Origin of the sequence: Phreatobacter sp. AB_2022a (assembly GCF_026847585.1) — a bacterium.
GTDB lineage: Bacteria > Pseudomonadota > Alphaproteobacteria > Rhizobiales > Phreatobacteraceae > Phreatobacter.
Genome location: NZ_JAPSET010000008.1, coordinates 107,649 through 157,634, shown reverse-complemented (window position 1 = coordinate 157,634; position 49,986 = coordinate 107,649). Strand labels below are relative to the sequence as shown.

General features: G+C 68.6%; 44 protein-coding genes and 2 pseudogenes (1 of these 46 cut by a window edge). 19 read left to right on the top strand and 27 right to left on the bottom strand.

Annotated features, from left to right (window positions below; all coding sequences use genetic code 11):
• The 4 genes and pseudogenes from OZ671_RS08525 to OZ671_RS08510 all read right to left on the bottom strand — a co-directional run.
• Positions 1-381, bottom strand: a pseudogene (locus OZ671_RS08525) (hypothetical protein); the annotation flags it as partial.
• Positions 378-833 (bottom strand): ExbD/TolR family protein, encoded by a 456-nt coding sequence (locus OZ671_RS08520; RefSeq protein ID WP_268860347.1) that lies wholly within the window; start codon positions 831-833, stop codon positions 378-380. The gene OZ671_RS08520 and the pseudogene OZ671_RS08525, both read right to left, overlap by 4 nt.
• The gene (locus OZ671_RS08515; RefSeq protein ID WP_268860346.1) at positions 833-1,474 is read right to left on the bottom strand and encodes a MotA/TolQ/ExbB proton channel family protein; all 642 of its coding nucleotides are present in this window, start codon (positions 1,472-1,474) and stop codon (positions 833-835) included. The genes OZ671_RS08520 and OZ671_RS08515 overlap by 1 nt, the downstream gene beginning before the upstream one ends.
• Before the next feature lie 20 nt (positions 1,475-1,494).
• The gene (locus tag OZ671_RS08510) at positions 1,495-3,582 is read right to left on the bottom strand and encodes a TonB-dependent receptor (protein ID WP_268860345.1); all 2,088 of its coding nucleotides are present in this window, start codon (positions 3,580-3,582) and stop codon (positions 1,495-1,497) included.
• 310 nt (positions 3,583-3,892) lie between these two features.
• On the opposite strand from OZ671_RS08510, the pseudogene OZ671_RS08505 reads away from it, so the two are divergent.
• The 3 genes and pseudogenes from OZ671_RS08505 (at position 3,893) to OZ671_RS08495 (ending at position 5,914) form a co-directional block, all read left to right on the top strand.
• A pseudogene (locus tag OZ671_RS08505) lies at positions 3,893-4,889 on the top strand (DUF808 domain-containing protein).
• An 85-nt stretch (positions 4,890-4,974) separates the two neighbouring features.
• Positions 4,975-5,409: a VOC family protein gene (locus OZ671_RS08500; protein WP_268860344.1), complete on the top strand. Its 435-nt coding sequence runs from the start codon at positions 4,975-4,977 to the stop codon at positions 5,407-5,409.
• 28 nt (positions 5,410-5,437) lie between these two features.
• The gene (locus tag OZ671_RS08495; protein WP_268860343.1) at positions 5,438-5,914 is read left to right on the top strand and encodes a VOC family protein; all 477 of its coding nucleotides are present in this window, start codon (positions 5,438-5,440) and stop codon (positions 5,912-5,914) included.
• Between the two features lie 27 nt (positions 5,915-5,941).
• Here the strand turns inward: OZ671_RS08495 and OZ671_RS08490 are convergent, their stop codons facing one another.
• Both OZ671_RS08490 and OZ671_RS08485 read right to left on the bottom strand, forming a co-directional pair.
• A complete protein-coding gene (locus tag OZ671_RS08490) occupies positions 5,942-7,450 on the bottom strand; it encodes a carboxypeptidase M32 (RefSeq protein ID WP_268860342.1) in 1,509 nt (502 codons plus the stop codon).
• A gap of 83 nt (positions 7,451-7,533) precedes the next feature.
• Positions 7,534-8,508, bottom strand: a complete 975-nt coding sequence (locus OZ671_RS08485) for a quinone oxidoreductase family protein (RefSeq protein ID WP_268860341.1) — start codon at positions 8,506-8,508, stop codon at positions 7,534-7,536.
• A 111-nt stretch (positions 8,509-8,619) separates the two neighbouring features.
• On the opposite strand from OZ671_RS08485, the gene OZ671_RS08480 reads away from it, so the two are divergent.
• A complete protein-coding gene (locus OZ671_RS08480) occupies positions 8,620-9,105 on the top strand; it encodes an Lrp/AsnC family transcriptional regulator (RefSeq protein WP_268860340.1) in 486 nt (161 codons plus the stop codon).
• A gap of 34 nt (positions 9,106-9,139) precedes the next feature.
• Here OZ671_RS08480 and OZ671_RS08475 read toward each other — a convergent pair whose 3' ends face one another.
• The 4 genes from OZ671_RS08475 to OZ671_RS08460 are packed head-to-tail and all read right to left on the bottom strand — an operon-like array spanning position 9,140 to position 15,715.
• The gene (locus OZ671_RS08475) at positions 9,140-10,534 is read right to left on the bottom strand and encodes a M20/M25/M40 family metallo-hydrolase (protein ID WP_268860339.1); all 1,395 of its coding nucleotides are present in this window, start codon (positions 10,532-10,534) and stop codon (positions 9,140-9,142) included.
• Between the two features lie 4 nt (positions 10,535-10,538).
• Positions 10,539-12,596: a hydantoinase/oxoprolinase family protein gene (locus tag OZ671_RS08470; RefSeq protein WP_268860338.1), complete on the bottom strand. Its 2,058-nt coding sequence runs from the start codon at positions 12,594-12,596 to the stop codon at positions 10,539-10,541.
• Positions 12,583-14,412 carry a hydantoinase B/oxoprolinase family protein gene (locus OZ671_RS08465; protein ID WP_268860337.1) on the bottom strand — a complete coding sequence of 610 codons (1,830 nt, stop codon included), beginning with the start codon at positions 14,410-14,412 and terminating at the stop codon, positions 12,583-12,585. The genes OZ671_RS08470 and OZ671_RS08465 overlap by 14 nt, the downstream gene beginning before the upstream one ends.
• On the bottom strand, positions 14,396-15,715 hold the full coding sequence (locus OZ671_RS08460; protein ID WP_038310864.1) for an MFS transporter: 1,320 nt from the start codon (positions 15,713-15,715) through the stop codon (positions 14,396-14,398). Before OZ671_RS08460 ends, OZ671_RS08465 begins: the two co-directional genes overlap by 17 nt.
• Positions 15,716-16,093: 378 nt before the next feature.
• On the opposite strand from OZ671_RS08460, the gene OZ671_RS08455 reads away from it, so the two are divergent.
• Positions 16,094-16,813: a GntR family transcriptional regulator gene (locus OZ671_RS08455; protein WP_268860336.1), complete on the top strand. Its 720-nt coding sequence runs from the start codon at positions 16,094-16,096 to the stop codon at positions 16,811-16,813.
• Between the two features lie 93 nt (positions 16,814-16,906).
• Here OZ671_RS08455 and OZ671_RS08450 read toward each other — a convergent pair whose 3' ends face one another.
• From OZ671_RS08450 to OZ671_RS08435, 4 genes are all read right to left on the bottom strand, one after another.
• The gene (locus OZ671_RS08450) at positions 16,907-18,022 is read right to left on the bottom strand and encodes a TRAP transporter substrate-binding protein (RefSeq protein WP_268860335.1); all 1,116 of its coding nucleotides are present in this window, start codon (positions 18,020-18,022) and stop codon (positions 16,907-16,909) included.
• Between the two features lie 144 nt (positions 18,023-18,166).
• Positions 18,167-18,628 (bottom strand): MaoC family dehydratase, encoded by a 462-nt coding sequence (locus OZ671_RS08445; RefSeq protein WP_268860334.1) that lies wholly within the window; start codon positions 18,626-18,628, stop codon positions 18,167-18,169.
• A gap of 10 nt (positions 18,629-18,638) precedes the next feature.
• The gene (locus tag OZ671_RS08440) at positions 18,639-20,630 is read right to left on the bottom strand and encodes an ATP-binding protein (RefSeq protein WP_268860333.1); all 1,992 of its coding nucleotides are present in this window, start codon (positions 20,628-20,630) and stop codon (positions 18,639-18,641) included.
• A gap of 8 nt (positions 20,631-20,638) precedes the next feature.
• Entirely contained in the window at positions 20,639-22,198 is a 1,560-nt protein-coding gene (locus OZ671_RS08435; protein ID WP_268860332.1) for an acyl-CoA carboxylase subunit beta, read from the bottom strand.
• A 116-nt stretch (positions 22,199-22,314) separates the two neighbouring features.
• On the opposite strand from OZ671_RS08435, the gene OZ671_RS08430 reads away from it, so the two are divergent.
• From OZ671_RS08430 to OZ671_RS08410, 5 genes are all read left to right on the top strand, one after another.
• Positions 22,315-23,502, top strand: coding sequence for an acyl-CoA dehydrogenase family protein (locus OZ671_RS08430; protein WP_268860331.1), 1,188 nt, complete (start codon positions 22,315-22,317; stop codon positions 23,500-23,502).
• Positions 23,503-23,567: 65 nt separating this feature from the next.
• Positions 23,568-27,014, top strand: coding sequence for an indolepyruvate ferredoxin oxidoreductase family protein (locus OZ671_RS08425; protein WP_268860330.1), 3,447 nt, complete (start codon positions 23,568-23,570; stop codon positions 27,012-27,014).
• 14 nt (positions 27,015-27,028) lie between these two features.
• On the top strand, positions 27,029-27,679 hold the full coding sequence (locus OZ671_RS08420) for a TetR/AcrR family transcriptional regulator (protein WP_268860329.1): 651 nt from the start codon (positions 27,029-27,031) through the stop codon (positions 27,677-27,679).
• Positions 27,680-28,029: 350 nt separating this feature from the next.
• Positions 28,030-29,460 (top strand): aldehyde dehydrogenase family protein, encoded by a 1,431-nt coding sequence (locus OZ671_RS08415; RefSeq protein WP_268860328.1) that lies wholly within the window; start codon positions 28,030-28,032, stop codon positions 29,458-29,460.
• A gap of 66 nt (positions 29,461-29,526) precedes the next feature.
• The gene (locus OZ671_RS08410; protein WP_268860327.1) at positions 29,527-29,733 is read left to right on the top strand and encodes a TOBE domain-containing protein; all 207 of its coding nucleotides are present in this window, start codon (positions 29,527-29,529) and stop codon (positions 29,731-29,733) included.
• 65 nt (positions 29,734-29,798) lie between these two features.
• On the opposite strand, the gene OZ671_RS08405 is transcribed toward OZ671_RS08410, so the two are convergent.
• On the bottom strand, positions 29,799-30,383 hold the full coding sequence (locus OZ671_RS08405; protein WP_268860326.1) for a tyrosine phosphatase family protein: 585 nt from the start codon (positions 30,381-30,383) through the stop codon (positions 29,799-29,801).
• Between the two features lie 154 nt (positions 30,384-30,537).
• Between OZ671_RS08405 and OZ671_RS08400 the strand changes: the two genes are divergently transcribed.
• Both OZ671_RS08400 and OZ671_RS08395 read left to right on the top strand, forming a co-directional pair.
• The gene (locus tag OZ671_RS08400; protein WP_268860325.1) at positions 30,538-31,233 is read left to right on the top strand and encodes a helix-turn-helix transcriptional regulator; all 696 of its coding nucleotides are present in this window, start codon (positions 30,538-30,540) and stop codon (positions 31,231-31,233) included.
• Between the two features lie 65 nt (positions 31,234-31,298).
• Complete coding sequence (locus tag OZ671_RS08395) at positions 31,299-31,688, top strand: VOC family protein (protein WP_268860324.1); 390 nt, start codon at positions 31,299-31,301, stop codon at positions 31,686-31,688.
• A gap of 72 nt (positions 31,689-31,760) precedes the next feature.
• Here OZ671_RS08395 and OZ671_RS08390 read toward each other — a convergent pair whose 3' ends face one another.
• Positions 31,761-32,492, bottom strand: coding sequence for an HAD family hydrolase (locus OZ671_RS08390; protein ID WP_268860323.1), 732 nt, complete (start codon positions 32,490-32,492; stop codon positions 31,761-31,763).
• A 175-nt stretch (positions 32,493-32,667) separates the two neighbouring features.
• Here OZ671_RS08390 and OZ671_RS08385 point away from each other — a divergent pair, with 175 nt between their 5' ends.
• A complete protein-coding gene (locus OZ671_RS08385) occupies positions 32,668-33,390 on the top strand; it encodes a GntR family transcriptional regulator (RefSeq protein WP_268860322.1) in 723 nt (240 codons plus the stop codon).
• A 24-nt stretch (positions 33,391-33,414) separates the two neighbouring features.
• Here the strand turns inward: OZ671_RS08385 and OZ671_RS08380 are convergent, their stop codons facing one another.
• From OZ671_RS08380 to OZ671_RS08370, 3 genes are all read right to left on the bottom strand, one after another.
• Entirely contained in the window at positions 33,415-35,322 is a 1,908-nt protein-coding gene (locus OZ671_RS08380; protein WP_268860321.1) for a potassium transporter Kup, read from the bottom strand.
• 194 nt (positions 35,323-35,516) lie between these two features.
• Entirely contained in the window at positions 35,517-36,539 is a 1,023-nt protein-coding gene (locus tag OZ671_RS08375; protein WP_268860320.1) for an aldo/keto reductase, read from the bottom strand.
• A 137-nt stretch (positions 36,540-36,676) separates the two neighbouring features.
• On the bottom strand, positions 36,677-37,534 hold the full coding sequence (locus tag OZ671_RS08370) for a LysR family transcriptional regulator (RefSeq protein WP_268860319.1): 858 nt from the start codon (positions 37,532-37,534) through the stop codon (positions 36,677-36,679).
• A gap of 92 nt (positions 37,535-37,626) precedes the next feature.
• On the opposite strand from OZ671_RS08370, the gene OZ671_RS08365 reads away from it, so the two are divergent.
• Positions 37,627-38,508 carry a DMT family transporter gene (locus OZ671_RS08365; protein ID WP_268860318.1) on the top strand — a complete coding sequence of 294 codons (882 nt, stop codon included), beginning with the start codon at positions 37,627-37,629 and terminating at the stop codon, positions 38,506-38,508.
• Positions 38,509-38,636: 128 nt separating this feature from the next.
• Here the strand turns inward: OZ671_RS08365 and OZ671_RS08360 are convergent, their stop codons facing one another.
• The 6 genes from OZ671_RS08360 to OZ671_RS08335 all read right to left on the bottom strand — a co-directional run bounded on the left by OZ671_RS08360 (position 38,637) and on the right by OZ671_RS08335 (position 45,119).
• The gene (locus OZ671_RS08360; protein ID WP_268860317.1) at positions 38,637-39,524 is read right to left on the bottom strand and encodes a cation diffusion facilitator family transporter; all 888 of its coding nucleotides are present in this window, start codon (positions 39,522-39,524) and stop codon (positions 38,637-38,639) included.
• A 116-nt stretch (positions 39,525-39,640) separates the two neighbouring features.
• Positions 39,641-40,360: a spermidine synthase gene (locus OZ671_RS08355; RefSeq protein WP_268860316.1), complete on the bottom strand. Its 720-nt coding sequence runs from the start codon at positions 40,358-40,360 to the stop codon at positions 39,641-39,643.
• 115 nt (positions 40,361-40,475) lie between these two features.
• Positions 40,476-41,957, bottom strand: coding sequence for a methyl-accepting chemotaxis protein (locus OZ671_RS08350; protein WP_268860315.1), 1,482 nt, complete (start codon positions 41,955-41,957; stop codon positions 40,476-40,478).
• Positions 41,958-42,227: 270 nt separating this feature from the next.
• Positions 42,228-42,644, bottom strand: coding sequence for a cupin domain-containing protein (locus OZ671_RS08345; protein WP_268860314.1), 417 nt, complete (start codon positions 42,642-42,644; stop codon positions 42,228-42,230).
• 53 nt (positions 42,645-42,697) lie between these two features.
• Entirely contained in the window at positions 42,698-44,071 is a 1,374-nt protein-coding gene (locus OZ671_RS08340; RefSeq protein ID WP_268860313.1) for an MATE family efflux transporter, read from the bottom strand.
• 142 nt (positions 44,072-44,213) lie between these two features.
• Positions 44,214-45,119, bottom strand: a complete 906-nt coding sequence (locus OZ671_RS08335; protein ID WP_268860312.1) for a LysR family transcriptional regulator — start codon at positions 45,117-45,119, stop codon at positions 44,214-44,216.
• Positions 45,120-45,217: 98 nt separating this feature from the next.
• On the opposite strand from OZ671_RS08335, the gene OZ671_RS08330 reads away from it, so the two are divergent.
• Positions 45,218-45,457, top strand: coding sequence for a hypothetical protein (locus OZ671_RS08330; RefSeq protein ID WP_268860311.1), 240 nt, complete (start codon positions 45,218-45,220; stop codon positions 45,455-45,457).
• A gap of 177 nt (positions 45,458-45,634) precedes the next feature.
• Positions 45,635-45,865: a hypothetical protein gene (locus OZ671_RS08325; RefSeq protein WP_103168181.1), complete on the top strand. Its 231-nt coding sequence runs from the start codon at positions 45,635-45,637 to the stop codon at positions 45,863-45,865.
• Between the two features lie 37 nt (positions 45,866-45,902).
• On the opposite strand, the gene OZ671_RS08320 is transcribed toward OZ671_RS08325, so the two are convergent.
• Together OZ671_RS08320 and OZ671_RS08315 are read right to left on the bottom strand one after the other, a co-directional pair.
• Positions 45,903-46,946: an ABC transporter substrate-binding protein gene (locus OZ671_RS08320; RefSeq protein WP_268860310.1), complete on the bottom strand. Its 1,044-nt coding sequence runs from the start codon at positions 46,944-46,946 to the stop codon at positions 45,903-45,905.
• 98 nt (positions 46,947-47,044) lie between these two features.
• The gene (locus OZ671_RS08315) at positions 47,045-48,136 is read right to left on the bottom strand and encodes a LacI family DNA-binding transcriptional regulator (protein ID WP_268860309.1); all 1,092 of its coding nucleotides are present in this window, start codon (positions 48,134-48,136) and stop codon (positions 47,045-47,047) included.
• 164 nt (positions 48,137-48,300) lie between these two features.
• Here OZ671_RS08315 and OZ671_RS08310 point away from each other — a divergent pair, with 164 nt between their 5' ends.
• The 3 genes in view from OZ671_RS08310 to OZ671_RS08300 are tightly spaced (each overlapping or abutting the next) and all read left to right on the top strand, a layout consistent with a single transcriptional unit that may run on beyond the window.
• Positions 48,301-49,236, top strand: coding sequence for an ABC transporter substrate-binding protein (locus tag OZ671_RS08310; RefSeq protein WP_268860308.1), 936 nt, complete (start codon positions 48,301-48,303; stop codon positions 49,234-49,236).
• Positions 49,233-49,715: a (2Fe-2S)-binding protein gene (locus tag OZ671_RS08305; RefSeq protein ID WP_268860307.1), complete on the top strand. Its 483-nt coding sequence runs from the start codon at positions 49,233-49,235 to the stop codon at positions 49,713-49,715. The genes OZ671_RS08310 and OZ671_RS08305 overlap by 4 nt, the downstream gene beginning before the upstream one ends.
• Positions 49,705-49,986, top strand: the beginning of a protein-coding gene (locus OZ671_RS08300; RefSeq protein WP_268860306.1) for a xanthine dehydrogenase family protein molybdopterin-binding subunit. Its footprint extends 1,836 nt past the window's final position; 282 of the gene's 2,118 nt are visible here — the first part of the coding sequence; it begins with the start codon at positions 49,705-49,707; its stop codon lies off the right edge, out of view. The genes OZ671_RS08305 and OZ671_RS08300 overlap by 11 nt, the downstream gene beginning before the upstream one ends.

Below are 49,986 nucleotides of genomic sequence, written 5' to 3'. Positions count from 1 at the left end.
GCGGGACGGAACGGGGGCCGGCACGGCCGGAATGACCGGCGCGTCCGGCGCGACGATGTCGGGCGGCGACACCGGCGGCGCGGCTTCGGCGACCTGCCGTGCGGCTTCGAGGGGAGCCGCTGGCTCGGGCGCCGGCGTCTCTGCGGCCGGCTGGGCCGCTTCCGGCTCGGCGGCCTGCGGACTCGCGGCGGTCGCCGGAGCTTCGGGCGTCGCCACGGCCGAAGGTTCGGCTGTCACCATTTCGATGACCGGCGGCGCGATGCCGGCCACGGAGCGCGTCTTGGGCACGAGCAGCCAGGCGAGCGCGCCATGGACGGCGAGAGTGCCGGCCAGCAGGGCAGGGCGCTGCCAGGCCGGATGCAACAGTCCTGCGGCGCTCATCGGGCGGGCGCCTCGCCGCCGGCCGGAGACGCCGGACCAGGGCGCTGGGTGACGAGAGCGATGCGTGTCAGTCCGTGGCTCGCCAGAAGGTCGAGAACGCCGACGATCGCGCCGAAATCGGCCTTGGCATCGCCGCGTACCTGGATATGCCGGTCCGCGCGGGCCCCCAGGCTTTCGCGCACGCGGGCAACGAGATCGTCGCGGGCGACATCGTGGTCGCCGACCTGCAGTCGCCCGTCCGGTCCGACGGTGACGACGACGGGCTCCTGCCGTTCCAGAGGCTGGGCCGCGCGGGCCTGCGGCAGGTCCACCTTCATGCCCGATGTCAGGAGCGGCGCCGTCACCATGAAGATGATCAGCAGCACCAGCATGACGTCGATGAACGGCGTCACATTGATGTCGGCCATCGGGGCGAAATCGTCGCCCTGGCCCGTGTCGGAGCCGAAGGCCATCAGCGGGTGGCCCCGGTGGCGGCGATGCCGGCGCCATCGGGCCGCAGCACCCGCACGGCATCGTCTTCGACCAGCCTGACGAGCCGTTTGCCGAGGCGGCCATAGGCGGCGACCAGCTGATTGTAGCCGAAGGCCGCCGGAATGGCGGCGGCAAGGCCGATGGCGGTCGCGGCCAGCGCTTCGGCTATGCCCGGCGCCACGGTGGCTAGGCTCGTGTCTTGCGAACCGGCAATGCCGATGAACGAGGTCATGATGCCCCAGACCGTGCCGAACAGTCCGAGAAAGGGACCGACCGAGGCGATCACCGCGAGGTGGGCCAGGCCGCCATGCGCGGCCTCGACCGTTTCCTGCACGCGCCGGCGCATGGCTGCGACGACCCGCTCGCGTCGCGCACCGACCGCTTCATCCGGATAGACGAGGGCGGCCTCGCGCGCGCCGCCATCGAAGATCGCCGCGATGACCGGATCGGCGCGGCCGCCTTCGCCGGCGCGTACCGCACGGCCGAGCCGACGCACCGCGAGGATGCATTCGGCGACGATCAGCCAACACCAGAGCGAGGCGGCGACCAGCATCAGCATCACCGCCTTGACCACGGGGCCAGCCATCAGGAACAGCGAGATGGGATTGAGATCCGTGTGCATGGGAGGAGTTGTCCCGCCGGTCAGAAGCGCAGGTTGAGGAAGGCGCGGACGCCGCGCCCGGGCTGCACCACCTCGTCCTTCTTGAACGAGACATGGTTGCGGATCTCGGCGTCGAGCAGGTTGGTGCCGACGAGGCCGGCGGTCAGCTCGGTGACGCCGAACGTGTTGGTGCTGATCCGGGTCGTGTAGCTGAGCTCGGCATTGAGGAGATCGTAGCCAGGAGTCGGAGTTTCGTTGGCTGAGATCTCGCGCTGGGCGAAGGCATGCAGCAGCGAGACGCGCGCGAACAGGCCGCCGTCGCGCCAGAACAGGCCGCCGCCGAGCCGGTGCGGCGGAATGCGCGGCACGTTGCTATCGTCGGAGAAGCGCGCGCGGACGAAGTCATATTGCGCTTCCACGCCGAGCGTGCCTGTGCCGATGGTGGCCAGATCGTATTGGAGCCGGATCTCGGTGCCGTAGAAGGTCGCGTCGCGCTGACGGAATATAGTCTGGCGATAGGCCGTGCCGCTGCCGCAGCTCGCGAAGGTGTCGTCGCAATAGAGGCCGGTCGGCGCCTTGAAGATGAAGCCGTTGAAGCTCGTGTAATAGGCCGAGAAATCGAGCCGGAGCGGGCCGGCGGAACGGCGCAGGCCGATCTCGAAGGTGCGGGCCTGCTCCTTGTTGAGATCGGGATTGCCGATGTCGAAGGTGCCCGGCGCGGCGTGGGCGCCCTTGGAGAAGAGCTCGGGCACCCGCGGCGCACGTTCGACGAACTGGGCGGTCAGGCTGCCGACGAAATTCCACGGCAGGTCCTGCAGCATGCCGATGCTGGCGCTGAACGGCATGAAGGAGCGGGCGACCGGACGGTCGACGATCGCTCCCGACGTGCCGAGATAGTCGCCTGGAAAGATGCCGGCGACGCCACGCAGCGCGGTATATTCGACACGGGTGGAGGCCTGCAGGCGGGTGGACGGGGTGATCTGGAGATCACCGAAGACATAGCCGGCGGCCGTCTGCGTGGTGGCCGGCTCGAACAGCGGTGGCGAGGTGCCGGTCGCGCCGGCGAGCTGGTAGTTGGCAGAGACCCCGGTCGTGATGGTGAGCGCGCCGAGCGGGGTTTCGAGCGGCCGCATCTGCGCCTCGACCCGCGTCTCCGCCTCCCTGTTGCGGAAGGTGAGGGCGGTCGCGAAACGATTGACGTCGGCGAGGAAGGAATCCTCGTCGTGCGCATAGATCGAGGCGCCGAACCAGAAACGCAGAATGTCCACCGGCCCGCTCTCGGGCCGGTATTCGCCCTTGGAGGTGAAGCGGGTCTGCTGCAGCGCGATGCGTGCGCGCTCGGCCGCCGAGGCGCGGCCCGGAATGCCATAGGTCGCGTTGGTGTGGGCGATCGCGGCGCCCCAATAGCCGCCGTCGAAAAAGATCGTGGCGCCGACCGAGCCGTTGACCGACCTCAGATAGCTGTTGGCCTGGCGGCCGCCGCCCGGCGTCGTATAGTCCTCGGCGGTGCGGCGGTTGAATTCGCCGTGGAAGGCGACATTGCCCTTGCGGCCGCCGATGCTGATGCCGGTATCGATCCCGCGGTCGACCGAGGACAGTGCGGTGCGCAGTGCCGGAAAGACGCCTTCCGGGCCGAGCACGGTCGGGATCCGCTCATTGCTGACATTGACGACGCCGCCGATCGCTTGCGAGCCATAGCGCAGGACGGCGGGACCGCGCACCACGTCGACGCGCTGCGCGCTCGAGGGATCGACCGTCACGCCGTGGTCCTCGCCGAGGTCGGAGACGTCCTGGGTGCCGATGCCGTTTTCCTGCATGCGCACGCGGAAGGCGTCGAGACCGCGGATGATCGGCCGGCTGGCCGAGCCGGGGGCGAAACCCGACGCGGTGATGCCCGGCATGTTGCTCAGCAGGTCGCCGATCGTCCGCCCCCCGTTGCGGCTGATCTCGCCGCCCTGAACCACGGTAACGGGCGCGAAGCTGCGGTCGAGCACCAGCAGTTCGCCTTCGCTCGGACCGCGCCGACGTTCCTCGCGCGGTGCCTCGACCACGATGACCGGCAGTTCCGTCACCTCGGCCCGAGCCGGCCCGCCGGCCACCAAGGCCAACGGAACGAGCCCGAACGGCACGGACCATCTCGGCAGGCATGGTGATTCGCACCGGGCCCATCGACCTTGGTCGCGGTTCTGCGTCCTGGCGCTCCTCGCCCTGCTGCTGGTCATTGCATCCTGCCTGTTCGACTAATTGTTACATTGTAACTGTTGCGAATGTTTCGCAACAGTTATTGCAAATGAATTGCATCTGCAAGACGAAAAGGCGCATGGCTCACAGACGGGAGAGATCGATTGCCGCGCCTTGTCCTTCTGGTCAGGGCGGACAACGGCTGTGTATGGTCGCGTCCACATCCGGCCGATGGGGCGGGGAGCGCGGAGTCGGCCGGTGAGCATCGGGTTGATCGCACTGCTTGACGATGTCGCGGCCATCGCCAAGGCGGCCGCCGCATCTCTCGACGACGTTGCGGCCCAGGCCGCCAAAGGCCGGTGCGAAGGCGGCGGGCGTCGTCATCGACGATGCCGCCGTGACGCCGCGCTACGTCACCGGCTTCACGCCGGAGCGCGAACTGCCGGCCATAGCCCGGATCGCGGTCGGCTCGCTGCGCAACAAGCTGCTCATCCTGCTGCCGGCAGCGCTCGGACTCGCCGTCCTGGCGCCCTGGCTGATCACGCCGCTGCTGATGCTGGGCGGTGCCTATCTTTGCTACGAGGGCGCGGAGAAGGTGTTCGAGGCCGTGCTGCCGCATCATGCCGGCGCGCACGAAGCCGAGGTCGGCACGATCGCGCTCGATGCTGCGAGCGTCGAGGACCAGAAGGTCGCGAGCGCCATCAAGACCGACTTCATCCTGTCTGCGGAGATCATGGCAATTGCGCTCGCGTCGATCCCGTCGGGCAGCTTCTGGATGCAGGCGGTGGTGCTCGCCGTGGTCGGGCTCGGCATCACCGTGGCGGTCTACGGGGTCGTCGGCCTGATCGTGAAGGCTGACGATATCGGTCTTGTTCTGGCGCGAAACGGCTCAGCCTCCGCCCTTGCAGGATTGGGCCGGGCCGTCGGGCGCGGGCTGGTGCGGGCCATGCCGCTGATCCTGGCCCTGCTCAGCATTGTCGGCACCGCGGCGATGATCTGGGTCGGCGGCGGCATCGTCGTCCACGGGCTCGAGGCCTATGGTTTGCATGCGATCGCCGGTTTCGTTCAGGCCGCGGCCGGCGCGATCGTCCGCCTGGCTCCGGTGAGCCTCGCCGGCACTGCCGAATGGCTGGTGTCGGCGATCGGCGCTGGGTTCGCCGGGCTGCTGATCGGCGGGGCGCTGATCCCGCTCGTCGGCTTCGTCCTGGCGCCTGCCTGGCGCGGCGCCAAGAGCGTCGTCCGGCGAGCCGCCTGACCACTCGCGATTTTTTTTTGATGGACGTGTCGGTCCGCGGCCGTCCCGTTCGTCCTAGGCTCGAAGCCAACCAGAGGAGCCTTCAATGCCCAAGATGATCTTCGTCAACCTGCCGGTCCGCGACCTCGGCCGTTCCGTCGCCTTCTACGAGGCGGTCGGTGGCGTCAAGAACCCGCAATTCTCCGACGACACGGCCGCCTGCATGGTCTTGTCCGACACGATTTTCGTCATGCTGCTCACCCACGACAAATACAGCCAGTTCACCAAGCGGCCGATCGCGGATGCCAAGGCGACCAGCCAGGTGCTGCTCTGCATTTCCGCCGAGAACCGGGCCGAGGTCGACAGCCTGGTCGCCAGGGCGGCTTCGGCAGGCGGCATAGGCGATCCGAACGCGACGCAGGATTACGGTTTCATGTATGGCCGCAGCTACGAGGATCCCGACGGCCATGTCTGGGAAGTGATGTGGATGGACCCGGCGGCCGTGGCGAGCGGCGAGGCCGGCGCCGAGGCCAAGGTCTGAAAGCCGGGCGACGGACGGAGGCAAGGCCATGTCGAAGGTTGCCCCCTGCCTGTGGTTCGCCCGGGAGGCCGAGGAAGCTGCGGAATTCTACGTTTCGCTGATCCCGGATTCGCGCATCCGTCACGTCCAGCGCAATGGCCCGGGTAGCCCCGTCGGCAGGCAGGGCAGTGCCCTGGTGGTCGATTTCGTCCTGGGCGGCCAGACCTTCATGGCGCTCAACGGCGGGCCGCCCGACAATTTCACCCAGGCCGTTTCGTTCAAGATCAACTGCGCCGACCAGGCCGAGGTCGACAGGCTCTGGGGCGGGTTGAGCGCCGGGGGCAGCACGGGCCGGTGCGGCTGGCTGAAGGATCGCTACGGCGTATCCTGGCAGATCGTGCCGGTGGACATGCCGGCCATTCTGGGCGACCCGGATCCGGTGAGGGCGCAGCGCGCCATGAAGGCCATGCTCGGCATGACCAAGCTCGATATCGCGGCCTTGAAGGCGGCCCGCGACGGCCGGTGACCGCCGACGTTCCGGCGACCCCGCCGTTCAGCCGGGCTCGCCGTAGCGGCGCTTCAGATGCGCCTTGAAGACGGTCGCGTCGAGCGGTCGGCCCGTCGCACGGGTCAGCAGCTCATCCGTTTCGTAGAGCGAGCCCTGGCTGTGGACCTGCGTCCGGAGCCAGCCGACGAGGCCCGAGAAATCGCCGCGGCGGATGGCCGGCAGGATGCCGGGCTCGGCACGGCAGGCGGCATCGAAGACCTGCGCGGCGGTCATGGCGCCGAGCGTATAGGTCGGGAAATAGCCCCAAAGGCCTGCCGGCCAGTGCACGTCCTGCAGGCAGCCGAGCCGGTCGTCGGGCGGCGCCACGCCGAGCAACTGCTTCAAGCCGTCGTTGAAGGCGGCCGGCAGATCGGCAATGGCGAGGTCGCCGGCGATCAGCGCCCGTTCCAGCCGGTAGCGCTGGATCACATGGGCGGGATAGGTGACTTCGTCGGCATCGACGCGGATCAGCCCGCGCGCGACCTGCGTATAGATGCGGTGCAGATTGTCGGCACCCCAGGCTTCGCCGTCGCCGCCGAAGGCGGCGGCCATCAAAGGCGCGGCGAAGTCGATGAATTCGCGGCTGCGGCAGGCCTGCATTTCGACGAGCAGCGACTGGCTCTCGTGGATGCTCATGCTGCGCGCCTGGCCGACCGGCTGGTTCATGACGGCCTGGGGCCGGCCCTGCTCGTAGAGGGCATGCCCGGTCTCGTGCAGCACGCCCATCAGAGCGCGGGTGAAGTTGCTTTCGTCGTAGCGCGTGGTGATGCGTACGTCGTTGTCGGCGCCGCCGCAGAAGGGATGCAGCGAGACATCGAGCCGGCCGCGGTCGAAATCGTAGCCGAGCACCTTCATCAGATCGAGGCCGAGCTGGCGCTGCCGCTCGATGGGAAAGGGACCGTCCACCGGCAGGATCGCCGGCCGGCGCGCCTGCACCGCCAGGGCCTCCTCGATGAAGCCGGGCAGGAAGGATGCGAGATCGTCGAACAGCACGTCGATGCGGGCCGAGCGGCCGCCGGGCTCATAGTCGTTGAGCAGGGCGTCGTAGGTCGAAAGCCCGAGCTTCTCCCCCTTCGCCCGGCCGATCTCGCGCTGCAGTCTGAGCACTTCGCCGAGCTTTCGTTCGAGCGCCTTGAAATCGGCATTGGCGCGGGCTTCTCGCCAGGCGAGCTCGGACGCGGACACGGCCCTGCTGGAAGCCTCGACGAGATCGGCCGGCACGGCCGTCTCCGCCGTCCAGATGCGCCGGATCTCCCGGAGATTGGCCCTGGCGAAGGCATCGAGTCCGGTCTCGCCTTCGGCCGCGGCCAGCCAGTCGCCGATGCGCGGATCGGTCAGCATGCCATGCTTGAGCACATTGATCTGGGCGATGCTTTCGGCGCGCGTGCCGGCCGCGCCGACCGGCATCATCACCTCGTTGTCCCAGTGCAGAATGCCCAAGGCGTTGCTGAGCGCGGCGGCGCGGCCGAAATGGGCAAAGAGCGTGGCGGATGCGGACGACATGGATGCGGACATGGCTCTCTCGTCTCTGACGGACCATCGAACGGATAGCCCGATGTCGCGCGCCAGGCCAGTGTGCCAGTGTGCCCCGGCCGGCTTCAGGGCCGGATCACGGCGGAGCCGATGATCTGCCGGTTTTCGAGATCGCGATGCGCCGTGACGATGTCGTCGAGCGCATAGCTGCGCTGCGGGCCGACATCCAGCACGCCGCGCCGGATGGCATCGAACAGATCGTCGGCATTTTCCTCCAGCAGGGCGCGGTCCGCCGTAAAGACCGGACGGATCGGCCAGGTCAGCGACAGTGCTTTCGTGGACAGGATGAACGGATCGATCTGCGGCGGATGGCCGGAAGCCTTGCCGAAGGCGACCAGCGTGCCGCGCGGTTTCAGCACGTCCAAGGAGCGCAGAAAGGTATCGCGCCCGACCGCGTCGAACACCGCGGTGACGCCTTCTCCATGGGTGATGGCACGCACGCGGTCGACGAAATCCTCAGCGACGTAGTCGATCACGGTGAAAGCGCCTGCCTTCAGCGCCGCCGCGGCCTTGGCGGCGCCCGAAACCGTGCCGATGACCCGGATCCCGAGGCTGCGCGCCCATTGGCTGAAGATCAGCCCGGTGCCGCCGGCTGCGGCATGGAACAATACCGTGTCGCCGGGCGCGAGGCGCACGGCCTCCTTCAGCAGCATGCGCGCGGTCACGCCGCGCAGGAACGAGGCTGCCGCCTGGGCTTCGGTGATATCGCCGGGAATGCGCACGAGGCGGTCGGCGGGATAGAGCCTGACGGTTGCATAGGCGCCCATCGGGCCGTCGGCATAGACGACCCGGTCGCCGACAGCGAGCGAGGTCACGCCGGGGCCCAGCGCTTCGACGACGCCGGCGGCCTCGTTGCCGAGGATGGCCGGCAGCGCCGGCACGGGAAAGCTGCCACGCCGGTAATAGACTTCGACGAAGTTGAGCCCGATCGCCGTATGGCGGATCAAGGCTTCGCCAGGGCCGGGAGGGACCGGGTCGATCGGCTCGATCTTCAGGATTTCGGCCGGCCCATGCTCGTAAATGCGTACTGCGCGTTCCATATCTCGTCTCTCGGTGGTTCGTCCGGGAGACTTTGGTGCCTCGGGCGGGCGCCGGAATGCCACCGGCAGGATGTCCGGTCACCGGCAGGATGACGGAAGGGGAAGGGCCATATGCAGGCAGCGTCTGCAGATCTCGACAGCGTCGACCGGCAGCTTCTCGCGCTGCTGAAGCGCGATGCCCGCCAGCCGGTCCTCGCGCTCGCCCGCGGCGTCGGTCTGTCGCGCAGCGCCGTGCAGGACCGGCTGGCACGGCTGCGCGCGAGCGGCGTCATCAGGCGCTTCACCATCGACACGACCGGGCCGGCTGAGGCGGGAGGCACGCGCGCCTACCTCTTCGTGCGGATCGACGGGCGCCCGTGCGCGCGCGTCATTCCGGGACTTGCCGGGCTGCCCGAGGTCGAAAGCTGCGATCACGTCGCCGGGCCGATGGACGTGGTGCTGACCGTGCGCGCGAAGGATATGCCGGCGATCAGCGCGCTGCGTGACAGGGTCCTCGCCATGCCCGGCATTGCCACCGTCGCCGTGGCGGCGGTGATGAAGAGCCACCTGGCCGCGTCCCAGGGTGGAACGGGCGCGCTCGCCCTGGCGGCGGGCTGAGCTCCGTCCGCCGGGGCGAGCCGCGCAATCGGGATCAGCCGGCCGCTTTCCGACGGCCGAGCTGGTCGAGAAGCGCCGCGCCGGTGCGGATGCCGTTGATGAAGCAGTCGAGCTTCAGGTTCTCGTTCGGCGCGTGATTGGCCTCGTCGGCATTGGCATAGGGCACGACGAAGGCCGGAATGCCTAGCGTCTTGGTGAAGACGTAGTCGGGCAGGCTGCCGCCCATGGTCGGGTATTCCAGGGGATCGACGCCCTGGGCGAGCCGGATCGCCTGGCGCAGCACCTCGCCATAAGGCGATTCGAGCGGCGTCTTCGACGGCAGCATGCCGCCGCGGGAGATGAACTCGACCTCGGGCGCGTGGCGGGCCACATGCGCGGCGACCTTGGCGAGCACGTCGTCCGGCGTCTGGGCTTCGACGAGGCGGATGTCGCATTTGGCGAAGGCCTCGTGCGGCAGCACAGTCTTCGAGCCCGGGCCGCCATAGCCACCGTGCAGGCCGTTGATGGTGAGCGTCGGGTGGAACATCAGCCGCTCGTAATAGCTGCGCTCGGCCGGCGCATCGAGACGCTCCAGGGCGATATCGGCCTTCGCCTCGGCAAGGTCGAGCGGCAGCCGGGCGGCCGCGGCGAGCTCGTTGGCGGTAGCCGGGATCACCGTGTCGGCAAGGCCTTCGATGGTGATCTCGCCGTCGGCGTTCTTCATCGTGCCGAGCAGGTGCACGAGGGTCCAGATCGGGTTGGGTGCGACGCCGCCGAAATTGCCCGAATGCAGGTCGCGGCTGGCATGGCGCACGCGCAGCTCGAACGAGGCGACGCCGCGCACGCCATAGCTGATGGTCGGCAGGCCCGAGGCATGCAGCGGCCCGTCGGCAGTGACCACGAAGTCGGCCTTCAGCCGGTCGCGGTTGGCGGCCACGAATTCGGCGATGCGCGGGCTGCCGATTTCCTCCTCGCCCTCGAGCAGGAAGACGATGTTGCAGGGCAGGGTGCCATGCACCTTCAGGTGCGATTCGATCGCCAGGAGCTGAGCGAAATGCTGGCCCTTGTTGTCGCCGATGCCGCGGGCATAGATGCGGCCGTCGCGGATGGTCGGCTCGAACGGCGGGCTGATCCAGGCGTCCAGCGGATCCGGCGGCTGCACGTCGTAGTGGCCGTAGAGCAGCACGGTCGGCGCACCCGGCGCCTTGTTCCAGTGGCCGAGAACCATCGGGTGACCCGATGTCGGCACGGCCTCGGCGGAGAAGCCGAGCCCCTGCAGGGTTTCGACCAGCAGGGCCGCCACCTCACGGATGCCGACGTCCTGGGCGCTGATGCTCGGGTGGCGGACATAGTCCATCACCCGCTTGACGAAGCTCTCCTCGTTCGCCGCAATGTGGTCGAAGACCCGGGCGAGCTCGTCCGGGGGCGTCTGGGCCTTGGCTGCGCTCATCGCTTCAATCCTTCCTTTTCGTGCCGCTGCCGTCGCCGGCGCGGGTCAGCAGGATGGCGCCGGACGGATGCACCTCGCCCTGCCAGCCTGGCGCGACCAGGGTGGTCGCGTCGAGCTGGGTGATGATGGCCGGTCCGCTGAAATGGTCGCCGGCGCCAAGCTTGGTGCGGTCGATGAGCGGTACATCCTCGGCGCCGGTGGCGAAATGGACGGTCTGTGTGCCGATGCGCGCCGTCCCGGATCCGGCGGGCAGGGCGGGGCGCGGCGGCGGCGGCATGTGGCCGACGGCTTCGACCCGGAGCGTCACCAGCTCGATCGGCGAATCCAGCACGAAACCATAGAGCGTCTCGTGCGCGGCGGCGAAGGCAGCCTCCGTCGCGGCGGCGGTCCCCGCCCAGGCCACGGTCACCTCGCCGCCCTGGCCGTGGTAGCGCATCAGCACCACACGCCCGAGCTTGCGCGCATCCGGTGCGACGCCCTCGGTGGTGAGCCATGCTCCGGCGCGTTCTTCCAGCTCGGCGAAGATCGCTTCGGCGGCCTCGACATCGACCGTGCCGGCCTTCGGCAAGGTCCGGCTGAACTCGGCCTTGAGATCGGCGGCGAGGAGCCCGTCGGCGCAGAGCACGCCCGGCGCCGGCGGCACCAGAACCCGCGTGACGCCCAGGAGCTCGGCGAGCGCGCAGCCGTGCAGCGGCCCGGCGCCGCCGAAGGGCAGCAGGGTGAAGTCGCGCGGGTCGTGGCCGCGCTCGACCGAGACGACGCGCAGGGCGCCGACCATGTGGTTGTCGATGATCGCCAGAACGCCGCGCGCGGCGGCTTCCGGCGTCAGGCCGAGCGGCGTCGCGACACCTTCGCTGATCACGGCGCGGGCCGCGGCGAGGTCGAGCGCCATGCGCCCGCCGAGCAGCTCGGCCGGCAGGTGGCCGAGCACGACATGCGCGTCGGTGACGGTCGCCTGGCGGCCGCCGCGGCCATAGGCGGCAGGGCCGGGATCGGCGCCCGCGCTCTGCGGGCCGACCGCGAGTGTCGCGTCGCTGACCCGGGCAATCGAGCCGCCGCCGGCCCCGATGGTGACCATGTCCACCATCGGCAGCGGCAGCGGCCATTCGCCGACATGACCGTGCTGGGTCAGGCTGATCTTGCCGTCCTTGATCAGGCAGATGTCGGCGCTGGTGCCGCCGATATCGACCGTGATGATGTCGCGGATGCCGCAGGCCGCAGCGACGTCGCGCGCGCCGACGACGCCCGCGGCGGGGCCGGACAGGGCGGTCAGCGCCGGCGCGCGGCGGATGGTGGCACCGCCCGCGACGCCGCCATTCGACTGCATGAGCAGAAGCGGCGCGGCGATGCTGGCCTCCTCGAGGCGCTTTTCGAGGCGCGACAGATAGGTGGAGACGCCCGGCATGACCGACGCGTTGAGCACGGTCGCCAGCGAGCGCTCATATTCCCTGACCACCGGCAGGACGTCGACGGATGTCGTCACCGCGATATCGGGCAGCAGCTCGCGCAGGATCTCCGCGACGCGCTGCTCGTGCGCTGGATTGGCGAAGGAGTGCAGGAGGCAGACCGCCACCGCCTGGACGCCGACCTCGGCGATGGCCGCCGCCACCGCTCGCACGCTCGCTTCGTCCAGCGGCTGCATCACGGTGCCGCCGGGGCCGATGCGTTCGCGCACCTCGAACACGCGTGAGGCCGGCACCGGCCGCTCCGGCTTCTGCCAGGCGTAGAGGTTGGCCCGGCGCGGAATGTCCTGCCGGCCGATGGCCAGCACATGGCGGAAGCCTTCCGTCGTCACCAGGGCCGATTTCGCGCCCTTGCCCTCCAGGATCATGTTGGTCGCGACGGTCGTGCCGTGCAGGACCCGTTCCAGCGCGGGGGCCTGCCGGCCGGCCTCGGCGAGCGCCAGGCCGACGCCGGTCATGAAGGCCTTGGACGGATCGCTCGGCACGCTCGGCGTCTTGGCGCGCCAGACCTTGCCGCTGGCCGGATCATGCAGGGCGATGTCGGTGAAGGTGCCGCCGATATCGACGGCGACGGCGAAGCCGGCATTAGCTGATGACATCGACATACTCGTTGCGATGGAAGGAGCGGACCTCGGGGCGGTCGGCGCGCAGGCGCCGGGTGGCGGCTTCGTCGACCGAGCGGCCGGCGATCACCACCCCGTAGTGACGGCGGGCGGCCTCGGCGCTGACGAAGCCGCCGAGCACGTCCTCGAGCACCTGGGCCTCGGGGCGGTCATAGGGATGGCCGTGGCCACCCCCGCCGCCGGTCTGGATGCGCAGGATGTCGCCACGCTTCAGCGGATTGCCGTCGGAGAGCGGCTCGTAGACGCGCTCCTGCGGTGTTCCGGGATTGACCACGGCCCGGCCGACGCCGCCGCACATGCCGCCGGCCATGCCCCAAGGCGGGTTCTTGACGCTGTCGATGCGCACGGCGAGCACGGCCTCTTCGGCCAGCACCTCATATTCGCGCACGATGCCGCAGCCGCCGCGATAACGGCCGGCACCGCCGGAATCCCGGGCGATGCCATAGGTCCTCAGGCGGACCGGATAGCCGGCCTCCAGGAACTCGACCGGATAGTTCTCCTGGGCGACGAAATAGACCGCATCGATGCCGTCGGCATTCGGCCTCGCGCCGTAACCGACGCCGATGCCGTCGGCGAGCAGGAAGCGCTCGAGCGCCCCCTCCTCGGTGCGGAAGGTGCCGCGAATGAGCGCGATGACATAGGCGGAGTGGGCGGCCGGCGCACCACCGCCGGCGACGTTGATCAGTCCGTTCAGCGCCGCCAACACGCGCATCATGGTCAGACCGCGCATGCCGAGCGGGGCGGGGTAGTGCGGCCAGAGCAGGGAGCCTTCGCGCAGGCGCACCTCGTCGATCGATTGCGGCCCGCCGGCATTGCAGACCTGGCCGGGATCGCCGCCGAGATAATAGAGGCCGAGCGCCATGCCGGGCACGCCGGGATTCATCAGGAAATTGACCGGGCCATAGGCCTGGTCGTCGCTTTCCGTCGCGTCGAAGATGAACCGGTCCTCGCCGCCGGGAACCGCCTCGCGGGTCAATGCGAAGCGGATGCGGAACGGCCCGTGGCCGTGCCCGTCGGCGTCGATCGCATCGGTGAAGCGATGGGTGCCATAGGGAAAGGTCTCGGCCAGCTTGGTGCGCACGAGCTGGCGGGTGCGGGCGAGCAATTGCCGCAGCGCGTCGGCCACCATGTCGGCGCCGAAGCGGGCGAGGATCTCCTGGACGCGCTTGACGCCGAGCGCGTTGCTCGCCATCAGCGCCCGCATGTCGCCGAGGCTCTGGCTCGGAAAGCGCGAATTGCGGTGGAAGATGGCGAGCGCGGCCTCGTTGGTCCGGCCGGCGTCGATGAGTTTGGTCGGAGGGATCATGATGCCCTCCTGGAAGATGTCGGTGGTATCCGGGCTGATCGAGCCGGCGCGCAGGCCGCCGATATCGGCAAAATGCGCCCAGCACATCACGAAGGCGCAGCGCCGGCCCTCGTGGAACACCGGGGCGAGCAGCACCTGGTCGTTGGAATGCGAGACCGCCCCGCGCGAGCCGTAGCAGTCGTTGTACCAGTAGAGGTCGCCCTCGCGCATGGTGTCCGGCGGGAAATGCTGGAACACCGGGCTCGTCATGTCGCCGAAGATCGGCACGTTCGAGCCGACCGCCATGACGCCGTCGGCATCGAACAGGCCGGTATAGAAGTCCTTCTTCTCGCGGATGAAGGCGGAGATGGCGGTGCGCTCGAGCAACGCCTCCATTTCGGCCTGGGTGGCGCGGATCGCACCGCGGACGATCTCCACCGTCACGGAATCGCAGAGGGGCGGCTGGGGCGCCGTCATGGCGCCCGCCGGCTCAGTCGAGCGGAGCATTGGTCGGATCCTTGATGAGGATGAGGGTGATGCTGCTGATGACGGCGGCCAGGATGACGAACAGGGCCGGCGACACCGGGCTGCCGGTTTCCCGGATCAGGAAGGTGGCGACGAAGGGGGCGAAGCCGCCGAAGATGGTCACCGCCATGCTGTAGCCGATCGACAGCGCGGTGAACCGCACCTTGGTCGGGAACAGCTCAGCGAGCACGGCGCAGAGCGGGCCGGCATAGAAGCCGAGGAGGGCGGCCGAGATGCACTGGGTGACGGCAAGGCTCATGCCGCTCGGCGCCGCGACCAGATACTGGAACAGCGGATAGGAGAACAGGCCGTAGCCGATCGCCGAGACGAGCAGGACGGGCTTGCGGCCGACGACGTCGGAGAGCCAGCCGGCGAAGGGCGTCAGCAGGGTCAGCACCACGGCCGCGGCGGCCGAGGAGTAGTAGGCCGTGCCGGCGGAAATGCCGAGCTGGCCCGAGGCAAAGCTCGGCATGAAGATGTTGAAGGTGTAGTTGCCGACCGTGCCGACCACCGAGAGGCCGAAGGCGGCCAGCACCGGCCACTTGTAGATGGTCAGCGCGTCGCGCACCGGCGAGGAGGCGACCTGCTGCCGGTCGACGGTCTTGTGGAAGGCCGGCGTCTCCGAGACGCGCGAGCGCAGATAGAGCCCGATCGGTGCCAGCACGAAGCCCATGATGAAGGGAATGCGCCAGCCCCAGTCGATCATCTGCTCCTTGCTCAGCGTCGAATTGAGCACGGCGGCGATCAGCGTGCCGGCGATCAGCGCGAGGCCGACGCTGAACTGCTGCATGCTGCCGATCAGGCCGCGCCGGCCGGGGGGCGCATATTCGACGAGGAAGGCCGCGGCCCCGCCCCATTCGCCGCCGGTGGAGAAACCCTGGACCAGGCGGCAGAGCACGAGCAGCAGCGGCGCCCAGATGCCGATGGTGGCATAGGAGGGGATGAGGCCGGTCAGCGCGGTCGCGCCGGCCATCAGCCCGACGGTGAGCACCAGCGCCGCCTTGCGGCCCTTGCGGTCGCCATAGGCGCCGATGACGATGGCGCCGACCGGGCGCATGACGAAGCCGACGCCATAGGTCGCGAAGGCCGACAAGAGGCCGACGACCGGATCGCCGCTCGGAAAGAAGTTGGCAGCGATCTGCGCGGCGAACAGGCCGAAGATCAGGAAGTCGAACAGTTCGACGAAATTGCCGACCGCGCAGGACAGGATGGCGCGGCGGCGGATGCGCGCATATTCGGCTGAAGTGGTGGCGTCCGGCAGGTCCGCCGTGGCGGCTTGCGACATGCGCGTCTCCTCGTCTTTTGGTTGTCGCGCGCAGTCCCGTTGCAGTGCGGGGCGCGCCGTTCCCGGTGGTCTCTGGCAGGTCTTCAGGTCGCCGCAAGGCGCGGCGGGAAAGGCGCGACCGGCTGCCGGCGCGCCACGTCTGGCCTGCAGAACCGCTCGAATGGATCTTTTGGGAACGCGGCTTTTGTCAGCCTGTCCTTTTGTCTGACAAGATGCTACCGAGAGACGAAGACGAGTCAAGCGTCCCGGTGGAATGGCTCCACCGGCTTTTTTGGCGACGCCCCCAGATCTTGCTATGGCTCGATCTTGCTATGGCTCGATCCGGCCATAGCTCGGACAAGGAGACGCTGTGGAGCGCATGTGGTGGAGAGGGGCTTGATGATCGCAACGACGCTGGAAGCGCTGGGGCCGCCGATCCTGGTGCGCGACCGTGCCTTCGAGCAGGTCTGGGACGCCATCATTTCCGGCCGCATCCAGCCCGGAACGCGCCTGATCGAGCGCGAGCTGTGCGAGGCCATGGGCATCAGCCGGGCGTCGGTGCGCGAGGTGATCCGCCGCCTGGAGGCGGAAAAGCTCGTCGTCGTCGAGCCGCGGCGCGGGCCGACCGTGGTGACGCTGACGCCCGAGCAGGCGAGCGAGATCTACGAGATCCGCGCCATGCTGGAGAGCTTGATGATCCGCCGCTTCACCGAGAAGGCCAGCCCCGAGGACATCGCGGCGGTGGAGGCGACCTTCGCCGCGGCGACGCGGGCGGCGGCTGCCGGCGACCGGGCCGAGATTCTCGTGCTGATGCGCCGGTTCAACCGCCAGCTGCTGGCGGTCGCCAGCCACGGCGCGGCCGGCGACATGCTGGCCCATCTCGACGCCCGCATCAGCTGGCTGCGTGTCAAGGCGATGGCGGTGCCGGGCCGGCTCGATGCGAGCATCGGCGAGCTCGGCGCGGTGCTCGAGGCGGTGCGGGCGCGGGATCCGGAAGCCGCCGCCGCCCGGATCATGCGTTCCGTTCTCAATGCGCGCGACGCGGCGGTTGCGGAGCTCGTCCGGTCGGCGCCGGCTGTCAGGCCGGCGCGCCGCGTACGCAAGGCGCGCGGCGGCTGAGGAGGGAAGCGGGGCCGGGGCCCGCGGCTCAACCGGCGCGCCGGCGAGGTTTGACGGACCAGACTCCGGCGGCGGCGTTGTTGGGCAGATACCTCAGCCCGCCCGTCCCAGGCGATAGGCCATATAGGTATCGAACTGCAGCTCGTTGACGCGGAACCAGAGCGATTCCTCGCGCCGGTAGGCGTTCCACGCGTCATAGATCTTCTTGAAGCGCGGATTGGTCGCGTTGATCTCAGCATAGACCTGTTCGGCGGCATCGTAGGCGGCGGAGAGCACCTCGCGCGAGAACAGCCGGAGCTGCGCGCCGCCCGCCACCAGCCGGCGCAGCGCCACTGGATTGTCGTTGTCGTATTTGGCGAGCATCCAGCTGTTGACCGCGGCGCAGGCCTGGGTCACCGCCGCCTTGTAGGCTGGCGGCAGGCCCTCGAACCGCTCCTTGCCGATGTAGAGAGACACCTGGGCCGAGCCTTCGGCCCAGCCGGGGGCGTAGTAGAAGCGCGCCACCTTCTGCAGGCCGAGGCGCTCGTCGTCATGTGGCCCGACCCATTCGGCCGCATCGATCGTGCCGCGTTCCAGCGCCGGATAGAGGTCGCCGGCGGCGATCTGCTGCACCACCACGCCGAGCTTGCTCATGACGCGGCCGACGAGCCCGCCGGTGCGGAACTTGAGGCCCTTGAGGTCGTCGGCCGAATTGATCTCCTTGCGGAACCAGCCGGCCATCTGGGCGCCGGTATTGCCCGCCGGAATGGCCTTGATGTTGTAGGCCGAGAACAGTTCGTCCATCAGCGCCGCGCCACCGCCCTGCAGCATCCAGGCATTGTGCTGGCGCGTATTGAGGCCGAAGGGCACGGAGGTGTCGAAGGCGAAGGCAGGGTCCTTGCCGACATAATAATAGCTCGCCGTATGCCCCATCTCGACCGTGCCGTTCTGCACGGCGTCGAGCACGGCGAGAGCGGGAACCACTTCCCCGCCGGCGAAGACCTGGATGTCGAAGCGGCCGTCGGTCAGTTCGAAGACGAGCTTGGCCAGGAGCCGGCAGCCGCCGTCGAGCGTGTCGAGACTTTTCGGATAGCTCGTCACCATGCGCCAGCGCAGCGGCGGCTGCGATTGGGCGATGGCAGGCGATGCGATGGCGGCGGCCGGAGCCGCAAGGGCGAGCGCGGCCGCGCGGCGGCGGTCGAGGCCCTGGGCCGGGGTGGTGCGAGTCATGACGGCGGTATCCTCCATGCGTCCTTTGTATGTCCGGCCCGCGCCGGACGCTGATGGCGGGCCGTGTCTGTGCGATGGTTTTAGAAGCGCGTTTTCAATGGTTTGCCGGATTTCCACGAATCGAAAGCGGAAGATGAGCGACGATCAGCCGGCCGCTGCGGGCCGGCGATGCATCAGCGCCACGCGGCTGCAATTTGCCACCTCCTTGCCATCCTGGTTGAAGGCGCGATGGCGGAAGGTGACGAGGCCGGCCTGCGGTCGCGACGCGCTCGGCCTGACGGCCTCGACGGTCGTCTCGACGCGGATGCTGTCGCCTTGAAAGACCGGGGCCGGGAAATTGACGTCGGTCATGCCGAGATTGGCGACCGTCGTGCGCAGGGTCGTGTCGTGCACGGAGATGCCGATCATCAGACCGAGCGTGAACAGCGAATTGACCAGCGGCTTGCCGAACTCGGTCTGCGCCGCGAAGTGTGCGTCGATATGCAGCGGCTGCGGGTTCAGCGTCATGTTGGAGAACAGCATGTTGTCCATCTCGGTCACCGTGCGGGTGATCGGATGGGCAAAAACCTGGCCGACGGAAAAGTCTTCGAACCACAGTCCGGGCATGGTCGTCTCCTCAGGAACCCGTTGTGCCGGTTGGCGTGATGGCAATGATCAGTGCGCCGGCGCCGACCGTCTTGCCGGGCTCGGCGGCGATGCGCGCCACCTCGCCGTCCTGTCCGCATTTGAGGTCGGTGAACAGCTTCATCGATTCCAGCACGGCGACCGTCTGGCCCGCCGTCACCGTGTCGCCGACGGCGACCCTGACCTCGGCGACGAGGCCGGGCATCGGCGCGAGCACGTCGAGGCCCCCGCCGGTCCCGCCGCTGGCCGCGGCGGCGAGCGCCGCCTCGGCCGCTGGTCGCACCGCGAAGGTCGCTTCGACGGAGCGGGCGCGGATCGCCACCGTGTCGCCGTCGACGGCATACGGGCAGGCGAGCGACTGGCCGTCGATGAGCACGCTGAGGACCCCATCGTCGCGATGCGCCTCGAGGGTCGTGGCGCCGGCGGCGTCCGCAAGCGTGAACCGGATCGGCCCGCCGGAAACCGCGACCTCGTCCGTCTTGCCGTCGGTCTCCACCGCAAAAGGTGTTGCCGGCGGTCCCGACAGGCGGAAGCCGGCGAGGGCCTGCCAGGGAGACGCGGCTGTCTCGCGTGACCGGCCGAACCAGGCGGCGAGGGCGGCGAGGCGGCGCGCCAGAGCAAGATCGTCGTCCGCGCGCCGCCAGCCGTCGGGCCAGGTCTCGGCGATCAGCCGGGTGGTGGCGCGGCCTTCGGCGAAGGCCGGCGTTGCCAGCACACCGGCGAGGAACGCGCGGGTGGTCGCGGGCCCGAGCACGGTGAGCCGGTCGAGTGCGGCGGCGAGGCGCTGTACCGCGCCTCGCCGGTCCGGTCCGTCGGCGATCAGCTTGGCGATCAGGCTGTCGTAGTTGAGGCCGACCGTGCTGCCGGTCGCGATCCCGGCATCGACCCGGATGTCGGCAGGGGGCTGCCACAGCCTGATCCGGCCGGCATCGGGCCGGAAGCCTTCGTCAGCGCGTTCGGTGGTGAGCCGGGCCTGGATCGCATGACCCGTCATGACGATCTCGTCCTGCGTGAAGCCGAGAGGCTCGCCGCCGGCGACACGAAGCTGCCATTCGACGAGATCGAGGCCGGTGATCGCCTCGGTCACCGTGTGCTCCACCTGCAGGCGGGTGTTCATCTCCAGGAAGAAGATCTCTTCGCTGTCGGCATCGACGATGAACTCCATCGTGCCGGTGGAATCATAGCCGATCGCGGCGGCCAGCCGGAGGGAATGGCGGTAGAGCGCCGCGCGGGCCGCCGCCGACAGGTTGGGCGCCGGCGCCTCCTCGAGAAGCTTCTGGTTGTTGCGCTGGACCGAGCAGTCCCGCTCGAACAGATGGACGAGATGGCCGTGCCTGTCACCGAGCACCTGGACCTCGACATGGCGCGGCCGGGTGATCAGCTTTTCGATCAGCAGGCGGCCGTCGCCGAAGGCGGCCTCGGCCTCGCGTTTCGCCGCCGCCAGGGCCTCGGCGAGCGGCGCCTTGTCGAAGACCGCGCGCATGCCTTTGCCGCCGCCGCCGGCGGATGCCTTGATCATGACGGGCAGGCCGACCTTGAGCGCCTCGGCCTCCAGCCTTGCCGGGCTCTGGTCGTCGCCGTCATACCCCGGGATGACCGGCACGTCGGCGGCGACCGCGAGGCGCTTCGCCTCGATCTTCGAACCCATGGCGGCGATCGCCCGCGCATGCGGCCCGACCCAGACGAGGCCGTTCTCGGCGCAGAGCGCGGCGAGTTCGGGCCGTTCCGACAGGAAGCCGTAGCCGGGATGGATCGCCTCGGCGCCGGTCAGGCGCGCCGCCGCGATGATGCGGTCGGCGCGCAGATAGCTGTCGCGGGCCGGAGCCGGCCCGATCGGCACGGCGACATCGGCCAGCCGCACATGCGGGGCTCCGGCGTCGGCCGCCGAATGAACCGCGATGGTGCGGATGCCCATGCGGCGGGCGGTGCGGATGATGCGGACGGCGATCTCGCCGCGATTGGCGATCAGCAGGGATTTGAACATGGCCGTCGTCACATCCGATAGACCGGGCGGGGGGACGTGTCCCTGGCCTCGCCGGCGGCGAGGGCGAGACACAGGGCCAGCACGTCGCGTGTCTGCGCAGGCTCGATAATGCCGTCGTCCCAGAGCCGGGCGGTGGCGTAGTAGGGATCGCTCTGCGTCTCGAACTGGGCGCGGGTGCGCTGATCGAGGCTGGCGATGGCGTCGGCGTCGGCGCCGCCCTTGAGGCTTTGCCGGGCAAGCTCGGTGACCACGGTCGCCGCCACCTCCGGGCTCATCGTGGCAATGCGTGCATTCGGCCAGGCGAACAGGAAGCGCGGCTGGAAGCCGCGGCCGCACATGCCGTAATTGCCCGCGCCATAGGAGCCGCCGATGATGACGGTATATTTCGGCACGCGGGCGTTCGACACCGCATAGACGAGCTTGGCGGAGTGTTTGGCGATGCCGCCGCGCTCGGCCTCGGTGCCGACCATGAAGCCGGTAATGTTCTGCAGGAAGATCAGCGGGATCTGGCGCTGGTCGCACAGCTCGATGAAGTGGGCGCCCTTCACCGAGGCTTCGGCGAACAGCACGCCGTTGTTGGCGATGATACCGACAGGGTAGCCGTGGATGCGGGCAAAGCCGGTGACGAGCGAGGATCCATAGGCCGGCTTGAACTCCTGGAACGCGCTGGCGTCGACCATGCGGGTGATCACCTCGCGCACGTCGTAGGGCTTCTTGAGGTCGACCGGCACGATCGTCGTCAGTTCGGCGGGGTCGGCGGCGGGATCCGCAGCCGGGTAGGGCGGCGGTGCGATCCGGCGGCTGGCGCCGAAGCCCTTGACGATCTCGCGCAGGCGGCCGAGCGCCTCGCGCTCGGTTGCCGCCACATGGTCGCTGACGCCGGACACCGTCGTGTGCATGTCGGCGCCGCCGAGGGTCTCGCCGTCGACGATCTCGTTGATCGCCGCCTTGACGATCGGCGGGCCGCCGAGATGGATGCGGCCGGTGCCGCGCACCATCACCACCTCGTCCGAGAGCGCGGGAATATAGGCGCCGCCCGCCGTGCAGCCGCCGAACACTGCGGAGATCTGCGGGATGCCGGCCGCCGACATCCGGCATTGATGGAAGAAGGTGCCGCCGAAGTGGTCGCGGCCCGGAAAGACTCGGTCCTGCTCGGGCAGAAAGGCACCGCCGCAGTCGACGAGATAGATGCAGGGCAGGCGATGGGCCTCCGCGATCTCCTGGGCGCGCAGATGCTTGGCCACCGTCTCGGCGAAGAACGAACCGCCCTTCACCGTGGCGTCGTTGGCGATGATCATGACCGGCGTGTCATGCACGAGCCCGACGCCGGTGACGATGCCGGCCGCCGGCAATTCGCCGCCATAGAGGCCGTGGGCTGCCAGCGGCGACAGTTCCAGGAACGGGCTTGCCGGGTCGACGAGCAGGTCGATGCGCTCGCGCGCCAGGATCTTGCCGCGGGCGTGGTGTCGCGCGACCTGCGCCGCGCCGCCGCCGGCGCGCGCAGCCTCGAGATGGCCGCGCAGCCGCGCGACGAGCGCCTCGAATTCGGAGCCGGCTTGGGCCGTCATTGCACCCCTCGGTTGACTTTGCCAATAAACTGCCTAACGTCTGTTAGATTAGTAGATCGATGCTGCGGCTGCCGTCAAGCGGTGTCGCGCTCCTCGAAGCCAGCCAGGATCCGCCCATGACGATCAACGTGTCCCACCCCGATGCAGCCACGGTCTTCGGCCGCTCGTCACCCTTCTTCGAGGAGGAGCACGACTTGCTGCGTGACCAGGTGCGCCGCTTCGTCGAGGAGGAGATCAAGCCGCATGCCGCAGCCTGGGAGGAGGCAGGCTGCGTGCCGCGCGAGGTGCTGCGGCGGATGGGGGCGCTCGGCTTCTTCGGCATCCGCTATCCGGAAGCCTATGGCGGCGCCGGCATGGATACGCGCGGCAGCGTGGTGCTCGCCGAGGAGCTCGGCCGCTCGACCTTTTCGGGCGTCGCGATCACCGCGCTCGTCCATACCGACATGGCGTCCGTCCATGTCTTCAATGCCGGCAGCGCGGTCCAGCGCGAGCGCTGGATGGGCCGCATCATTGCCGGTGAGACGATCTGCGCGGTAGCGGTGACCGAGCCGGATGCCGGTTCCGACGTCAAGGGCATCCGCACGACGGCGCGGCGCACGGCCGACGGTTATGTGCTGAACGGCGCCAAGATGTTCATCACCAACGGCGTCCACGGCGATCTCTACTGCGTGGCGGCCAAGACCGGCGACGTCGGTGGCGGCTCCAAGGCCGTCACCATGTTCCTTGTCGAGAAGGGCACGCCCGGCTTCCGGGTCGGCCGCGCGCTCGACAAGCACGGCTGGCGCTCGTCCGACACGGCCGAGCTCGTCTTCGAGGACTGCCTGGTTCCGGAAAGCGCCGTTCTCGGCGAGGAGGGGCGCGGCTTCTACGCGATCATGAAGAACTTCCAGAACGAGCGCATCGTCATCGGCGCCATGGCCATGGGCGAGGCCCAGGCCGCGCTCGACCTGACACTCGCGCATGTCAAGGCGCGCAAGGCCTTCGGCGCTCCGCTGTGGGAGAAGCAGGCGATCCGCCAGCGCCTTGCCATGCGTGCCGCCGAGATCGAGGCTGGCCGCCAGCTCGTCTATTCCGCGGCCTGGCGGGATGCGCGCGGCGAGGACGTCACGCGCGAGGTGTCGATGCTGAAGGCCTACTGCGGCGAACTGGTCAATGCGGTCATGTACGACTGCGTGCAGTTCCACGGCGGCATGGGCTTCATGCGCGAGAGCGCGATCGAGCGCATGGCCCGCGACGCGCGCGTCCAGGCGATCGGCGGCGGCGCCACCGAGGTCATGCTGGAAGAAGTCGCCAAGCGCCTGTGACGGCAGGGCCTGGCGGGCGCGCCGCCCGCCAGGCCGGTTCGACGTCCTCTCGAAGAGATCCCATCATGGCCGAGCCCTCCGGTTCCCAGGTCGTCAGTCTCGACGACAAATACACGGCCGAGACCGGCCGCATCTATCTGACCGGGGTCCAGGCGCTGGTCAGGCTGCCGCTGATGCAGCGGCGGCGCGACCGGGCCGCCGGGCTGAACACCGCGGGTTTCATTTCCGGCTATCGCGGCTCGCCGCTCGGCACCTATGACCGCGAGCTGCAGGCCGCGCGGCGGCATCTCGATGCCGAGGCTGTCGTCTTTCAGCCGGGCCTCAACGAGGATCTCGCCGCGACCAGCGTCTGGGGCAGTCAGCAGACCGGGCTCAGCGCCGGCGCCCGGCACGATGGCGTCTTCGCTATCTGGTATGCGAAGAGCCCCGGAGTGGATCGGTCGGGCGACGTCCTGAAACACGCCAATGCCGCCGGAACGGCGCCGCGCGGCGGCGTCCTGGCGATCGCCGGCGACGACCATGCCTGCAAGTCGGCGAGCCTGCCCTCGCAGTCCGACTATGCCTTTCTCGACGCTTCGATCCCGGTGCTGCATCCCGCCGATGTCGCCGAGGTGCTGCGCTTCGGCCTGATCGGCCTTGCCATGTCCCGCGCCACCGGCCTGTGGATCGGCATGAAGGCGCTGGCGGACACGATGGATTCGGCCGCCGCCGTCGATCTCGCCGCGGTGACGCCCGACATCGTCGTGCCGGACGGACTGCCGTCCGATGTCTCGATCCGCTGGCCCGACACGCCGCTCGAGCAGGAGCGGCGGCTGTTCGACCTGCGGCTCCCGTCAGCCATTGCCTTCGGCCGGGCCAACGGCCTGAACCGGACGCTCGCCGATCCCGGTCCGGGCCGGCGCCGGCTTGTAATCCTTGCGGTCGGCAAGTCGCGGCTCGACGTTGAGCAGGCGCTCGGCCTGCTCGGCCTCGACCGGAGCCGGCTCGCGGGCCTCGGCATTGCCTTCGGCGCCGTCGGCATGCCGTGGCCACTCGACCCCGACTTCGTCCGCACCATTGCCGCAGGCGCCGAAGAGATGCTCGTCGTCGAGGAGAAGCGTCCTCTGGTCGAGGATCAGGCGGCGCGCATTCTCCTGACCCTCGACCCGGCGGAGCAGCCGCGCCTTGCCGGCAAGATCGACGAGGCCGGCCAGCCGCTGCTCTCGGCACGTGCCGCCTTTTCGGTCGATCACCTCGCCAAGGTCATCGGCGATCGCCTGGAGCGCCTCACCGACGGCACGGCGGCGATGGCGATCGCCCCGGCGCGCGCCGTGCTGCGCGCCGGCGCGCCGCCAGCCGAGCCGGCGCTGGCCCGGCGGCTGCCCTATTTCTGTTCGGGCTGCCCGCACAACCGCTCGACCATGGTGCCCGAGGGCAGCCGGGCGCTCGCCGGCATCGGCTGCCACTACATGGCGCAGTGGATGGACCGCGACACCACCACCTTCACCCAGATGGGCGGCGAGGGCGCGAGCTGGATCGGCCAGGCGCCGTTCACCGAGACGACCCATGTCTTCGTCAATCTGGGCGACGGCACCTACGCTCATTCGGGATTGCTCGCCATCCGCGCGGCGATCGCGGCCGGCGTCACCATCACCTACAAGCTGCTCTACAACGACGCGGTCGCCATGACCGGCGGCCAGACCGCCGAGGGCGGTTTCTCCGTCGCGCAGATTGCCCGGCAGCTGCGCACCGAAGGCGTCGTCGACATCCGCATCGTCGCCGAGGAGCCGGAGCGCCATCACGGCGAGGTCCTGCCGAGCGGCGTCGGCGTCGATCCGCGCGAGGAGCTGGAGCGTGTCCAGCGCGAGCTGCGCACGGTCAGTGGTGTCTCGGTGCTGATCTACGACCAGGTCTGCGCCGCCGAGAAGCGCCGGCGCCGCAAGCGCGGCCTGATGCCGGATGCCGGCCGGCGCGTCTTGATCAACGAAGCGGTCTGCGAGGGGTGCGGCGACTGCGGCGCCAAATCGAACTGCGTCTCGATCGTGCCGGTCGAAACCCCGTTCGGCCGCAAGCGCCAGATCGACCAGACGAGCTGCAACCAGGATGCGACCTGCGTCGATGGTTTCTGCCCGAGCTTCGTGACCGTCGAAGGCGGCCTGCCGCGCCATCCGCGTGCCGGCGAGGCGACGCCGCCCGCCGTGCCGGCGCCGGTCCTCGATCTCGGCCGGTCGGCCCGTCTCGTCGTCGGCGGCATCGGCGGCACGGGCATCGTCACCATCGGCGCGATCGTCGGCATGGCCGCCCATCTCGACGGTCGCGGCGTGTCGGTTATGGACCAGATCGGCCTGGCCCAGAAGGGCGGCGAGGTGACGACCCATATCCGGATTACCGCGCCGGGCCGGACCGGCCCGGTACGCCTGATGCGCGGCGAGGCCGAGACGCTGATCGGCTGCGACCTCGCCGTCGCCGCAAGCCCCGAAGTCCTGGCGCTGCTCGCCCCCGATGCGCTTGCCATCGTCAACGAGCACGAGGTGATGACCGGCGAGTTCACCGCGCGGCCGGACCTCGTCTTTCCCGGCGAATTGATGAAGCGGCGCCTTGCCCAGCAGGGCGAGGTGGTCTTTGCCGATCTGTCCGCCCTGGCGACCGCGCTCATCGGCGACGCCGTCGGGGCCAACATGATGGCGCTTGGCCTTGCCTGGCAGAAGGGGCGCGTGCCGGTCAGCGAGCGGGCGATTCTCAAGGCGATCGAGCTCAACGGCGCGGCGGTGGCCATGAACAAGCGCGCTTTCGCCTGGGGCAGGGCGCTTGCTCATGACCCTGAAACGGTGACCGCACGGCTGCCGCGCGCCGCCGCCGAGACAGAGGCGCAGGGGCTCGACGCGATCGTGCGGCTGCGCGCCGGCGAGCTCGTGCGCTACCAGGACGAAGCGCTGGCGGCACGTTTCCGCACGCTGGTCGCCGCGGCGGCCGGCGCCGAGGCGCGGGCTCTGCCCGGCTCCACCGCCTTCGCCGAGCAGGTTGCGCGCAGCTTCTTCAAGCTGCTCGCCTACAAGGACGAATACGAGGTCGCCAGGCTCCATGTGGAGACCGGCTTTCTCGACCGGCTTGCGCGCGATTTCGACGGCGGCCGCGTCGCCTTCCATCTGGCGCCGCCGCTGCTCGCCCGCCGCGATCCGGTGACGGCGGCGCCGCGCAAGATGCGTTTCGGGCCCTGGATGATTCCACTCTTCCGCCTGCTCGCCCGGCTCAAGGGTCTGCGCGGCGGCCGCTTCGACCCGTTCGGCCGCACCGCGGAGCGGCGTATGGAACGGCGGATGATCGCCGATTACGAAGCGCTGGTGCGTGACCGGCTGATCCCCGGGCTGAGCGCCGCCAACCATGCGCTGGCCCTGGAGATCGCCGGGCTGCCGCTCACCGTCCGCGGCTATGGCCACGTCAAGGCGGCGGCGGCCGAGATGGCGGAACGGCGGCTTGCGGTGCTCGTCGGGCAATGGCCGGCGCCCTCGACAATGGGCGTCGCGGCGGAATAGGAGGAGGCCGGTCGGTGGCGCTGAAGGGAGCGGTCATGGCGGAAACGGTCACCCGGACGGCTTTTGCGCGCATGGCGGGCGAGGAGCGGCCGGCAAAGCGCGCCGAGGTCTCGCGCCAGCAGATCCTGGACGTTGCGGCGAGCCTGTTCCGCGCCCGCGGCTACACCGAGACGTCGCTGCGCGACATTGCCGCCCTGGTCGGCATGAAGGCCGGCAGCCTCTATTACCATTTCACCTCCAAGGAGGAGCTGGCCGCGGAGGTGCTGCGGATCGGTGTCGAGCGCGTTCACGAGGTGGTGGCCGCGGCGGTTGCGGCGCTCGGCCCGCGCGCGACGATGAAGGCACGGATCGAGGCGGCGATCGCAGCACACCTCGAAACCCTGCTGGTCGAGAGCGACTATACCTCGGCGCATATCCGCTGCTTTCCCTATGTGCCGCCGGCGATCAAGGCGGGGCTCGCCGACACGCGGCGGGCTTATGAGGGCGTCTGGAAGAGGCTGCTCGGCGAAGCCGCCGCGGCCGGGGCGCTCGCCCCCGGCATCGATCCGGACGTCGCGCGGCTTGCCATTCTCGGCGCGCTCAACTGGTCGCTCGAATGGTTCGATCCGGAGCGCGGGCGGCCGGAGGAGCTGATCCGCACGCTGGTCGCCGGCTTTACGCGCTGACATGGTGCTTCGACGCCCGGCCGCCTTGCATATGGCGGGCGCGAGCCGTCAAGCGCGCAACCGCATCGACGATCGACGGGTTGCCGGCCCGCGCGGCAGCGGACATTCGGCGCCTGGCGGACAGGTGGCCGCCAGGCTACGGGCCGGGGAATGGCCGGCCGCGGCGGAACGGTTGGCGCGGCTTCGATCCGTTCTTCGCCGCTGCTTCGTTATATTCCGTTGCGCATAACGCATGGGACCGACCCGTCGGCGTCACGGCTCGCCCCCTGGCATGGTTTCCGCCCCTGGCTATGATCGCGCGCGGACGATGGACAAGGTCCGGTCCGGCAGCCTTTCGCGGGAGAGACGGCATGGCGCATGAGAAGCAGTTCTACATCAACGGCGAATGGGTCGAGCCGAGCGGCAGCGCGACGCTCGATGTGATCGACCCCTCCACCGAAGAGGCGATCGCGACGATCGCGCTCGGCACGGCTGTGGATGTCGACAGGGCGGTGGCGGCTGCGCGGGCGGCATTCCCGGCCTATGCGGCGACCAGCCGGGAGGAGCGCCTGGTGCTGATGCGCCGCGTGCTCGAGGTCTACAAGAGCCGCTATGCCGACATTGCCGACACGCTGTCGCGCGAGATGGGCGCGCCGAAGAAGCTCGCCCACACCGCCCAGGCGGCCATGGGCACGGCGCATCTCGCCAAGATGATCGAGACGCTGGAAACCTTCGCCTTCGAGGAGCTGCGCGGCACCACCCTGATCGCGAAGGAGCCGATCGGCGTGGTCGGCATGATCACGCCGTGGAACTGGCCGATCAACCAGATCATGTGCAAGGTCGGCCCGGCGCTGGCGGCCGGCTGCACCATGGTGCTGAAGCCGAGCGAGGTCGCGCCGCTGAACGCGCTGATCTTCGCTGAGGTGATGCATGAGGCCGGTGTGCCCAAGGGCGTATTCAATCTCGTCAATGGCGACGGTCCGACGGTCGGCGAGGCGATCGCGCGCCATCCAGGCGTCGACATGGTGTCGTTCACCGGTTCGACCCGGGCTGGCATCCTGGTCGCCAAGGCGGCGGCCGACACGGTGAAGCGGGTGCATCAGGAGCTCGGCGGCAAGTCGGCCAATATCATCCTGCCCGATGCCGACCTGAACCGGGCGGTGAAGCTCGGCGTCGAGGGCTGCATGCGCAACAGTGGCCAGTCCTGCAACGCGCCGACCCGCATGTTCGTGCCGGCCGACCGCCATGCCGAGGCCATTGCCATCGCCAAGGCGACGGCCGCGCCGCTGAAGGTCGGCGTCCCCGGTTCGGAGGAAACCGTTCTCGGGCCGGTGGTGAGCGAGGTGCAGTTCAACAAGATCCAGCGGCTGATCGAGATCGGCATCAAGGAAGGCGCCGAACTCGTCACCGGTGGCCCCGGCCGGCCGGAGGGACTGAACCGCGGCTATTACGTGCGTCCGACCGTCTTCGCCAATGTCACCGACGACATGACGATCGCGCGCGAAGAGATCTTCGGGCCGGTCCTGTCGATCCTGCCCTATCGCGACGAGGAAGAGGTGATCGAGCGGGCGAACGACACGCCCTACGGCCTTGCTTCCTATGTCCAGTCGGGATCGATCGAGCGGGCCCGCAAGGTCGCCGCGCGCATGCGCAGCGGCAACGTCTACATCAACTATCCCGCCTGGGACGCCGGCGCGCCTTTCGGCGGCTACAAGCAGTCTGGCAATGGGCGTGAATATGCCGGTTTCGGCCTCGAGGAATTCCTCGAGATCAAGGGCACGGTCGGCTACGGCGCGGCCTGACATCACGACGGGCGGGGCTTCTCCCGCCCGCTTTTCCAGATTTGAACACGACAAGGAGCCGACCGGATGAAGATCAGCGCCAGGAACCAGCTCGCCGGCAAGATCGTCGAGATCAAGAAGGGCGCCACCACCGCTCATGTCCGCATCGATATCGGCGGCGCGGTGGTCACCTCATCGATCACCAACGAAGCGGTGGACGCGCTGAAGCTCGCGGTCGGCCAGAACGCCTATGCCGTGATCAAGGCCTCCGACGTGATGATCGCCGTCGACTGACGCGATCAGGGCGGCATTCGCCCGGTCTCGCCGGCGCGTGGCCAGGGCGAGTGCCGGCCCTGTCGTCAGTGGTGTCCGCCCATGGCCAGCTCGCGGCCGCGGCCGAGATGGGTCATCCAGTCGATATAGCGGACATCGCGGCCGATCTGATGGGCATAGTGCCGGCCGAGCGCGGCGTTGAGCTTTCCGCCACGCTTCAGGAGATCGTCGGCAAAGCCGATCATCAGCGAGTTCGGCCAGGCCTGCGGCCGGATCTCGCGCAGCCGCTCGAACAGCCGGTCTTCCTCGACATCCGGATTGGCCTGGGCGAGCAGTGTCAGCATGGCCGCGGTCGAGCGCGACACGCCCATATGGCAGTGGACGAGCAGATGGCCGTCCTGGCGCTCTGCGCGCGAGCGCTCCAGCTCGCCGCCGAAATCGAGGATCTGCGCGACGTGATCGACGACCGGCAGGACCTGGCCGGGCGCGGCGTCGATAATGTCGTGGAACTCCAGGATCGTCCGCCGATGCGTGCCGAAGGTGCGGAAGGCGATCAGTTCCGGCCAGTTCGGATCGACCACCGACAGGACATGGGTCACCTTGCGCTCGCTGTGCCCCGCAAGCTCGTCGATGCCGCAGATGGTGAGGGACGACATCGAAAGCGTCTGCATCGGTGGAATTCCCTGGCGCTGGTGAATCGGTCGGTGAGGCTCGAGGCCTGTCATAGTCGAGGCAGACGACAAGACGATAGAGAAACTGCGGCAGAGCTGCGGCGCGGCAAAGGCCGTGCGGCTCCTGCCGAATTCTGGCAGGATCTGATCCACGATGTCTCGTTCCGAACGGCTGCTCGATCTGCTTCAGCTGCTGCGCCGGTACCGGCGGCCGGTTTCCGGTCGCGCGCTTGCGGCCGAGCTCGGCATCAGCATCCGGACGCTCTATCGCGATATCGCGACGCTGCAGGGCCAGGGGGCCGATATCGAGGGCGAGCCGGGGCTCGGCTATGTGCTGCGCCCGGGCTTCATGCTGCCGCCGCTGATGTTTTCCGAGGACGAGATCGAGGCGCTGGTGCTCGGCTCGCGCTGGGTGGCCGATCGTGGCGATCGGCGGCTCGGCGAGGCAGCGCGCAATGCCCTGGCCAAGATCGGCGCGGTGCTGCCGCCCGACCTGCGCGGTAATCTCGAGACGGCCGCCCTGCTGGTCGGCCCGGCCGCCGCCGCCGCGAGGGAGACCGTCGAGCTCGGCGCCATCCGCAAGGCCATCCGCGCCGAACGGCGCGTCGTCATCGTCTATCGTGACGGCGAGGGGCGCGAGAGCGAGCGGACCATCTGGCCGTTTGCCCTGAGCTATTTCGACCGGGTCCGGATCGTGCTCGGCTGGTGCGAATTGCGGGCGGCCTTCAGGCACTTCCGCACCGACCGTATTGGCAGCCTCACGACGCTCGGCAGCCGATATCCGCGGCGGCGGCAGGCCCTGCTCCGGGAATGGCGTGCGGACCAGGGCATTACGCGCTCTTTCGACTGATGCTGCCAGAAACTGACAGTATCAGCCGATACCGTCACGGCATCGATGTCGTCAGGAGCGATGCCGTGACCAAGCCCAATCCGAACCATCCGAGCTACGCCATTCTTTATGTCGACAGCCCCGAGGCGAGCGCGCGCTTCTATGCCGAGCTTCTGTCGGCGAAACCGGCGGAGGCGTCGCCGACCTTCGCCCTGTTCGCGCTCGATAGCGGCCTGAAGCTCGGCCTCTGGTCGCGACATACCGTGCAGCCGCCGCCGTCGGCCGAACCCGGCGCTGCCGAACTCGGCATCAGGCTTGCCAACGATGCCGCCGTCGATGCGACGCATGCCGATTGGCGGGGGAAGGGCGTGACCATCCTGCGGGAGCCGTTTGGCCAGGATTTCGGCAGATCCTTCGTTGCGCTCGATCCCGACGGGCATCGCCTGCGCATCTACGCGCTGGCAGGCGAAACCTGACCACATGCCGGCTCGCAACAGGCGCGCGGGCGGTTCGCCGCGGCCCGGTCCGTCGGCGGCGCGTCAATCCGATCAAGGCGCGCCGTCGTTGCCAACCAGCCGTGCGACCAGTTCGGCAACGCTCGATACCGTCAGATCGGGCCTTGCCTCGGCAGCGCCATCGCCGGAAAGACCAAGCCGGCGGCCCGGCCGGGCGATCCAGACCGATGCCAGGCCGAGCTGGTTGGCCGGCGCGATATCGGCCCTGAGGCTTTGCCCGACATGCAGGATCCGCTCGCGCCGGATGCCGCGCGCGGCGAGATCGGCGATCGCCGTCTCGAAATGCGGTCTGTCGGGCTTGTAGGCGCCGACCCGTTCGGCCGTGACGACCAGATCGAAGGTGACCGCCAGCCGGCGGCAGGAATGGGCGAGCAAGGCGTCGTCGATGTTGCTGAGCGCGCCGACCAGGACCCAGGACTTGAGGGCGGCAAGGCCGGCCGGAGCATCGCCATAGGCTGGCCAGGTGGTCGGTCCGGCCGCGAAGCGCGCCTGCGCCGCCACATCGGCAGCGAGTGCGAACTCCGCGCCGATCGCGACCAGTGCGCGACGCAGAACCATGTGATAGGGCAGGGCTGGACGCTCGGCCTGAAGGACCGCCCGGGCCCGGTCGAAAGCCATCAGAAGGGTGCCATCGTCGAACTCGGCGCCCTGCTGCCGACTCCAGTTTTGCAGATAAGCGATAATCGACGGCTCCCAATCGATGAGCGTGCCGTAGACGTCGAAAGTGACCGCATCGAAATCGGAAATCGCCAAGACCCTGGGCATGTCTGTTCCTTATTGTTTCAAATTAGCGATAATCGCTTATCGTTAATATGGCAAGATAGCGGTGGACAGGCGTCCGGAGACTGTCGTCCGCCGCGGCGGAACCGGCTATATTCGTTCCGATGCACCTTGCGCGCCGCGCCGGCGGGACCGGCTGGCCTTTCTGTCGGGATCACGCATGGCCTTGCTGCAGCTCTCCCTGACCGCCCTGCCGGACGAGATGGGGGAGGCGCGCCCGGCCGCCGGCGCCATCGTCGACGCCCTGCGCGAGGCGATCATCCGTGGCACGCTGGTGCCGGGCGAGCGGGTGCGCCAGGACGCGCTCGCGACCCGTTTCGGCGTCAGCCAGATGATCGTCCGCGAGGCCTTCAAGCAGTTGGTGATCGAGGGATTCCTCAAGGCGGAGCCGCGCCGGGGCGTGGCGGTGGCGCCGCTCTCGGCCGACGAGGCCTGGGAAATGACCGAGCTGCGCAGCCTGATCGAGCCGAAAGCGCTGGAATGGGCCATGCCTCGGCTCGGCCGGGCCGAGCTCGACAGGGCTGCACGCATCGCCGCCGAACTGGACAAGGCCCGCACGGTCGACCGGATCATCGCGCTCAATGCGCGTTTCCATGAAACGCTCTACGGCGCGGCCCGGCAGGCGCGCACGCTCGCGATGATCGCGACAATCAGGCTGAATTTCGAGCGCTATCTGCGCTTCGCCTGGGAGGAGACCGAGCATCTGCGCCAGTCGCAACAGGAGCACAAGGACCTCGTCGCCCTCTGCGTCGCCGGCAACGGCGAGGCGGCGACGACGCTGCTGCGCCAGCACATTCTGGCGACTGGCACGCTGCTCGTCGAAAGGCTCAGGCAGATCACGCCGCAGACCGCGACGCTGGATGTCCTCGGCAAGCCGCGCTGACCGTGCGGAGCAGGCGCCGCCGCTTCAGATCTCGATCTCGGTGCCGTATTCGACCACCTGCCTTGTCGGCACTCCGAAGAAGACGGCGGAGCGCTCGGCATTGCGCTGCATGAAGGCGAAGACCGTTTCGCGCCACACCGCCATGCCCGCTATCTCCTCGGTCGGGATGATGGTCTCCCGGCCGATATAATAGGTGATCTCGGCGAGATCGAGCGGCGGCAGCTTGCGCTGGTCGAGCGCAAGGGCGAGCCCGGCGGCAATGCTCGGATTCTGCATGAAGCCGAAATGCAGGATCACGCGGAAGATGCCCGCCGCGACTTCGGTCACATCGACCCGCTGCTCGTCGGCAATGCGCGGCGCTTCCTCGATGATCACCGTAACGAGCAGTACCCGCTCGTGCAGGGCATGATTGTGCTTGATGAACTGGCTGAGCGCGAGCGGCACGCCATTGGCGGCCGAGGCGAGGAAGGCGGAGGTTCCCGGCAGACGGGTCGTGTAGATGTGGGCGACCTTCTCGATCAGCTCTTCCTCCGGTCGGCGCAGGCTGGCGCGCGCCCGCTCGACCAGGCGCACGCCGCCGCGCCAGGTGAGCATGGCTCCGGCAATGATGGAGGCGAGCAGCAGCGGGAACCAGCCGCCGTCGAGGAACTTCGTCGTGTTGGCCGCGAAGAAGATGAGGTCGATGATGAGGAAGAAGCCGTTGACCGCGATCACCAGAAGGGGATTGTAGCCCCAATGCAGCGCGACGAGCGCGGCGAGCAGCGTGGTGATCGCCATCAGCAGCGACACGGCAATGCCATAGGCGCCGGCCAGCGCGTCCGAGGTGCCGAAGCCGATGACCGCGGCGAGGGTTGCGGCGGCCAGCAGCCAGTTGACCAGCGGCACATAGATCTGGCCGCGCTCGTCGCTCGCGGTATGGGCGATGTGCATGCGCGGCAGGAAGCCGAGCTGGATTGCCTGCTGGGTCAGCGAGAAGACGCCGGAAATGATCGCCTGCGAGGCGATGACGGTCGCGAGGGTCGCAAAGGCGATCAGCGGATAGTGCGCCCAGTCCGGGGCGAGCTGATAGAACGGGTTGTCGATGGCGCTCGGGTCGGTGATGAGCAGCGCCGCCTGGCCGAAATAATTGAGCACCAGAGCCGGCAGGGCGACGGTGAACCAGGCGAGCCGGATCGGCAGCCGGCCGAAATGGCCCATATCGGCATACATGGCCTCGCCGCCGGTGACGGCGAGGAAAGCGGCGCCCAGAATGGCGAAGCTGACATGGAAATTCTGGTGGATGAGGAAATCGACCGCATAGAGCGGGTTCAGGGCCGCGAGAACGCCCGGCGACCGGACAATGCCGTGGATGCCGAGCGCCGCGATGGCGAGGAACCAGCCGAGCATGACCGGGCCGAAGATCGCGCCGATGAAGCCGGTGCCTTTGCGCTGCATGGCGAACAGGCCGACCAGGATGGCCACCGTGACGGGCACCACCACGCGGTGCAGCGCGGGAGCGTCGACTTTCAGGCCCTCGACGGCGCTCAGCACCGAAATAGCCGGCGTGATCGCGCCGTCGCCATAGAGCAGGGCAGCGCCGATCAGGCCGACGATCAGCAGCCTGGCGCGCCAGGTGCCGGGCTCGGCATTGCGCGCCGACAGCAGCGCCAGCATGGCGACGATGCCGCCTTCGCCGCGGTTGTCGGCGCGCAGGATGAGCAGCGCATATTTGACCGAGATGATCAGGATCAGCGCCCAGAGGATCAGCGAGACGACGCCGAGCACGGCGGCCGGCACCAGCGGACCGCCGTGCGTGGCGGCCTTCGCGGCCTCCTTCAGAGCGTAGAGCGGGCTCGTGCCGATATCGCCGTAGACGATGCCGAGGGCCCCGAGCGTGGTGGCGACCGGCAGGGTGCCCGGCGTTTTCGCTGCGTGCTCCTGAATGGCCGTCATGGCGCCTCCGGTCCGCTGCAGCGCATGCTCGCGTTCGACCGGCCCGCCGGACATTTCGCCGCCGGGCCTTCGCGCTCACGGCGCGGGCCAAACCGGATGTCGCTCCGGAAGATCAGCAAACACGGCTTCGCGGGGAGCGTCGATCGCGGGAATCCACGTATCGCGAGCTCGATGTACCGGCGCGCCGTGCCGCCTCAGCCGCGCTCGTTCAGCATGGCGAAGCCGCGCTGGTGCCAGACCGGATAGGCCGGGCTGACATCGCTCGCCGCCTCCAGCCGTGCGTTCTGCTCGGCGTTCAGGCTCCAGCCGATGGCGCCGATATTGTCTTTCAGCTGCGCCTCGTCGCGCGCGCCGATGATGACGCTCGCAACGGTCGGACGGCTCAGCAGCCAGTTCAACGCGACCTGCGGGATCGATTTTCCGGTCTCCGCGGCGACCGCGTCCAGCGCGTCGATGATACGGAACAGCCGTTCCTCCTCGAAGCGTGGGCCGGTACCGGCGATGTCGTGCGCGCGCATGCCGGGTTTCGCCGGCTGCCCGCGGCGGATCTTGCCGGTCAGCTTGCCCCAGCCGAGCGGGCTCCAGATCACGCCGCCGACGCCCTGGTCGCGCCCGAGCGGCATCAGCTCCCATTCATAGTCGCGGTTGAGCAGCGAATAGTAGGCCTGGTGCGCGACATGGCGCGGATAGCCGTAGCGGTCGGCCACGGCGAGCGACTTCATCAGATGCCAGCCGGAGAAATTGGAGCAGCCAATATAGCGCACCTTGCCGTCGCGAACGATCTGGTCGAGCGTTGCGAGCGTCTCCTCCAGCGGCGTGTTGTAGTCCTGCCCATGCAGCTGCCAGAGATCGATGTGATCCGTGCCGAGCCGCTTCAACGCCTTGTCGATCGCGTCCAGCAGGTGCTGGCGCGACGAGCCGTAGTCGTTCGGCCCGTCGCCGACGGGAAAGGTCGTCTTGGTCGAGATCAGGAGCCGGTTGCGCCGGCCCTTGATCGCCTTGCCGAGGATCTCCTCGGCGAGCCCCTGGGAATAGGAGTCGGCGCTGTCGAACATCGACACGCCATGTTCGAGGCAGATGTCGACCAGCCGCGTCGCGCCGGCCGCGTCGGTCGCACCCCAGGCGCGGAAGAAGTCGTTGCCGCCGCCGAAGGTCGCGGTGCCGAAGCTGAGCGCAGGCATGCGCAAGCCCGAATGTCCAAGTCGTCGATAGTCCATCGCAATGCCCTCCGCATGTGTGGGGCCGAACCCGGCCCCGCCGTTCCGCTGCGAGGCTCAGGCAGACGGCCGCCCGAGGTCAAGCCGCAAGCCGCCCCCCGGGCCGGTCCATGCCGGCCGATCGGCCCGCGAGGATGTCAATCGGGTGTCGCGAAAGATGCTGCCAGGTGCTTGGCGAGCAGGTCCGCTGCGCGCGACAGGCCTGGCGCGCGATGCAGACAGATATCGGCGTCCGGCAGACGAGGCAGGCCGTCATCGGCGGAGAGGGCGCGGAGCCGCCGCGGAAATGTCCCTGCCTTCACCGCGGTTACCGCCAGGCCCTGGGCAACGATCGCCTCGACCGCCGCCTGGCTGTGGCTCACGAAAGCCAGGCGCCAGGGGCGTTTCGCCGCTTCGAGCGCCTCCACCGCCCACTTGCGGAAAAGGCAGCCCGGGGGATACAGGGCAAGCGGTAATGGACTGTGGCTGTCGAGGCTGTGATCGGGGCTGCCGGCCCAGACCGCCTGCTCGCGACGCAGGACCTGCCCTTCGCCCTGTCCCGCAGGATGCATCGCGATGACGAGGTCGAATGCCTCGCCCAGCCGATCCGGCATCGAACATGTGAGGCCGGTTTCCATCTCGACATGGATCAGCGGGTATCCTGCGATGAAGCTGGCCAGCAGGGACGGAATGACCAGCGTGCCATAGTCTTCCATCACGCCGAGCCGGACACGACCTTCGATCTTGTGCTCGCGCAACCTGCCGACCGCCTCGTCGCTCAGGATCAATATCCGCCGCGCATAGCCGAGGAAGCTCTCCCCTGCGGTGCTCAGGCTCACGCCGACCTTCGTGCGGTGAAAGAGTTCGACCTGCAGACGCTCTTCCAGGCGTTTTATCTGCATGCTGACTGCGGCTTGTGTCCGGTTCAGTGCGGCAGCTGCGCGCGTGAAAGACCTGTGATCCGCAACAGCCACGAAAGCCGCCAGCAGGTCAGGGTCCAGTGCAGGGCTTGCCATAACGCATCCTTATAAGGGGCATCATAGAAATTTCGTTCATTGATGAATATCGCGCTTCTATCGTTTTCCAAAATCCCTCCCGGAATGAACTGATGAGCGAAATGCTGGGGGTCTTGGCGGCGGTGCTTTCCAGCGCCCTCGGTGGCACTTCGGTCGGAGCGACGCGCTATCTCGTCGGTGTCGTTGATCCGCTGGCCATCGGTTCGTTCAGGTTCGGCATCGGCTTCGTCCTGCTGCTGCCCCTGGCGCTGGCGCGGAGACATGAATGGCCGGCGCGGCAGGACTGGCTCGTGATCGCCGGCCTCGGCCTCCTTTTCTTTGCGATCTTTCCGATCCTTTTCAACGCATCGCTCATCTTCACCACGGCGGCCCGTGGCGCGCTCGCACTCTCCACGCTGCCGCTTCTGACCATGATCGTCGGCGCGCTCCTGGGCAGCGAGCCGCTCTCGGCGCGGAAAGCCGTCGGCGTGTTGATCGCAATGCTCGGTGTTGCGCTGGCACTGCTTTCCGGCCTTGCTTCGGCTCCGGCCGGGGCATGGCGCGGAGATCTCCTGATGATCGCGGCCGCCCTGTGCATGGCGCTCTACAGCATCTGGTCGAGGGCGGTGATACGTCGTTCAGGCCCTATCCCATTGACGGCGATGGCGATGGGGGCCGGTGTGGTGGTGCTTGTCGCGCTCTCGTGGCTGCACGGCAGTTTCGCGCCGGTCCGCGCGTTCGGGGCCGCGAATTGGTTTGCCGCGATCTATTTGGGAGCGATCGGGAGCGCCCTGACGTTCTACCTTTGGGCATTTGCGCTGGAGCGCACGACGCCGACCCGCGTCGCCATATCGGTCACGGTCAATCCGGTGAGCGCGTCGCTGGTGGGGGCTTGCGTGCTGGAGGAGTCGCTGAGCTGGAATCTGGCCGCTGGAATCTTGGCCGTGCTGCTCGGCATCTGGATCGCGACGACCCCGGACGGCAAAGGCGCGTGACCATGCCAGGCGCAAGACTTCGACGCCCCTGTCGCGGGTCGGTTCAGAACGCTTGAGTGGGACCGGTGCTATCCGGGCAGGAGCGGACCTTGGACGCCGGCCCTGCCGGCCCCGCGCGCTCCCGCTGGTCAGAGCACGACGATGCCGGAATGTTTCGCCTTGTTTTCCGGCTCGACATGGATGGTGACGCGGGCATCCTCGATTTCGGCCTTCAGCGCCCGTTCGATGCGGTCGCAGATGTCATGGGCGTCGGAGACGCTGGTCTGGCCCGCGACGACCAGATGGAATTCGATGAAGGTGGCGCGGCCGGCATGGCGGGTGCGCACGTCGTGAGCCTCGATGGCGCCATCGGCCTCGCAGGAGATGATGCCACGGATGCGGGCCAGGGTCTCCTCCGGCACGGCCTCGTCCATCAGGCCGCCGAGCGATTCCTTCATCACATGCCAGCCGGACCAGAGGATGTTGAGGGCAACCGCGGCGGCCAGCGCCGGGTCGAGAACGGCCCAGCCCGTCACAATGGCGAGCAGCACGCCGAAGGTGACGCCGACCGAGGAGACGACGTCGGTCAAGAGATGCTGCCCGTCGGCGACGAGGGCGGGCGAGCGCAACTTGCGGCCGCGCGAGATCAGGATCCAGCACCAGACCGCGTTGATGGCGCTCGCGAGGCCGTTGACCAGCAGGCCCGAGAGCGGCGCGTCGAGCGCCTTCGGGGCCATCAGGCCATGGGCCGCCTCGCGCAGGATGAGCATGGCCGCAACCACGATCATCACGCCCTCGACGACGGCGCTGACATATTCCGCCTTGTGATGGCCATAGGGGTGATTGGCGTCCGCTGGCCGTTCGGCGAGCCGGACCGCCAGCAGGGCGGCAATGGCGGTCGCGACATTGACCGTGCTTTCGAGCGCGTCCGAATAGAGCGCGATCGAGCCCGTCATCCACCAGGCGAGGAGCTTGAGGCCGAGCACGACGATGCCGACGACGAGGCTCCCGGCTGCGAGCTTGAGGGTTTTCGACATGATCACGGCTATCGGCGGCGGGAAGCGGGCTATCTAGAGAACTCGCCCCTGTCTGGCAAGCCTTTGTTTTGTCTTGCAATTCAGTTGCAACAGCAGGCCTGCGGCCAGCTGCCGGCTCAGGACCGGCGAGCGGCGGGCGCGGCTGGCCGATGACCCTGGCGTCCGGTCGGCCTGGGTCTTGCGAGCCAGATCACATGGCGCGCGCCGCGACCACGGCCGGCATGGGGCCGCTCGACATCGACGGCAAAATCCGCCTGGCCGAGCCTGCGGGTGAAACGCTCGTCCGGTGCCGACGACCAGACGGCCAGCGTGCCGTCGGGGCGAAGGGCCCGGCGGGTGGCGGCGAGGCCGGCCAGCGAATAGAGGCTGTCATTGGCCGGCCGGCTGAGCCCGTCGGGGCCGTTGTCGACATCCAGCAGGATCGCGTCATAGCGGCCTCTCGCCGCGGCGATCAGTGCGCCGACATCGCCCTCGACGACGGTAACGCGTGGATCGGCAAGGCTCGTGCCGAACACTTCGGCCATCGGGCCGCGGGCCCAGGCGACGACGGCCGGCACCAGCTCGGCCACGGTGACGCGGGCATCCGCACCGAGCACGGCGAGCGCCGCGCGCAAGGTAAAGCCCATGCCGAGGCCGCCGATCAGGATGTGCGACGCGCCATGCCCGCCGAGCCGCGCGCAGGCAAGCCGCGCCAACGCCTCCTCGGAGCCGCTGAGACGACTGTTCATCAGCTCGATCGGCCCGGCCATGATCGAAAATTCGCCGCCGCGCCGTTTCAGGCGCAATTCGCCGCCACCGGGCACGATGGCGGTATCGATGAGCTGCCAGGGGATCACGAAAGGGCTCGCCGCTGCCGACTGGGATGGGTGCCGTGGCTCTATAGGCCCTCGACGGTCGGCAAGGAAGCGCGGCACGGCCCGGAGACCATGCCCGGGCCGAGCTTGCGTAGGGTCAGCGGGCGAGCACGCGCGCCGCCTCGCGAGTGGTGGCGACTGCCTGCGAGACCTGGGTGACCGCGGCCGAGATGCCGGTCATGTTGCTGGCGATCTCTGTCACCGAGCGGGCGGCGCTCTGCATGTTCGCCGACATGTCGCGCGTGACCGCGCTCTGCTCCTCCACCGAGGCGGCCGTTGCGATGACGTTGTTGCGCATGATCTCGACGGAGCCGCGGATCGATTCCAGCGCGCTGACGACCTCGGTCGAGATGGCCTGCACGCCGTTGATCTCCGCGCCGATCTGTTCGGTCGCCTTGGCGGCCTGATTGGCGAGGTTCTTCACCTCGGCCGCGACCACCGCGAAGCCGCGGCCGGCTTCCCCCGCCCGGGCCGACTCGATGGTGGCGTTGAGCGCGAGCAGGTTGATCTGGCCGGCAATGTTGTTGATCAGCCCGACAATGCCGCCCATGGCGGCGGCGGCATCCGACAGGCGCTTGGCGAAGCCGCCGGCGGTATGGGTCTGTTCCAGCGCGCTGTCGGTGGCGGTCTGGGATTTGGCCATGCTCTGGGAGATCTCGATGACCGAGGCGGCGAGCTCCTCGGCGGCGGCGGCCATGGTCTGGACATTGCCGCGCGTCGTCTCCGCGACCTCGGCCGCCGAGCTGGATTCGCTCGACGAGCGTTCCACCGCCTGATCGATCTCGCCGAAATTGCGGTCGATCATCAGCCTGAGATTGGCCAGAAGCTGGATCTGCTCGGTGATGTCGGTGGCGAACTTCACGACCTTGTAGGGCCGGCCGGCGGCATCGAAGATCGGGTTGTAGGACGCCTCGATCCAGATTTCGCGGCCGCCCTTGCCGATGCGCTTGTATTGAGCCGCCTGGTATTCGCCCCGTCTTAGCGCAGCCCAGAACTGGCGGTAGTCCTCGGTGGCCCTCATCGCTGGCTCGACGAACATCTGGTGGTGTTCGCCCTTGATCTCGGCGAGCGTGTAGCCGAGCGCCTTCAGGAAGTTGTCGTTGGCATCGAGGATCCGGCCCTCGAGGGTGAACTCGATCACGGCCTGGGCCTTGCGGATCGCCGCGACCTGGCCGGCCCGGTCGGCATCCGCCGCCTTCCGGGCGGTGATGTCGGTGGCGAACTTCACCACCTTGTAGGGCTTGCCGTCGCGGCCGATGAGCGGATTGTAGGATGCCTCGATCCAGATTTCCTTGCCGCCCTTGCCGAGGCGGCGGAACTGGCCCGCCTGAAACTGCCCGCCGCGCAGGTCGGTCCAGAAGGCGCGGTATTCGGCGCTGTCCTTGTGCGTCGGGTCGACGAACATGCTGTGATGCTTGCCCGTGATCTCGGCAAGGCCGTAGCCGAGCGTATCGAGGAAGTTCTGATTGGCCGTCAGGATCGTGCCGTCGAGATCGAACTCGATGACCGCCTGGACGCGGTCGAGCGCGGCGAGCTTGGCTTCCATTTCCAGGCTTTTCCGCGATGTGAGATTCAGCATGACAGCCCCCGTGCAGCGATCCGGTCGACGCAATGGCGGAACGCGCGTCCTGCACGACCGGCCAATGAATCGAACCGCGAATGCACCTTACGGTGGTATTCAGTGATTAATGTAACGTTACAGTTAGTAGTAATTATTATGAATTACGTAAGGTAATACTGGAGGTATGATGCCTGCGTTTTTTTGTTGTACTGGCTGTGTCACGCATTCGGGGGAAGCGCCGGCCGAAAGCGGAGGACGAAGGTCCGCATCGGTCCGCTGGACGGAAGTTCAGGCATCGCCCGGCGGATTGGCCGCGAACCAGTCGGCGATGGCCGGCATCATCTTTTCGAAGCCGCCGGGGATCCAGATGTTGAGCACGCCGGCCCTCGTCTCGCCGCGGTTCTCGAAGTCGTGGGTCGTGCCGCCGGGGATCAGCACGAAGCTGCCACGCTCGGCGTCGACCCACCGGTCGCCGACGAGAATGCTCATCGTCCCCTCGACGACATAGAACATGTCGTCTTCCGGGTGCGCGTGGGCACCGGGGCCGCGGGTATGCGGCTCCAGCCACCACTCCGAAATGCAGCAGCTGTTGCCGGTCTCCGGCCCATCCGCCTTGAACACGGCGCTGATGCGGCCCATCGGATAGGTCCGGCCCCCGCCGGGGGCGAGCACGATCGGTTGCCTGATAACATCGGTCTCGGGCATGGGGCCGGCCTCCTTGACGGGCCGCGAGCATAGGCGCATCGCCCGTGGCCCGGCTAGCGCCCCAGTCGCGCGCTGAGCCGCGCCCAGCGCCAGGTGGTGAGCAGGGCGACCGCCGAAAGGCCGGAGGCGAGGCCGAGCCAGATGCCGACGCCGCCGAGGCCCCAGTAGAAGGCGAGGCTCGCGCCGAGCGGCATGCCGATGCCCCAGTAGCCGATGGCGGTCAGCACCATCGGCACGCTGGTGTCGTGCAGGCCGCGCAGCATGCCGAGGCAGGCGACCTGGATGCCGTCGCCGAGCTGGAACAGCGCGGCGCAGATCAAGAGCGTCGAGGCGAGAACGACCACGTCGCGATTGATCGCCGCCTCGGTGTCGATGAACACGCCGATCAGCAGTTTCGGCGCGGTCAGCATGACGACCGCCACCGTCAGCATGTAGCTGACGGTCAGGCCATAGGCGGTCCAGCCGGCGAGGCGGGCCGCGGATCCGTCGCCTGCGCCGCTGGCGCGGCCGACCCGCACGCTCGCCGCCTGGCTCAGTCCGATGGCGGCCATGAAGGTGAAGCCGCCGATCTGCGCGACGATGGCATGGGCGGCGAGCGCGGTGGCGCCGATCAGCCCCATCATCATGGCGGAGGCGTAAAAGATCGAGGTTTCGAAAGCTTGCGCGAGGCCGATCGGCAGGCCGAGCCGCCAGATCTCGGCGAGGCGCTGCAGGTCCGGCCGCCACAGGTCCTGGAACAGCCGGTAGAGCCGGAAGCGACGGTCGAGGCTGACCACGGTGACGAGCCCGGAGAACAGCACCAGCATGGCGCCCGCCGTCGCGAGCCCGGCGCCGGCCGGCCCGAGCGCGGGGAAGCCGAGATGGCCGTAGATCAGACACCAGCCGGCCGCCGCATTGAAGAGCGCGGCGAGCGCGGCGACCAGCATGGTCCAGAGCGGCCGCTGCATCGCCGCCAGGAAGGAGCGCAGCACGACATAGCCGAGAAAGGGCAGCAGTCCCCATTGCAGGCCATGCATGAAGGCGGTGGAGCGCGCCGCCAGGGCCGGTTCCTGGCCGAGCAGGATGAAGACCCGATCGCAGTTCCACAGCAGGAGCCAGGCGGGCAGCGAGACCAGCAGCGCACTCCACAGGCCCTGGCGCACGGTGCGCCGGATGTCGTCCACGGCCTGCGGGTCGCGGCCGAGCGTTTTGGCCATCAGCAGCATGGAGGCCGAGACGATGCCCATGCTGAACAGCATCACGGCCTGGTACAGGCTGGCCGCCATGGCCGTGGCGGCGAGCTCGTCCTTGCCGATCCGCCCGACATAGACGAGGTCGGTGGCGATCAGGGCGACCTGGGCGATGTTGGTCAGCACCAGCGGCCAGCCGAGCGCCAGCGAGGCGCGTGCCTCGCGCAGCACGATACGGGTCGAGAGACGGGTGGGCATTGTGTCGTGCATGATGGCGGGCGGCGCGCGGCCGTTGGTCCTGCGGGATGGCGAGGGGGCGGCGGCAGGTTGTTCCATGCGCGCCGCCCGCCGACAAGGTCCGGCCGGGAAGGGCAGGCGCGCGCCGGTGCAGATCTGCAGGCTAGGCGCCGGGCCGCTGCGCCTGCAGATAGCCGACGAAGGCCTTCACCGTGCGCGGCACCCGTGGGCTCCAGGGCCGCACCGCATAGATCGTTTCGGCGTCCGAGCCCTCGATGGTCCAGTCGGCCAGGAGCGCGACCAGCGCTCCGGACGCGATGTGCCGGTCGCAGGAGAAGCCGGAGAGCATGGCGATGCCGCCGCCGGCGAGGGCGGCCTGCAGCAGGATTTCGCCGTTGTTCGCCTTGAGCGCCCCCTTCACCGGCGCGGGGACCTGAAGGCCGGCGCGCGCGAAGCTCCAGGTCGGCTCGTGCAGCGCCTGCCAGCCATAGATCAGGCAGCGATGCGACGCGAGATCGGCTGGCTCCCGCGGGTGGCCGCGGCGTGCGAGATAGGCGGGGGAGGCGACGAGGCGCCAGTCGACCCGTCCGACCGGCCAGGCCATGTCGGTGCCGCGCACGATGTTGGCAAAGCGCAGGGCGAGGTCGAACCCCTGGGCGGCGAGATCGGCAATGTCCTGGCTGGTCGAGAGATCGAGCTCGATGTCCGGATAGCGGTCGAGGAAGCCGGGGATGAGCGGCGCGGCGAAGCTGACGCCGACCCCGATCGAGGCGGTGACGCGCAGGCGTCCCTTGGGCTCGACGGCCAGATCGCGCAGGCCCGCGAGGGTCTCCTCGGCGTCGGCCAGCATCCGGTCCATCCCGTCGAGCAGCCGCTCGCCGGCATCGGTGAGCGTCAGCGACCGGGTGCTGCGGTTGACGAGCTGCAGCGCGAGCTCGCGCTCGAGCGCCTTCAACCTGACGCTGACGGCGGCCTTGGACAGGCCGAGCCGGGCGGCGGCGCGGGTGATGCTGCGTGTCTCGGCCACACGGGTGAAGATCAGCAGGTTTTCAATGAGGTCGATCTGCATGATTGTTTATTCGTGCGAACAATGGATTTATGCAAGGCTGATTGTTCACCGCAGTCCGAATGTCCATCGTTTCCTGCGTCTTGCCGAGGAAACGTCCGATGACACCGGCCGTTGTGACCTGCCCGCACCCGGACGACGAGGGTGGACGATTCCGGCGCCCGTGGCGCCGGGCCCTCGCGCGCCGCTGGCCCGGATGGTGGCCGGGACGCGCCGGAGATGCGGCGCCGGCCGCCGCGCTGCCGCCGCGCCTGCGCGACGATATCGGACTCGATCCGACCGTGCCGGGCGCCGATGGTCGGCATGGCAGGGACTTCACACGCTACCTGCAATATCTCTAGGCGGCGGCCGGCGCGCGGCCAATGGCGGCAGGTGGCGTGCGTGGCCGCGCTGTGCAAGCGGCGAGGGCGCGGATCACCTCTGCCGGTCGTGCCCTTTCCGTTGCGATGGCGCTTACCTACATCAGCTTTACTTGGGGCCGCCTGCCATGCCGGGCGGCATTGTGCTGGTGAACGACGATGAAAAGGCCACACGACGCCAGAGCGAATGGCGCGATCAGACGTTATGTTCTCGAACAGCTGCGGGGCATGCCCTGCTGGTGCGACGTCAAGGAGATCGCCGCGGCGGCCGAGGTGAGCGAGGAGACGGCGCGCGCCTGCCTCGAATCCTACGAGGGTGAATATGCGCGCCGGCACGGCGATCTCTGGCGTTTCGAGACCTGCTGCCTGAAGCAGCTCAAGCCCAACTGAGCAGGCATTCCGGCAGCGGCCGGCAGCGGCCGGCCCGTCAGACGAACGGGTTCCTGTCGTCGAGGCGTTTGCGGGCTTCCTCGGCTATTCCAAGATCGAAGGTTTCGGCCTCCGTCGGCGCCTTGGGGATCAACCCGGCGCGCGCCCAGAATGCGCCCTGTTCCATCACCGAGGCGACATTGGGCATGCCGTCGAGCGGATAGCCCGACCAGCGCGGCCGCGCGCCGTCGATGATCTCCGCCGGCAGCTGCGTCGCATCGGCGAGGATCTTGTTGATCGCAGGATCGTTCTGTCCGGCCGCCTTCATGAAGTCGCGGGCCGCCTGCAGTTGCGCCATGGCAAAGCGCACCAGGGCGGATCGCCGGCGCGCCCGTGCCTCGCCGCTCGCCGCCCACAGGCCGACCTGCGTGCTGGGCGAGGCCTCGTCGCCCCAGAACAGGACCTTCGCCGCGCCTCGCTTTTCGACCGCGAAACAGAGCGGCACGGGCAGGTTGGCTATGCCGATGCGGTTGGCGCCGAGCAGTTGGGGCGAGGTGTTGCCGGCAACACCCCATTGCCACTCGACATCGCCGGGCGTCAGGCCGCCGCGCTCCAGCGCCTTGGTATAGAGGAGCTGCGAGATCGAGCCGCGGACGCTGATGCCGATGATCGAGCCCTTGGCCTTGGCCATGTGCTCGATCCCCGTCAGGCCCTTGGCGTGGAGTTCGTTGCTCACCATGAAGCACTGCGAGCCGCGCTGCGGCAGCTCCTGGCTCCGGTCCATGATCGCGCGGAACGGAGCCCCTTTGGCGAGTGTGTTGAACAGCCCCGCCGAACAGGTCGAGACGGTGACGTCGAGTTCGCCGGCGGTCAGGATCGGGATCGCCAGGCCGCCGTCGGCGAAGCTCTGGGTGGTCACCTTGAGGTTGACCTTGTCGAAATAGCCCTTGGCGATCGCGATGAAGGTCGGCCCCGAGGAAATATAGGGCACGATGCCGACCCGCAGCTGCTCGGGTGCCATGAAGTCGTTGGAACGCGCAGCGGGAGCAGCGAGGCTGCCGATGGTCCCGATGCCGGCGGCCAGCGCCGTCCGTCGTGTCATGGGCATGGTCCTGCCTCCCCCAAGGCTTGTGATCAGCACATGCGCAATCGGTTGCAGTATGGGTGCTTCAGCGCCGCGGTCAATGCCGGCCGCAGGGGTCAGGCGCTTTGTCGCACCGGGCCGGTCGAATCTCTCACCATCAGCTTCGGTGGCAGGACCCGATGGGCGACCGGCCGCGCGCCGTCGTCGAGCCGGGCGGCGAGCTCGTCGGCCGCCTCGTAGCCCATCCGGTATTGCGGGATGCGCACCGAGGTCAGGGCCGGCTTCAGCCGGTCGACGAAAGGCATGTCGTTGAAGCCGGTGACCGAGATGTCGGACGGGCAGGCGAGATTGAGCTCGCCCAACGCGTCATAGACGCCGAGCGCCAGAGCATCGTTGGCCGCGACGATCGCGGTGGGCGCGAGGCCGGATTGCAGAAGATGCAGCGCCGCGCGATGGCCGGCCGCTTCGCTGAACTGGCTGGCGACGACGACATGGCGTGGGCCGGCCTGCAGGCCATGGCGCACTGCCGCGGCGATAAAGGCCTCCTTGCGGGCGCGGCCGGTGGAGACGTCCTGCGGACCGGCAATGTGGGCGATATGGCGATGGCCGAGTGCGTGAAGATGAGCGACGGCCTCGCCGATGCCGGCGGCCTCATCCGCAAGGATCGCCGGGACGGTCGCGTCCGCCGTCGCGCGGTTCATCAGGACGACGGTCATGCCGCGTTCCTGGGCCGCCGCCACGATCGGGTCATCCAGCCGGGCGGTGGCGAGAATCAGCCCGTCGACCTGGCGTTTGACGAACATGTCGAGCAATTGCCATTCCCGCTCGAGATTGAAGTCGGAATTGGTCAAGAGCGCGCTGTAGCCGATCTGCTGCAGGCGATCCTCGATCCCGCGGAACATGGGCGGGAACATGGGATTGGTGAGGTCGGGCACGATCACCCCGACCGTATGCGAACGGCGCCGGCGCAGACTGGCCGCGATAACATTGCCCTGATAGCCGAGCGCGCGCGCCGAGGCCTTCACCTTCGCCGCCACATCCGCCGATATGCGTTTTTCCTTGAGCGGATCCAGGGCCCGCGAGGCCGTCGAGATGTGCACGCCGGCATGGTCCGCGACATCTCTCAGCCGGGGGGAGGCCGGGCGGGATCGAGCGTCGGCCTGCTGACGCGTCGAAGGCGGCTTCTTTCCCGAAGGAGACTTCACCATGCCGATCCGATCATTCCGAGTGCAAGAAGTGGCACCACGGCGACGCAGCGTCAATTGTACCTTCGGCATCGTGGTGGTTGACATTGTGGATGCGATTTTGTGCAATCGATTGCCAATCAATGCGGGGGCGACAGATGGGCGGTCCGGGCGGAGCGCGGGAAAGCGTGAGAGGGGTGCGGGAGCCGGCCCGGCTGCGGGTGATGTCCTTTGCGGGCGCCGGCAACCTGCCGCTGCTCGCCGCCGATGCGCGGGGCTTCTTCGCCGCCGAAGGTCTTGCGGTCGAGATCGCCTGGACGCCGGATTCGCTGACGCTCAGGCGGAGGCTGGCGGCAGGCGAGATCGATGTGGCGCATGCGGCGGTCGACAATGCCGTGGCCATGGTCGAGACATCGGGGGTCGACGTCGCCGTCCTCGCCGGCCTCGACGACGGCATGAACGAGCTGGTGGTGCAGTCCGATATCGGCGATATCGGCGACCTCGTCGGGCGCACGGTCATCGTCGATGCGCCGAACACCGCTTTCGCGCTGCAGCTTCGCAAGATCCTGGCTTTGTCGGGCCTTGCCGCCGGCGTTCACTACGAACTGAAGGCGGTCGGCGCGACCGACCGGCGCGCGCAGGCGATGATCGCGGACCGGAGCTTCGCCGCGACCCTGCTCAGCCCGAGCTACGCCGATCTGGCGGCCCGCAACGGCCTGAAGCGTCTCGGAGCGGTCTCGCGCTGGATCGGACCCTATCAGGGCATCGGCATTTTCGCGTTGCGCAGTTTCGTCGCCGCCGAGCGGACGAAGCTGGTTTCTTATCTGCGGGGCCTGCTCGCGGGCCTTGCCTGGACCTTCGATCCGGCGAACCGGGATGCGGCGATCGACCTTCTGGTCGAGCGGCTGGGGATGGATGTCGAGGCCGCCCGGGTTGGCTATGACCAGGTGGTCGATCCCTCTGCGGGCCTCTTCCGCGACATCAGGGTCAATGCCGAGGGCATGGCGACCGTGCTGGCGCTGCGGGCCGAGCTCGAAGGCGGCTGGAACGGCACGCCGCCGCCGGTCGCGCGCTATCTCGACGGGGGCCCGCTGGAAGAGGCCCTGGCCGGGAGCCGGAGGTGACCCCGGCCGTGCTGCACGTCAATGGCGGGACGGTGCCGCTCGATCCGGACGGGCCGGCCCTGCTGGTCGAGTTTCTGCGCAACGATCTCGGCTTGAAGGCGACACGTTTCGGCTGCGGCCTCGAACAGTGCGGCGCCTGCATGGTGCTGGTCGACGGCGTGCCCACGCATTCCTGCTCGCGCCGGGCCGCCGAATTCGCCGGGCGCGCGGTGACCACCGTGGAGGGGCTTTCGGCGGGCGGTCTGCATCCGCTGCAGCAGGCGCTCATCGACGAGCAGGCCGGCCAGTGCGGCTTCTGTCTCTCCGGCATCCTGATCAGCGGCGTTGCGCTGCTCGCCGCCAATCCCGTGCCGTCGCGCGCCGAGATCGTTGCGGCGCTCGACGGCCATCTCTGCCGCTGCGGCGTCCAACCGCGGGTGGTCGCGGCGGTCGAAAGGGCCGCGGCTGAACTCGAACGGAGGCGCGGCGATGCAGCATGATCGCCGTCTGCCGGCAGGGCTTGCCGACAATCCGCGGCTCGACCGCTGGATCCGCTTTGCCGGGCGGAGCGTGACCATCGCCACTGGCAAGGTCGAACTCGGTCAGGGCGTGCTGACCGCGCTGGTCCAGATCGCGGCCGAGGAGCTCGATGTGGAACCCGGCCGGATTGCCATTGTCTCCGGCGATACGGCCGTGGGCCCCAACGAAGGCTATACGGCCGGCAGCCAGTCGATCGAGCAGTCCGGCTCGGCGATCCGCCTCGTCGCCGCC

Excerpts from the sequence above, each read along its gene's own strand:
- OZ671_RS08425 (WP_268860330.1), top strand. The coding sequence starts at position 23,568 with ATGGCCGAGCCCTCCGGTTCCCAGGTCGTCAGTCTCGACGACAAATAC.
- OZ671_RS08520 (WP_268860347.1), bottom strand. The coding sequence starts at position 833 with ATGGCCTTCGGCTCCGACACGGGCCAGGGCGACGATTTCGCCCCGATG.
- OZ671_RS08480 (WP_268860340.1), top strand. The coding sequence starts at position 8,620 with ATGCAGGCAGCGTCTGCAGATCTCGACAGCGTCGACCGGCAGCTTCTC.
- OZ671_RS08435 (WP_268860332.1), bottom strand. The coding sequence starts at position 22,198 with ATGACGGCCCAAGCCGGCTCCGAATTCGAGGCGCTCGTCGCGCGGCTG.
- OZ671_RS08500 (WP_268860344.1), top strand. The coding sequence starts at position 4,975 with ATGCCCAAGATGATCTTCGTCAACCTGCCGGTCCGCGACCTCGGCCGT.
- OZ671_RS08490 (WP_268860342.1), bottom strand. The coding sequence starts at position 7,450 with ATGTCCGCATCCATGTCGTCCGCATCCGCCACGCTCTTTGCCCATTTC.
- OZ671_RS08325 (WP_103168181.1), top strand. The coding sequence starts at position 45,635 with ATGAAAAGGCCACACGACGCCAGAGCGAATGGCGCGATCAGACGTTAT.
- OZ671_RS08445 (WP_268860334.1), bottom strand. The coding sequence starts at position 18,628 with ATGCCCGGACTGTGGTTCGAAGACTTTTCCGTCGGCCAGGTTTTTGCC.
- OZ671_RS08485 (WP_268860341.1), bottom strand. The coding sequence starts at position 8,508 with ATGGAACGCGCAGTACGCATTTACGAGCATGGGCCGGCCGAAATCCTG.
- OZ671_RS08400 (WP_268860325.1), top strand. The coding sequence starts at position 30,538 with ATGTCTCGTTCCGAACGGCTGCTCGATCTGCTTCAGCTGCTGCGCCGG.
- OZ671_RS08340 (WP_268860313.1), bottom strand. The coding sequence starts at position 44,071 with ATGCCCACCCGTCTCTCGACCCGTATCGTGCTGCGCGAGGCACGCGCC.
- OZ671_RS08335 (WP_268860312.1), bottom strand. The coding sequence starts at position 45,119 with ATGCAGATCGACCTCATTGAAAACCTGCTGATCTTCACCCGTGTGGCC.
- OZ671_RS08475 (WP_268860339.1), bottom strand. The coding sequence starts at position 10,534 with ATGAGCGCAGCCAAGGCCCAGACGCCCCCGGACGAGCTCGCCCGGGTC.
- OZ671_RS08465 (WP_268860337.1), bottom strand. The coding sequence starts at position 14,412 with ATGCTCCGCTCGACTGAGCCGGCGGGCGCCATGACGGCGCCCCAGCCG.
- OZ671_RS08455 (WP_268860336.1), top strand. The coding sequence starts at position 16,094 with ATGATCGCAACGACGCTGGAAGCGCTGGGGCCGCCGATCCTGGTGCGC.
- OZ671_RS08410 (WP_268860327.1), top strand. The coding sequence starts at position 29,527 with ATGAAGATCAGCGCCAGGAACCAGCTCGCCGGCAAGATCGTCGAGATC.
- OZ671_RS08320 (WP_268860310.1), bottom strand. The coding sequence starts at position 46,946 with ATGACACGACGGACGGCGCTGGCCGCCGGCATCGGGACCATCGGCAGC.
- OZ671_RS08460 (WP_038310864.1), bottom strand. The coding sequence starts at position 15,715 with ATGTCGCAAGCCGCCACGGCGGACCTGCCGGACGCCACCACTTCAGCC.
- OZ671_RS08330 (WP_268860311.1), top strand. The coding sequence starts at position 45,218 with ATGACACCGGCCGTTGTGACCTGCCCGCACCCGGACGACGAGGGTGGA.
- OZ671_RS08380 (WP_268860321.1), bottom strand. The coding sequence starts at position 35,322 with ATGACGGCCATTCAGGAGCACGCAGCGAAAACGCCGGGCACCCTGCCG.
- OZ671_RS08405 (WP_268860326.1), bottom strand. The coding sequence starts at position 30,383 with ATGCAGACGCTTTCGATGTCGTCCCTCACCATCTGCGGCATCGACGAG.
- OZ671_RS08415 (WP_268860328.1), top strand. The coding sequence starts at position 28,030 with ATGGCGCATGAGAAGCAGTTCTACATCAACGGCGAATGGGTCGAGCCG.
- OZ671_RS08385 (WP_268860322.1), top strand. The coding sequence starts at position 32,668 with ATGGCCTTGCTGCAGCTCTCCCTGACCGCCCTGCCGGACGAGATGGGG.
- OZ671_RS08365 (WP_268860318.1), top strand. The coding sequence starts at position 37,627 with ATGAGCGAAATGCTGGGGGTCTTGGCGGCGGTGCTTTCCAGCGCCCTC.
- OZ671_RS08390 (WP_268860323.1), bottom strand. The coding sequence starts at position 32,492 with ATGCCCAGGGTCTTGGCGATTTCCGATTTCGATGCGGTCACTTTCGAC.
- OZ671_RS08440 (WP_268860333.1), bottom strand. The coding sequence starts at position 20,630 with ATGTTCAAATCCCTGCTGATCGCCAATCGCGGCGAGATCGCCGTCCGC.
- OZ671_RS08450 (WP_268860335.1), bottom strand. The coding sequence starts at position 18,022 with ATGACTCGCACCACCCCGGCCCAGGGCCTCGACCGCCGCCGCGCGGCC.
- OZ671_RS08345 (WP_268860314.1), bottom strand. The coding sequence starts at position 42,644 with ATGCCCGAGACCGATGTTATCAGGCAACCGATCGTGCTCGCCCCCGGC.
- OZ671_RS08470 (WP_268860338.1), bottom strand. The coding sequence starts at position 12,596 with ATGTCATCAGCTAATGCCGGCTTCGCCGTCGCCGTCGATATCGGCGGC.
- OZ671_RS08515 (WP_268860346.1), bottom strand. The coding sequence starts at position 1,474 with ATGCACACGGATCTCAATCCCATCTCGCTGTTCCTGATGGCTGGCCCC.
- OZ671_RS08350 (WP_268860315.1), bottom strand. The coding sequence starts at position 41,957 with ATGCTGAATCTCACATCGCGGAAAAGCCTGGAAATGGAAGCCAAGCTC.
- OZ671_RS08315 (WP_268860309.1), bottom strand. The coding sequence starts at position 48,136 with ATGGTGAAGTCTCCTTCGGGAAAGAAGCCGCCTTCGACGCGTCAGCAG.
- OZ671_RS08430 (WP_268860331.1), top strand. The coding sequence starts at position 22,315 with ATGACGATCAACGTGTCCCACCCCGATGCAGCCACGGTCTTCGGCCGC.
- OZ671_RS08375 (WP_268860320.1), bottom strand. The coding sequence starts at position 36,539 with ATGGACTATCGACGACTTGGACATTCGGGCTTGCGCATGCCTGCGCTC.
- OZ671_RS08370 (WP_268860319.1), bottom strand. The coding sequence starts at position 37,534 with ATGGCAAGCCCTGCACTGGACCCTGACCTGCTGGCGGCTTTCGTGGCT.
- OZ671_RS08495 (WP_268860343.1), top strand. The coding sequence starts at position 5,438 with ATGTCGAAGGTTGCCCCCTGCCTGTGGTTCGCCCGGGAGGCCGAGGAA.
- OZ671_RS08360 (WP_268860317.1), bottom strand. The coding sequence starts at position 39,524 with ATGTCGAAAACCCTCAAGCTCGCAGCCGGGAGCCTCGTCGTCGGCATC.